Source organism: Caballeronia sp. ATUFL_F1_KS39 (assembly GCF_023630985.1).
GTDB classification, from domain to species: Bacteria; Pseudomonadota; Gammaproteobacteria; order Burkholderiales; family Burkholderiaceae; genus Caballeronia; species Caballeronia zhejiangensis.
The window spans coordinates 1-57,671 of sequence record NZ_JALQDZ010000006.1 but is presented as its reverse complement, the minus strand read 5'-3'; the positions used below and the strand labels follow the sequence as shown (position 1 = coordinate 57,671).

At 64.3% G+C, this 57,671-nt stretch carries 46 protein-coding genes, 3 tRNA genes and 1 pseudogene (1 of these 50 running past the window's edge); 20 read left to right on the top strand and 30 right to left on the bottom strand.

Annotation, left to right across the window (positions count from 1 at the left end):
• The 4 genes from NCR93_RS07000 to mltG all read right to left on the bottom strand — a co-directional run.
• Nucleotides 1-547 carry the 5' portion of a TatD family hydrolase gene (locus NCR93_RS07000; RefSeq protein ID WP_175982899.1) on the bottom strand. Its footprint begins 239 nt before the window's first position, so only the first 547 of its 786 coding nucleotides appear in the window; its start codon is at nt 545-547; the stop codon falls past the left edge of the window.
• Nucleotides 548-626: 79 nt separating this feature from the next.
• A complete protein-coding gene (locus NCR93_RS06995) occupies nt 627-1,664 on the bottom strand; it encodes a DNA polymerase III subunit delta' (protein ID WP_250532192.1) in 1,038 nt (345 codons plus the stop codon).
• Between the two features lie 18 nt (nt 1,665-1,682).
• A complete protein-coding gene (gene tmk / locus NCR93_RS06990; protein WP_175982901.1) occupies nt 1,683-2,303 on the bottom strand; it encodes a dTMP kinase in 621 nt (206 codons plus the stop codon).
• Nucleotides 2,304-3,314 carry an endolytic transglycosylase MltG gene (gene mltG / locus NCR93_RS06985; RefSeq protein ID WP_008349688.1) on the bottom strand — a complete coding sequence of 337 codons (1,011 nt, stop codon included), beginning with the start codon at nt 3,312-3,314 and terminating at the stop codon, nt 2,304-2,306. It abuts the gene before it with no gap.
• A gap of 104 nt (nt 3,315-3,418) precedes the next feature.
• Here mltG and ygfZ point away from each other — a divergent pair, with 104 nt between their 5' ends.
• A complete protein-coding gene (gene ygfZ, locus NCR93_RS06980; RefSeq protein ID WP_008349691.1) occupies nt 3,419-4,405 on the top strand; it encodes a CAF17-like 4Fe-4S cluster assembly/insertion protein YgfZ in 987 nt (328 codons plus the stop codon).
• Nucleotides 4,406-4,417: 12 nt separating this feature from the next.
• Nucleotides 4,418-5,236 carry an NRDE family protein gene (locus tag NCR93_RS06975; protein ID WP_175982902.1) on the top strand — a complete coding sequence of 273 codons (819 nt, stop codon included), beginning with the start codon at nt 4,418-4,420 and terminating at the stop codon, nt 5,234-5,236.
• A gap of 279 nt (nt 5,237-5,515) precedes the next feature.
• Here NCR93_RS06975 and NCR93_RS06965 read toward each other — a convergent pair whose 3' ends face one another.
• The 9 genes from NCR93_RS06965 to NCR93_RS06925 all read right to left on the bottom strand — a co-directional run bounded on the left by NCR93_RS06965 (nt 5,516) and on the right by NCR93_RS06925 (nt 15,000).
• A complete protein-coding gene (locus NCR93_RS06965) occupies nt 5,516-6,475 on the bottom strand; it encodes an alpha/beta hydrolase (RefSeq protein ID WP_008349697.1) in 960 nt (319 codons plus the stop codon).
• A gap of 49 nt (nt 6,476-6,524) precedes the next feature.
• Nucleotides 6,525-7,385, bottom strand: coding sequence for an SDR family oxidoreductase (locus NCR93_RS06960; protein WP_175982903.1), 861 nt, complete (start codon nt 7,383-7,385; stop codon nt 6,525-6,527).
• Nucleotides 7,385-8,389 carry an NADP-dependent oxidoreductase gene (locus NCR93_RS06955; RefSeq protein WP_175982904.1) on the bottom strand — a complete coding sequence of 335 codons (1,005 nt, stop codon included), beginning with the start codon at nt 8,387-8,389 and terminating at the stop codon, nt 7,385-7,387. The genes NCR93_RS06960 and NCR93_RS06955 overlap by 1 nt, the downstream gene beginning before the upstream one ends.
• A 27-nt stretch (nt 8,390-8,416) precedes the next feature.
• Entirely contained in the window at nt 8,417-8,899 is a 483-nt protein-coding gene (locus NCR93_RS06950) for a PaaI family thioesterase (protein WP_008349701.1), read from the bottom strand.
• 5 nt (nt 8,900-8,904) lie between these two features.
• On the bottom strand, nt 8,905-9,207 hold the full coding sequence (locus NCR93_RS06945; protein ID WP_061161325.1) for a Dabb family protein: 303 nt from the start codon (nt 9,205-9,207) through the stop codon (nt 8,905-8,907).
• A gap of 60 nt (nt 9,208-9,267) precedes the next feature.
• Complete coding sequence (locus NCR93_RS06940; protein WP_175982905.1) at nt 9,268-10,446, bottom strand: acetyl-CoA C-acyltransferase; 1,179 nt, start codon at nt 10,444-10,446, stop codon at nt 9,268-9,270.
• Nucleotides 10,443-11,093, bottom strand: coding sequence for a bifunctional nicotinamidase/pyrazinamidase (gene pncA / locus NCR93_RS06935; RefSeq protein WP_249798848.1), 651 nt, complete (start codon nt 11,091-11,093; stop codon nt 10,443-10,445). The genes NCR93_RS06940 and pncA overlap by 4 nt, the downstream gene beginning before the upstream one ends.
• Nucleotides 11,086-13,170 (bottom strand): 3-hydroxyacyl-CoA dehydrogenase NAD-binding domain-containing protein, encoded by a 2,085-nt coding sequence (locus tag NCR93_RS06930; RefSeq protein WP_250532191.1) that lies wholly within the window; start codon nt 13,168-13,170, stop codon nt 11,086-11,088. The genes pncA and NCR93_RS06930 overlap by 8 nt, the downstream gene beginning before the upstream one ends.
• Nucleotides 13,171-13,341: 171 nt before the next feature.
• Nucleotides 13,342-15,000: a 3-(methylthio)propionyl-CoA ligase gene (locus NCR93_RS06925; protein WP_008349706.1), complete on the bottom strand. Its 1,659-nt coding sequence runs from the start codon at nt 14,998-15,000 to the stop codon at nt 13,342-13,344.
• Nucleotides 15,001-15,216: 216 nt separating this feature from the next.
• Here NCR93_RS06925 and NCR93_RS06920 point away from each other — a divergent pair.
• The 5 genes and pseudogenes from NCR93_RS06920 to NCR93_RS06900 all read left to right on the top strand — a co-directional run.
• Nucleotides 15,217-16,698: pseudogene (locus NCR93_RS06920) on the top strand (protein adenylyltransferase SelO); the annotation flags it as partial.
• Nucleotides 16,699-16,747: 49 nt separating this feature from the next.
• The gene (msrB, locus tag NCR93_RS06915; RefSeq protein ID WP_008349708.1) at nt 16,748-17,164 is read left to right on the top strand and encodes a peptide-methionine (R)-S-oxide reductase MsrB; all 417 of its coding nucleotides are present in this window, start codon (nt 16,748-16,750) and stop codon (nt 17,162-17,164) included.
• A gap of 104 nt (nt 17,165-17,268) precedes the next feature.
• Nucleotides 17,269-17,805: a septation protein A gene (locus NCR93_RS06910; RefSeq protein ID WP_008349709.1), complete on the top strand. Its 537-nt coding sequence runs from the start codon at nt 17,269-17,271 to the stop codon at nt 17,803-17,805.
• Nucleotides 17,802-18,116, top strand: a complete 315-nt coding sequence (locus tag NCR93_RS06905; protein WP_008349710.1) for a BolA family protein — start codon at nt 17,802-17,804, stop codon at nt 18,114-18,116. The genes NCR93_RS06910 and NCR93_RS06905 overlap by 4 nt, the downstream gene beginning before the upstream one ends.
• Nucleotides 18,117-18,197: 81 nt before the next feature.
• On the top strand, nt 18,198-18,980 hold the full coding sequence (locus NCR93_RS06900; RefSeq protein WP_175982907.1) for a peptidylprolyl isomerase: 783 nt from the start codon (nt 18,198-18,200) through the stop codon (nt 18,978-18,980).
• A gap of 64 nt (nt 18,981-19,044) precedes the next feature.
• On the opposite strand, the gene NCR93_RS06895 is transcribed toward NCR93_RS06900, so the two are convergent.
• Both NCR93_RS06895 and purL read right to left on the bottom strand, forming a co-directional pair.
• Entirely contained in the window at nt 19,045-21,501 is a 2,457-nt protein-coding gene (locus NCR93_RS06895; protein WP_239295388.1) for a family 20 glycosylhydrolase, read from the bottom strand.
• Between the two features lie 224 nt (nt 21,502-21,725).
• A complete protein-coding gene (purL, locus tag NCR93_RS06890; protein ID WP_250532190.1) occupies nt 21,726-25,763 on the bottom strand; it encodes a phosphoribosylformylglycinamidine synthase in 4,038 nt (1,345 codons plus the stop codon).
• A gap of 456 nt (nt 25,764-26,219) precedes the next feature.
• On the opposite strand from purL, the gene NCR93_RS06885 reads away from it, so the two are divergent.
• The 3 genes from NCR93_RS06885 to pgi all read left to right on the top strand — a co-directional run bounded on the left by NCR93_RS06885 (nt 26,220) and on the right by pgi (nt 30,980).
• On the top strand, nt 26,220-27,512 hold the full coding sequence (locus NCR93_RS06885; protein ID WP_175982910.1) for an FAD-dependent oxidoreductase: 1,293 nt from the start codon (nt 26,220-26,222) through the stop codon (nt 27,510-27,512).
• A 67-nt stretch (nt 27,513-27,579) separates the two neighbouring features.
• Entirely contained in the window at nt 27,580-29,142 is a 1,563-nt protein-coding gene (locus tag NCR93_RS06880) for an NAD(P)H-hydrate dehydratase (protein ID WP_250532189.1), read from the top strand.
• A gap of 203 nt (nt 29,143-29,345) precedes the next feature.
• The gene (gene pgi, locus NCR93_RS06875; protein WP_175982912.1) at nt 29,346-30,980 is read left to right on the top strand and encodes a glucose-6-phosphate isomerase; all 1,635 of its coding nucleotides are present in this window, start codon (nt 29,346-29,348) and stop codon (nt 30,978-30,980) included.
• A 50-nt stretch (nt 30,981-31,030) separates the two neighbouring features.
• Here the strand turns inward: pgi and NCR93_RS06870 are convergent, their stop codons facing one another.
• Nucleotides 31,031-31,732 carry an ABC transporter ATP-binding protein gene (locus tag NCR93_RS06870; RefSeq protein ID WP_033535923.1) on the bottom strand — a complete coding sequence of 234 codons (702 nt, stop codon included), beginning with the start codon at nt 31,730-31,732 and terminating at the stop codon, nt 31,031-31,033.
• Here NCR93_RS06870 and NCR93_RS06865 point away from each other — a divergent pair.
• Nucleotides 31,731-32,402, top strand: a complete 672-nt coding sequence (locus tag NCR93_RS06865; protein ID WP_175982913.1) for an arylesterase — start codon at nt 31,731-31,733, stop codon at nt 32,400-32,402. The two genes, NCR93_RS06870 and NCR93_RS06865, sit on opposite strands and share 2 nt — an antisense overlap.
• Nucleotides 32,403-32,527: 125 nt before the next feature.
• Nucleotides 32,528-32,869, top strand: a complete 342-nt coding sequence (locus NCR93_RS06860) for a hypothetical protein (protein ID WP_008349728.1) — start codon at nt 32,528-32,530, stop codon at nt 32,867-32,869.
• 90 nt (nt 32,870-32,959) lie between these two features.
• Here NCR93_RS06860 and NCR93_RS06855 read toward each other — a convergent pair whose 3' ends face one another.
• The 8 genes from NCR93_RS06855 to tig all read right to left on the bottom strand — a co-directional run bounded on the left by NCR93_RS06855 (nt 32,960) and on the right by tig (nt 42,127).
• Nucleotides 32,960-34,882, bottom strand: a complete 1,923-nt coding sequence (locus NCR93_RS06855; protein ID WP_175982914.1) for a SurA N-terminal domain-containing protein — start codon at nt 34,880-34,882, stop codon at nt 32,960-32,962.
• Nucleotides 34,883-35,136: 254 nt separating this feature from the next.
• Nucleotides 35,137-35,213, bottom strand: a tRNA-Asp gene (locus NCR93_RS06850).
• Between the two features lie 25 nt (nt 35,214-35,238).
• Nucleotides 35,239-35,314: transfer RNA gene (locus tag NCR93_RS06845), tRNA-Val, on the bottom strand.
• A gap of 76 nt (nt 35,315-35,390) precedes the next feature.
• Complete coding sequence (locus NCR93_RS06840) at nt 35,391-35,723, bottom strand: HU family DNA-binding protein (protein ID WP_279613068.1); 333 nt, start codon at nt 35,721-35,723, stop codon at nt 35,391-35,393.
• 210 nt (nt 35,724-35,933) lie between these two features.
• Nucleotides 35,934-38,357 carry an endopeptidase La gene (gene lon, locus NCR93_RS06835; protein ID WP_008349749.1) on the bottom strand — a complete coding sequence of 808 codons (2,424 nt, stop codon included), beginning with the start codon at nt 38,355-38,357 and terminating at the stop codon, nt 35,934-35,936.
• Between the two features lie 186 nt (nt 38,358-38,543).
• The gene (clpX, locus tag NCR93_RS06830) at nt 38,544-39,815 is read right to left on the bottom strand and encodes an ATP-dependent Clp protease ATP-binding subunit ClpX (RefSeq protein ID WP_008349753.1); all 1,272 of its coding nucleotides are present in this window, start codon (nt 39,813-39,815) and stop codon (nt 38,544-38,546) included.
• A 173-nt stretch (nt 39,816-39,988) separates the two neighbouring features.
• The gene (gene clpP / locus NCR93_RS06825) at nt 39,989-40,642 is read right to left on the bottom strand and encodes an ATP-dependent Clp endopeptidase proteolytic subunit ClpP (RefSeq protein ID WP_008349755.1); all 654 of its coding nucleotides are present in this window, start codon (nt 40,640-40,642) and stop codon (nt 39,989-39,991) included.
• A gap of 138 nt (nt 40,643-40,780) precedes the next feature.
• Nucleotides 40,781-42,127 (bottom strand): trigger factor, encoded by a 1,347-nt coding sequence (gene tig, locus NCR93_RS06820; protein ID WP_175982915.1) that lies wholly within the window; start codon nt 42,125-42,127, stop codon nt 40,781-40,783.
• A gap of 528 nt (nt 42,128-42,655) precedes the next feature.
• Here tig and NCR93_RS06815 point away from each other — a divergent pair.
• Nucleotides 42,656-43,804: a glycerate kinase family protein gene (locus NCR93_RS06815; RefSeq protein ID WP_175982916.1), complete on the top strand. Its 1,149-nt coding sequence runs from the start codon at nt 42,656-42,658 to the stop codon at nt 43,802-43,804.
• Between the two features lie 24 nt (nt 43,805-43,828).
• Here NCR93_RS06815 and NCR93_RS06810 read toward each other — a convergent pair whose 3' ends face one another.
• Both NCR93_RS06810 and NCR93_RS06805 read right to left on the bottom strand, forming a co-directional pair.
• Nucleotides 43,829-45,259 carry a PepSY-associated TM helix domain-containing protein gene (locus NCR93_RS06810; RefSeq protein ID WP_175982917.1) on the bottom strand — a complete coding sequence of 477 codons (1,431 nt, stop codon included), beginning with the start codon at nt 45,257-45,259 and terminating at the stop codon, nt 43,829-43,831.
• A 141-nt stretch (nt 45,260-45,400) separates the two neighbouring features.
• Entirely contained in the window at nt 45,401-45,769 is a 369-nt protein-coding gene (locus tag NCR93_RS06805; RefSeq protein WP_175982918.1) for a DUF2946 domain-containing protein, read from the bottom strand.
• A gap of 272 nt (nt 45,770-46,041) precedes the next feature.
• On the opposite strand from NCR93_RS06805, the gene NCR93_RS06800 reads away from it, so the two are divergent.
• Both NCR93_RS06800 and NCR93_RS06795 read left to right on the top strand, forming a co-directional pair.
• Nucleotides 46,042-46,128: transfer RNA gene (locus NCR93_RS06800), tRNA-Leu, on the top strand.
• Between the two features lie 168 nt (nt 46,129-46,296).
• Nucleotides 46,297-47,139, top strand: a complete 843-nt coding sequence (locus NCR93_RS06795; protein ID WP_175982919.1) for a squalene/phytoene synthase family protein — start codon at nt 46,297-46,299, stop codon at nt 47,137-47,139.
• On the opposite strand, the gene NCR93_RS06790 is transcribed toward NCR93_RS06795, so the two are convergent.
• Complete coding sequence (locus NCR93_RS06790) at nt 47,136-47,987, bottom strand: DUF1501 domain-containing protein (protein WP_175982920.1); 852 nt, start codon at nt 47,985-47,987, stop codon at nt 47,136-47,138. The genes NCR93_RS06795 and NCR93_RS06790 overlap by 4 nt on opposite strands.
• Before the next feature lie 16 nt (nt 47,988-48,003).
• Nucleotides 48,004-48,369, bottom strand: coding sequence for a hypothetical protein (locus tag NCR93_RS06785; protein ID WP_008349768.1), 366 nt, complete (start codon nt 48,367-48,369; stop codon nt 48,004-48,006).
• Between the two features lie 244 nt (nt 48,370-48,613).
• On the opposite strand from NCR93_RS06785, the gene ompR reads away from it, so the two are divergent.
• From ompR to NCR93_RS06765, 4 genes are all read left to right on the top strand, one after another.
• Nucleotides 48,614-49,339: an osmolarity response regulator transcription factor OmpR gene (gene ompR / locus NCR93_RS06780; protein ID WP_008349770.1), complete on the top strand. Its 726-nt coding sequence runs from the start codon at nt 48,614-48,616 to the stop codon at nt 49,337-49,339.
• Between the two features lie 61 nt (nt 49,340-49,400).
• Nucleotides 49,401-50,765 (top strand): ATP-binding protein, encoded by a 1,365-nt coding sequence (locus NCR93_RS06775; protein WP_008349773.1) that lies wholly within the window; start codon nt 49,401-49,403, stop codon nt 50,763-50,765.
• 172 nt (nt 50,766-50,937) lie between these two features.
• Nucleotides 50,938-51,486 (top strand): peroxiredoxin, encoded by a 549-nt coding sequence (locus NCR93_RS06770; protein ID WP_008349775.1) that lies wholly within the window; start codon nt 50,938-50,940, stop codon nt 51,484-51,486.
• Nucleotides 51,487-51,575: 89 nt separating this feature from the next.
• A complete protein-coding gene (locus NCR93_RS06765) occupies nt 51,576-52,100 on the top strand; it encodes a carboxymuconolactone decarboxylase family protein (protein WP_008349777.1) in 525 nt (174 codons plus the stop codon).
• A gap of 16 nt (nt 52,101-52,116) precedes the next feature.
• On the opposite strand, the gene ispF is transcribed toward NCR93_RS06765, so the two are convergent.
• Both ispF and ispD read right to left on the bottom strand, forming a co-directional pair.
• Nucleotides 52,117-52,608: a 2-C-methyl-D-erythritol 2,4-cyclodiphosphate synthase gene (gene ispF / locus NCR93_RS06760; protein ID WP_175982921.1), complete on the bottom strand. Its 492-nt coding sequence runs from the start codon at nt 52,606-52,608 to the stop codon at nt 52,117-52,119.
• 26 nt (nt 52,609-52,634) lie between these two features.
• On the bottom strand, nt 52,635-53,357 hold the full coding sequence (gene ispD, locus NCR93_RS06755; RefSeq protein WP_008349782.1) for a 2-C-methyl-D-erythritol 4-phosphate cytidylyltransferase: 723 nt from the start codon (nt 53,355-53,357) through the stop codon (nt 52,635-52,637).
• 139 nt (nt 53,358-53,496) lie between these two features.
• Between ispD and mfd the strand changes: the two genes are divergently transcribed.
• Entirely contained in the window at nt 53,497-56,973 is a 3,477-nt protein-coding gene (gene mfd / locus NCR93_RS06750; RefSeq protein WP_175982922.1) for a transcription-repair coupling factor, read from the top strand.
• Nucleotides 56,974-57,671: the final 698 nt, after the last annotated feature.

Genomic DNA, 57,671 nt, shown 5'->3' with positions numbered 1-57,671 from the left:
ACGTGACGATGCCCGACAGCGAGATATGGAAATTCTGCGCGAGCGCCCGTTCGGCGATCTCCCACGGTTCGGTGAAGCAATGCATGACGCCGCCCGGCACGTCCGCGCGCTCTTCCTGCATGATGCGCAAGGTGTCGTCCGACGACGACCGCGTGTGGATGATGAGCGGCTTGCCCGTCGCGTGCGCGGCGCGGATATGCGTGCGAAAGCGTTCGCGCTGCCATTCCATGTCGGCGATGCTGCGCCCTTCCAGCCGATAGTAGTCGAGCCCGGTTTCGCCGATCGCGCAAACTTTCGGATGCTTCGCCAGCTCGACGAGTTCCGCGACGCTCGGCTCGCGCATATCCTCGTGGTCGGGATGCACTCCGACCGACGCATAGACGTTTTCGTGCTGCTCGGCGATCGCGAGCACCGAAGGCAGCGTCTCGAGATCCACCGACACGCACAGCGCATGTGTCACGGAATGCGCGCGCATCTTGTCGAGGACGTCGGGCAATCGGTCCGCGAGCCCTTCGAAGTTGATATGACAGTGTGAATCGACAAACATCGGGTGCTCCTTGGTGCATTCCTTGCGGCGCGGCTCGACGGTCTCTGGCCGCTCTGGCCGCTCAGGCCGCTCAGGCCGCTCAGGCCGTATAGATCCCGCGATAGCCCATGAACAGTTCCTCGAACACGAGGCGCGCGTTCAGCGGATGATTTTCCACCGCGCGCTGCCGCGTGACGGTCTTCATGTAGCGCGCGAGCGCGGCCGGATCGGCGCTTTGCGCGCAACGTGCGAGCGCCTTCGCCGCGGCGGGGAAATAGCGCGGACGGCTAGCCGTGCGTTGCGCGAGCAGATCGTAAAGCCAGCGCTGCAACCAGCCGAGCACGAGCGGCATCGGCAGCTTCTGCAGGTTTTCGCCGCACGCGAAGGCATCGCAGTTCGGTCCGGCGGCAAGTTGCGCGAGCGCGAAGTCGCGCAAGGCGCGGTTCTCGTCGTTCGCCAGCGCGAGCGCAGCGAGCGGCGCGCCGCCGGCCTGCGCGAGGAGCGCCGCCGGATCGTCGACGCCTTGCGACGCGAGCCACGCACTCGCTTCGTTCGCCGGCGGCACGCTCATCGGCCATTGGCGGCAGCGGCTGATGATAGTCGGCAACAGCCGGTCGACGCGCGCCGACACCAGCAGGAACACGACGCCCGACGGCGGTTCTTCGAGCGTCTTCAAGAGCGCGTTCGCCGCTGCGACGTTGAGCGCCTCGGCCGGATACAGCACGACGACGCGCAAGCCGCCCCGATGCGAGCCCACGCCACAGAAATCCAGCAGCCCGCGCACCTGCTCGATCTTGATTTCCTTGCTCGGCGTGCGGGTCTTCTTGCCTTCTTCGCCATCGGCTTTGTCGGCGGGAGCGTCGGCTGCGTCGCCGGTTGCGGCAAGGCCCGCGAGCGCTTCGGGCAGCACCGCGCGGTAATCGGGATGATTGCCTTGCGAGAACCAGTGACACGCCGGACAAGTCCCGCACGGCTCGCCATTCGCGGCGGGCGTTTCACACAGCAAACCCTGCGCGAGATGCTGGGCGAACTGCAGCTTGCCGATGCCCGCTTCTCCGTGCAGCAGGAGCGCGTGCGGCCAGTGCGCGCGCAATTGCTGCAGACGCTGCCAGTCGTCGGTTTGCCAGGGATAGATCATCGATAGATTCTTTTGAATTCAAACGCTTGCGATAACTTCTTCGAGCTTTCTGCGAATCTCGTCGATGGAGCGCGTCGAATCGACGATGAAAAAGCGCCGCGGCGATTCATCCGCGCGGCGCAGATACTCGCTGCGCGTGCGCTCGAAAAATGCCTCGGATTCGCTCTCGAACTTGTCGGGGGCGCGCGCGGCCGAGCGGCGCTCGCTCGCGGTGTCGGTCGGCACGTCGAAAAGCACGGTCAGATCGGGCTGGAAACCGCCCTGCACCCAGCGTTCGAGCGCTTCGAGCTTGTCGCGCGGCAGACCGCGGCCGCCGCCCTGATACGCGAACGTGGCGTCGGTGAAACGGTCCGACAGCACCCAGTCGCCGCGCGACAGCGCCGGTTCGATCACCTGCGCCAGATGCTCGCGGCGCGCGGCAAACATGAGCAGCGCTTCGGTTTCGAGGTCCATCGGCTGATTCAGCAGGATGCCGCGCAGGGTTTCACCGAGCGGCGTGCCGCCCGGCTCGCGCGTCATGACGACCCGATGCCCGCCCGGTTCCACTTTGGCTTCGAGCCGTTCGCGGAACCAGTCCAGATGCGTGGTCTTGCCCGCGCCGTCGATGCCTTCGAACGTGATGAACTTGCCGCGCGCCATTCATTGACCCCGGATGTATTTGTCGACGGCCTTGTTGTGGTCGCCGAGATTGTCGGAAAAGATGCTGCTGCCGTCGCCGCGCGACACGAAATACAGCGCGTTGCTCGAGGCGGGATTGAGCGTGGCGTTCAGTGCGGCCACGCCGGGCAGCGCGATCGGCGTCGGCGGCAGGCCCATGCGCGTGTAGGTATTGTACGGAGTGTCCGTCTGCAGGTCCTTTTTCTTCAGCTTGCCGCCGTAGGCCGGGCCTAAGCCGTAGATCACGCTCGGGTCCGTCTGTAGCGGCATGCCGATGCGCAGCCGGTTCGCGAACACCGCCGCGACGAGCGGCCGGTCCGCAGCGCGCCCCGTCTCCTTCTCGACGATGGACGCCATCACGAGCGCCTCATAAGGCGTCTTGTAAGGCAGATTCGGTGCGCGCGTGTTCCACGCTTCCGTTAGGCGCGCCTGCATCAGCCGATACGCGCGTTTGTAGACGGCCAGATCGCTCGTGCCTTTGTCGAACAGATAGGTGTCGGGGAAGAACAGGCCCTCGGCGGACGCCTTGTCGACTTCGGCCGCGCCGATCGCGCGCAGCAGGTCCGTGTCGGTCATGCCGACGGTGTCGTGCTTGAGCGCGGGATTGCTGTCGAGCTCGCCGCGCATTTTCTGCAGCGTCCAGCCTTCGATGACGGTCGCGACATATTCGTTGACGTCGCCGCGCGCGATCTTCTCCAGCACCTCATAAGGCGTGATGCCGGTCTTGAATGCGTAATTGCCCGATTTCAGTTGCGCGGACAGGCCGAGCACGCGCGTCATCAGCACGAAAAGCTCGGGCTCGACGGGCACGCCCCCGCGGTTCAACTGGGCGCTTACGCTGCGCAGGCTGCTGTGGGGCTTGATGGTGACGTCGAGTTCGGGCGTCGGCAATTCCATGGGCCGGTTGGCCCACCAATACACGCCGCCCGCGACGGCTGCCGCGAGCACGGCGGCGAGCACCGCTGCCACGACGCATTTCTTCAGAAAGGACATGCGAAACACGCTTGAGATAAGACCAATATAATAACTTGCCGCCTGCGCCAGAGCCGCATTCCCGGGCCCGCGCCCAAACGATAGGATTGACAGCCCGCCGACTCATGAATTCCCAGACCATCGCTCTCGCCGCTTCAGACTTCGATTCCGTCAAGACCGCCGGCGCATACATGCCGCTCACCCAGTTCGGCGTGATCGACGTCAAGGGCGAGGACGCCGCCTCGTTCCTGCACAGTCAGCTTACGAACGACGTCCAGCATCTCGACGCGTCGACCGCGCGTCTCGCGGGCTACTGCTCGGCCAAGGGCCGGCTCCTCGGCTCGTTCCTGATGTGGCGCACCGCCGACGCCGTGCGTCTCCTGATCGCACACGACGTGCAGGCGGCCGTGCAGAAACGCCTGTCGATGTTCGTGCTGCGCGCGAAGGCGAAACTCACCGACGCGACGCCCGAAGTGGCCGCCGTCGGCTTCGCGGGCGACGTGCGCGCGGCGCTCTCCGGCATTTTCGATGCGCTGCCCGACGGCGTGCACGTCAAGGTCGAAGGCCCGCACGGTTCGCTGATCCGCGTGCCGGACGCGGCGCATCGGCCGCGCTTCCTGTGGGTCGGCCCGAAAGCCGATGTCGAGGCGCAACTCGCGAAACTCGATGAAAAACTCAAGCGCGTGCCCGAGCAGATGTGGGACTGGCTCGACATCCACGCGGGCGAGCCGCGCATCACGCACGCGACGGTCGAGCAGTTCGTCCCGCAAATGGTCAACTTCGACGTGCTCGGCGCGGTGAACTTCAAGAAGGGCTGCTATCCCGGGCAGGAGATCGTCGCGCGCAGCCAGTATCGCGGCACGATCAAGCGGCGCACGGCGCTCGCGCACGTCGAGAGCGCGACGCCCGGCGCGGAGCTCTTTCATTCGGACGATCCCGGCCAGCCGTGCGGACTCGTCGTCAACGTCGCGCCCGCGGAGCATGGCGGCGTCGATTGTCTCGTCGAGATCAAGCTCGCGGCGCTTGACAATGGCTCGGTGCATGTCGGTTCCGCCGATGGCCCCGCGCTTACGTTCGTGCCGCTGCCCTACGCGTTTCCGGCCGACGCCTGAGGTCGAGCGCGCATGTGTCTGATCGTCTTCGACTGGCAACCCGCGGCGTCGCAGGAAAACGGCCGCGCATTGCTGACGCTTTCCGCCAATCGCGATGAATTCTTTCGCCGCGACGCCGAACCGATGCACTGGTGGCAAGACGCGCCAGACGTGCTCGCCGGCCGCGATCTGACGGGCGGCGGGACGTGGCTCGGCGTATCGCGCGACGGGCGCTTCGCGGCGCTGACCAACTATCGCGCGCCGGGCGACATGCAGCCGAATGCGCCGACGCGCGGCACGCTCGTGAGCGCTTTTCTCGCGGACGAGCGCATGGCGCCGCTCGACTATCTGCAGGGCGTGGCGCGCGAAGGGCATCGGTATAACGGGTTCAATCTGCTTTGCGGCGACTTCTTGCGGCGCGAACTCGGCTGGTACGGCAATCGTGCCGACGCGCCGCCCGCTTTGCTCGATGCGGGCGTGCACGGTTTGTCGAACAGCCTGTTGAATACGCCGTGGCCGAAGCTCGTCGCGCAGCGGGAGGCGCTGTGCGATCTGATTCACGCCGATGAACGCCCGTCGCTCGATGTGCTCATCGAGACGTTGCGCGACCCGCGCATCGCGAACGACGAACATCTGCCATCGACGGGGATTTCGATCGAGCGGGAGCGCGTGCTGTCGGCGGCGTTCATCGAAACGGCCGATTACGGCACGCGCAGCACGACGGCCTTGCGCGTGAATCCGGCGGCGCTCGGGTTAGCGCTGGAAATCAAGGAACGCAGCGACGATGACGGCTCGCATCGCGTCGTGAGGCCGGGGGCGTTTGAGCGGGCTTTTTCGTTTGAGATCGGTTGATCAGCGTTTCCTTCGCGTGAGATACAGAGGATCGCAGCGATCAGCACGACGGCAATGGCATCGACCGCAACGAGCGCGGGAAGAGGATCGGTCCACTTGTCCATGTTCGTCGTGCGCGCGTAGTACGGCGGACCGTCGCCGTATGCTTCATTGAGGTTGTACACATTCAATGTGGCGACGAGAAGCAAGATGAACAGCGCGCCGAGATAGATGAAGGAGCGAGGCGTTTTCCTGGTCATGGGCCGATAATTCGGATTCTAATCATGGGTGAGCCAGCTTCTACAGCGTCCCGAACGCCTCCCGCAACGCCCTCACCGCATCCGCGTGCGCCGCCGCTACTTCCGGCACGAAACCGCCCATCTTGAAGAATTCGTGAATCATGCCTTCGTAGCGCTTGAGCGTGACCGGCACACGCGCGTCTTCGAGTTTCGCCGCGAACGCAGTGTCTTCGTCGTGTAGCGGGTCGTAGTCCGCCGCCGCGATCCACGCCGGCGCGACGCCCGCGAAATCCGGCGTACCGCGCGCCGCATCGAGCGGCGCGAAACGCCAATCGTCGCGATCGCGATCATCACGCAGATACTGCGCGAAAAACCACTGAATCGTTTCGCCTGAAAGCAGATACCCGTCCGCGAGGCGCGCATGGGAATCGCTCTTCTGCCACGCGCTCGTGCCCGGATAGATCAGCAATTGCAGTTTCAGGTCGATGCCCGCATCGCGCGCGAGCACCGCGCACACGATCGCGAGCGTGCCGCCCGCGCTGTCGCCGCCAACCGCGAGCCGCGCCGGATCGATGCCGAGCGTCGGAGCCTCGCGCGCCAGCCATTGCAGCGCATCGAAGGCATCGGTCACGGCGACGGGAAACTTGTGCTCCGGCGCAAGCCGGTAATCGACCGATACGACCGCGCATTGCGCATCGTGCGCGAGCTTGCGGCACAGCGCGTCGTGCGTCGCCACGCTGCCGACCGTGAAGCCGCCGCCGTGAAAATAAAGAAGCCCCGGAGAAGGCTGCGCCCAGCTCGGCTCGATCGGATGATAGACGCGCACGCCGATCGTTGCGCCATCGCGCACGGGAATCCGCAGATCCTCGATGGCGTGCACCGGCAATGGCGCGATATCGAGAATCTGCGCGCTCATCGCGTAGGCTGCGCGCGCCTCTTTCGGCGTGAGCGTGTGATACGGCGGTCGATTCGCGCGCGCGACCATCTCCAGAATTTGCGCGATCTTTGGATTGAGCGGCATCGGCGGAAAGAGCGTCAAAGGGACACGATCATGCCACGAACCGTGCACATCAACGCGGACGTTTCAGGGACATCGGATCGGTCGGGTTGCGCAGTTGCGCGATATCGTCGAGCCGCAGTTGCACCGACGGCATGATGGCCGGATGCGTGATGACATAGAAGCGCCCTTCGCGCACCGCATCGAACGTCAAATCGGCGATGTCGCGCGCCGACAGCTTCCCGCCCTCTACCGCCCGCGTGAGTTGCCGCGCCGCGAGCTTTTGCGAGGCGGTGTACGGCGCGTCGTTGGCGAGCGCGTCGGGGCGCGAGCGCTCGGCATCCGCGATGCCAGTCGGCACGAACGCCGGACACAGCAGCGACACGCCGATCATCGACGCGCCCGCCAGCCGCAAATCGTGATGCAGCGTCTCGGTCAGCGCGACGACCGCGTGCTTCGATGCGTTGTAGACGCCCATCGCGGGCGCGGCGAGCAGGCCCGCTACCGACGCCGTATTGACGATATGCGCCGGCTCGTTCTGTTCGAGCATGATCGGCACGAACGCGCGCAGGCCGTTCGCGACGCCCATGACGTTCACGCCGAAGACCCATTGCCAGTCGTTCGCGCTGTTCTCCCACACGAAGCCGCCCGCGCCGACGCCCGCGTTGTTGAAGAGCATGTGCACGCGGCCGTAAGTGTCGAGCGATGCCTGCGCGAGCGCGTGCACCTGAGCGGCGTCGGATACGTCCGTCGTGATGCCGATCGCGTCGCCGCCCGCCGCGCGTAGCGCATCGACGGTCGCGGCGAGCCCGGCGGTGTCGAGATCGGCGAGCACGAGCTTCATGCCGAGCGCCGCGCCCTTCTTCGCGAACTCGCGCCCGAATCCGCTGCCCGCGCCCGTGATGACGGCGACCTTGCCTTCGAAGCGATCCATCACACGAGTTTCACCAGTTGCTTGCCGAAGTTCTTGCCGCGCAGGAGGCCGAGAAATGCCTCAGGCGCATTCTCGAGCCCTTCGGCGATGCTCTCGCGAAAATGCAGCTTCTTCGTCGCGACACGTTCGCCGAGTTCCTTCAGCGCCTGCGGCCAGACATCGAGATGTTCGGAGACGATGAAGCCCTGCAGCTTCAACCGCTGCGTGAGGATCAGCCGCGGCGCGTCCAATTGCGTCGGCTTGCCGTCGTAACCGGAGATCATCCCGCATACGGCGATGCGCCCGAACGCGTTCATGCGCGCGAGCACGGCATTGAGCACGTCGCCGCCGACGTTCTCGAAGTAGCCGTCGATGCCATCGGGCGTCGCGGCTTTCAGATCTTCGTGCAGCTTGCCGGCCTTGTAATCGACGCACGCATCGAAGCCGAGCGTCTCGACGACATAGCGGCACTTGTCCGCGCCGCCCGCGATGCCGACCACGCGGCAGCCCGCCGCCTTCGCCAGTTGCCCGACGACGCTGCCCACCGCGCCGCTCGCCGCCGACACGACGACCGTCTCGCCCGCCTTCGGCTCGATGATGCGGTTCAGTCCGTACCACGCCGTGACGCCCGGCATGCCGACCGCGCCGAGATACGCGGAAAGCGGCACGCGCGAGGCATCGACCTTGTTCAGGCCGGTGCCGTCGGATGTGCCGTATTCCTGCCAGCCGAACATGCCGACGACGCTATCGCCCGCCTTGAACGCCGGATTGCGCGATTCGCTCACGACGCCCACGGTGCCGCCGATCATCACTTCATCGAGCGGTTGCGGCGCGGCGTACGACTTCGCGTCGTCCATGCGGCCGCGCATGTACGGATCGAGCGACAGATAGTGATTGCGCACGCGCACTTCGCCGTCCTTCAGCGGCGCAAGCGGCGTCTCGACGAGCCTGAAATTCGACACTGACGCCTCGCCTTGCGGACGCGACACGAGCAGAATTTGTCGGTTGATCTGTGCGTCTGCCATGCTGAACCTCCTTCGCTCGAATGGTGTTCAGGCGTCGCTCGGACCGGGCGTCGCCTTCGGATCGGACCGCATCTTCTGCCGGACGATGTCGCGCCCGACCGCGAGCCGCTTCATGTACTTGAACGTGCCGAGCGCCTTTGCGACGAAGTGGCCTTCGCTGTCGCGAATCTCGCCTTCGCAATAAGCCATCGTCGTCGAGCGATGCAACACGCGGCCGTAACCGCGCAATTCGCCGCGCCCCGGCTGCATGAAATTGACCTTCATCTCGACGGTGACGACGCCGATGCCATCGCCCGCGACGCTGCGTGCGGCGAGCGCCAGCGATGCGTCGAGCATCGTCATCGTGACGCCGCCGTGCGCGATGCCCCAGGTGTTCAGGTGTTCGTCGCGAAGCGGCAGCCGCACTTCGCTTTCGCCGTCCTGCGCCTTGACGAGCTCGACGCCGAGCGTATCGATGAACGGGCTCTCGAGCGCGACGCCGTTGCTTGCAGGTTGATCGGAAGAGGACATCGCGCTCACACTTCGTAGTCGACGCATTGACGCGCTTCGCGGATCGCCGCGACGAAGTCCTTCAGCGCCTGATGTTTCGGATGCACCTGATACGCTTCGAGCGCCGCCTTGTCGTCGAAGTCGGACACGAGCACCACGTCATAGGTGCAATCGAAACCCGGCTGCGCGGTGCCGACTTCGAAATGCCCTTGCCCTTTCACGATGCTGCGGCAGGTTTCGAGCTTCGCCTTCAGCTTCTGCGCGTTTTCGGCGCGGCTCGCGCCCTCGGCGTTTTCCTTCAGCTTCCACATGACGATGTGACGTAGCACGGCGACTCCTGTTATCGAACGAATCTCGAAGCGTAGCAAAAATCGCCGGGCCGCAAATGCTCACACGATTTCGAAAAGGCCCGCCGCGCCCTGTCCGCCGCCGATGCACATCGTGACCACGACGAACTTCGCGCCACGCCGCTTGCCTTCGATGAGCGCGTGACCCGTCAGGCGCGCGCCCGACACGCCGTACGGATGCCCGACCGCGATCGCGCCGCCGTTCACGTTCAGGCGCTCCTCGGGAATGCCGAGCCGGTCGCGGCAATAGAGCACTTGCACGGCGAACGCTTCGTTCAGCTCCCACAAGCCGATATCGTCGACGGACAGGCCCGCGCGCTTCAAAAGCTTCGGCACGGCGAACACCGGACCGATGCCCATTTCGTCCGGCTCGCAGCCCGCGACCGAGAAGCCGCGAAAAATGCCGAGCGGCGCGAGACCTTCCTTCTCGGCGAGCGTCGCGCTCATCACGACGCACGCCGACGCGCCATCCGAGAACTGGCTCGCGTTGCCCGCCGTGATGACGCCGCCAGGCAGCGCGGTGCGAATCTTCGACACGCCTTCGAGCGTCGTATCGGCGCGGATGCCTTCGTCGGCGGCGAGCGTCACTTCTTGCGTGAACATGCGCCCCGTCGCTTGATCGGCGATGCCGGCAAGCACGGTGATCGGCACGATTTCATCGTCGAACTTGCCCGCCGCCCGCGCCGCCGCCGCGCGCTGCTGCGAGCGCACGCCGTATTCGTCCTGCCGCTCTTTCGATATCTCGTAGCGCTTCGCGACGTTCTCGGCGGTCTGCAACATCGACCAGTAGATTTCGGGCTTGTGTTGCCTGAGCCAGCCTTCGGTCAGCATGTGACGGTTCAGCTCGTTCTGCACGCACGAGATCGATTCGACGCCCCCCGCGACGAACACATCGCCCTCGCCCGTCATCACGCGCTGCGCGGCAAGCGCGATCGTCTGCAAGCCCGACGAGCAGAAGCGGTTCACCGTCATGCCGGGGACGGAAACCGGCAAGCCCGCGCGCAACGCGATCTGCCGCGCGATGTTCGCGCCCGTCGCGCCTTCCGGATTCGCGCAGCCCATGATGACGTCCTCGACGCGCGCCGGATCGATGCCCGCGCGTTCGACGACCGCCTTCGTCACATGGCCGCCGAGCGTCGCGCCGTGCGTCATGTTGAGCGCGCCGCGCCACGATTTGGCGAGCGCGGTGCGCGCCGTCGATACGATGACTGCATCGGTCATGTCGTTGCCCCCGCTTTGAGAATTTCGTCCGAGCTCACGCGTTGCACGCCCGCATCGCGCATGTCGTTCCATGCTCGGTCGAGCGAGCCGTTCAGATCGATCGCGCGGCACGCGTCCTCGATCACGATGACGTCGAAGCCCGCCGCACGCGCATCGAGCGCGGACCACGCGACGCAATAGTCCGTCGCCAGTCCGGCGAGCCACACGCGTCTTGCGCCGACGTTGCGCAGATAGCCTTCGAGACCGGTCGGTGTCGAACGGTCCGCTTCGAGAAACGCCGAATAGCTGTCGACGTGTTCGTGGTGCCCCTTGCGAATCACGAGCCGCGCGTGCGGCACATGCAGATCGCGATGCAGCGCCGCGCCTCGCGTGTCCTGCACGCAATGCACCGGCCACAGCACCTGTTCGCCGTAAGGCAAGGTCATCGTCTCGAATGGCGCGCGGCCCTCGTGATTCGCCGCGAACGACACGTGCGAGCGCGGATGCCAGTCCTGCGTCAGCACGACATGCGGGAACGCGCGCGCAAGCCGATTGATGACCGGCACGACTTCATCGCCGTGTGCGACGGCAAGCGCGCCGCCCGGCATGAAGTCGTACTGCACGTCCACGGCGAGGAACACGTCTTCGACAGGTTTGATATCAGCCATTGAAGCGTCCATTCGATTGCGCGAGTTCGGTGACGCGCGCGGCGGGTTGCCACGCGTTGCCGTTGGCCTGCTTCGCGTATTTGCGCATCGCGCGTTCCACGTTGTAGAGGCCGATGGTGTCCGCATACAGCATCGGGCCGCCGCGCCAGAGCGGAAAGCCGTAGCCCGTCAGATAAACCATGTCGATGTCCGACGCCTTGCCCGCGATGCCTTCCTCGAGAATCTTCGCGCCTTCGTTCACGAGCGAAAGCACGAGACGCTCGACGATCTCTTCATCGCGGATCTTGCGCCGCTCGACGCCGCGTTCCTTCGAATACGCGACGATCATGTCATCGACCACGTTCGACGGCAGCGCGTCGCGCTTGCCCGGCTGATAGTCGTACCAGCCCGCGCCGGTCTTCTGGCCGAAGCGGCCCATCTCGCACAGACGATCCGCGACGCGCGAATAATGCAGCTCCGGCTGCTCCCGATAACGCCGCTTTCTGATCGCCCAGCCGATGTCGTTGCCCGCGAGATCGCTCATGCGAAACGGCCCCATCGCGAAGCCGAAGTTTTCGATCGCGCGATCGATCTGCGCCGGCAGCGCGCCTTCCTCCAGCATGAAGAGCGCTTGGCGGATGTACTGCTCGATCATCCGGTTGCCGATGAAGCCGTCGCATACGCCCGACACCACCGCCGTCTTCCTGATTTTCTTCGCGAGCTGCATGACCGTTGCGAGCACGTCCTTTTCGGTCTTCGCGCCGCGCACGACTTCGAGCAGCTTCATCACGTTCGCGGGGCTGAAGAAGTGCATGCCGATCACGCCGCCGGGACGCTTCGTGAACGAGGCGATGGTGTCGAGATTCAACGTCGATGTATTCGATGCGAGGATCGCGCCAGACTTTGCGATTTCGTCGAGCTGACGGAAGACCTGTTCCTTCACGCTCAAGTCTTCGAACACGGCTTCGACGATCAGATCGGCCTGGGCCAGATCGCCAAAGGCAAGCGTCGGCGCGATGAGCGCCATGCGCTCTTCGACCTTTTCCTGCGTGAGCTTGCCCTTCTTGACCTGCGCCTCGTAGTTGCGCCGGATCGTCGCGATGCCGCGATCGAGCGCGTCCTGCTTCGTTTCGAGCAGCACGACGGGCAGGCCGGCGTTGAGAAAGTTCATCGCGATGCCGCCGCCCATCGTGCCCGCGCCGATCAGGCCGATGCGCTCGATCTTCCTCACGGGCGTGTTCGACGGGACATCGGCGATCTTGGCAGCCGCGCGTTCGCCGAAGAACGCATGCCGCAACGCGCGGCTTTCGGGCGTCTGCACGAGCGCGAGAAAGCATTCGCGCTCGAAGGCGAGACCGCGCTCGAAACCTTCCTTCACGCCTTTTTCGATTGCATCGATGCACTTGTGCGGCGCCGGGAAATGCTTCGCGACTCCCGCGACACTGTTGCGCGCGAACTGGATGAAACCCTCGGCGTTCGGATGCTCGATCTGACGATCGCGGACTTTCGGATGCGGACCGCCGCGATCGGCGGCCCGGCGCGCGAACGACAACGCGCTTTCCAGCAGATCGCCGTCGGCGAGTTCATCGAAAAGCGCGGTTTGCGCGAGCTTTTCTGAGGGCACCGGCGCGCCCGACACGATCATGTTCAGCGCCGTTTCCAGCCCGACCACGCGCGGCAGACGCTGCGTGCCGCCCGCGCCCGGCAAAAGCCCGAGCTTCACTTCCGGCAGCGCGATCTGAGCACCGGGCACGGCGACGCGGTAATGCGCGCCGAGCGCGAGTTCCAGACCGCCGCCCATCGCGACGGCGTGAATCGCCGCGACGACGGGCTTCGCGCTCGCTTCGAGCGTCGCGATGACGGTCATGAGCGTCGGTTCCTGCGTGGCTTTCGGCGTGTTGAATTCGGTGATGTCCGCGCCGCCCGAGAACGCCTTGCCCGCGCCGATGATGACGATGGCGCGCACGTCGGCATCGTCGTTCGCGCGCTCGACACCTTCGACGATGCCGAGCCGGGTCGAATGCCCGAGACCGTTGACTGGCGGATTATCGAGCGTAATGACGGCGACGCCGTCGCGGATCGTGTAGTCCACTGCCATGAACGTGTCTCCTGTCGACCGGATATGAAATCAATTGTGGGCGATCGGGGCAGAATACACAAAAAAGCACGATCGTTCAAACGACGCGTTTCGCGCCAATCGATCGCCAGAAATGCACGAAGCCCCGGCGCGCGCACCGCGAGCCGGGGCTTTCGATGACGCAAGAAAAAGCTAGACCGGATTCTCCGCGGCGTTGGGCAACACGTAATCGCGAAACTGCTCGCGCAGGCGCACTTTCTGCAGCTTGCCCGTCGCGGTGTGCGGCAGTTCCTCGGCGAACACGACATCGTCCGGAATCCACCACTTCGCGACCTTGCCCTCGAAATGCGCGAGCAGTTCCTCGCGCGTGACGGTCGCGCCCGGCTTCAGCACCGCGACGATCAGCGGCCGCTCGGTCCACTTCGGATGCGAGCACGCGATGCACGCCGCTTCCGCCACCTGCGGATGCGACACCGCGATGTTCTCCAGATCGATGGAGCTGATCCATTCGCCGCCGGACTTGATTACGTCCTTGCTGCGATCGGTGATCTGCATGAACCCGTCTTCATCGATGGTCGCGACATCGCCGGTCGGGAACCAGCCGTCGACGAGCGGAGAATCATCCCGGCGAAAATACCGGTCGATGACCCACGGCCCGCGCACATGGAGATCGCCGAACGATTTGCCGTCCCACGGCAGTTCGGTGCCGTCGTCGCCGACGACTTTCATGTCCACGCCAAAGAGCGCGTGGCCCTGCTTTTCCAGCGAGCGGCGCTGCTCGTCGAGCGGACGCTGCTTCTGCCTGAAACTGAGGCGCGACAAGGTGCCGAGCGGCGACATCTCCGTCATGCCCCACGCGTGGATCACTTGCACGCCGTACTCTTCCTCGAAGATGCGCAGCATCGCGGGCGGACACGCCGAGCCGCCGATCACCGTGCGCTTCAACGTCGAGAAACGCACGTTCTGCTGCTTTATGTACGTGAGCAGGCTCATCCACACCGTCGGCACGCCGGCGGAATACGTGACGCCTTCGGCTTCCATCAATTCGTAGAGCGACTTGCCGTCCAGATCCTTGCCGGGAAAGACGAGCTTCGCGCCGACGAGCGGCCCCGCGTGCGGAATGCCCCATGCGTTGACGTGGAACATCGGCACGACGGGAAGGATCGCATCGCTCGACGATGCGCCCATCGCGTCCGGCAACGCCGCGCCGTACGCGTGCAGCACCGTCGAGCGATGCGAATACAGCGCGCCTTTCGGATTGCCCGTCGTGCCCGACGTGTAGCAGAGAAACGATGCCTGACGCTCATCGAGCATCGGCCATGCGTAGTCGCCGTCGTGCTCGCCGATGAGGCTTTCGTAGCTCATCACCGGCACGCTCATGTTCGACAGATGTTCGGCGATGCACGCGGCATCGCCGAGCGCGATCCAGCCCTTCACGTTCGGGCACTGCGGCGCGATCAGTTCGACGAGCGGACCGAAAGTCATGTCGAAGCAGACATACGAATCGTCCGCATGATCGATGATGAACGCGATCTGATCCGGAAAGAGACGCGGGTTGATCGTGTGACACACGGCGCCCATGCCGCTGATGCCGTAATAGCATTCGAGATGTCTGTAGCCGTTCCACGCGAGCGTGCCGATGCGCTCGCCCTGCTCGACGCCGAGCGCGGTCAGCGCCTGCGCCAGTTGTTTCGCGCGCTTCTCGCAATCGCGGTAGGTGTAGCGGTGGATATCGCCTTCGATGCGCCGCGACACGATCTCGTTGTCGCCGAAGTGGCGTGAGGCATGAGACAGCAGGGACGACGCGAGCAGCGGTATGTCCATCATCTGCCCGTAGAGCGGCGACGTCATAGGCGAAGTCCTCGAATCTGGCGAATGCTGATCGGATGGCCGGGCCGCGCTCTGCAGGCCCGCGGGCGCGGAATTACAATATCGTTTAACTCAGAGGCGCTCAACATGTCGTTTTCCCCAAGCAATGCCGTGCGCGCGGCGCGCGACGAGACGCCCGCCGACGCGCGTTCCGTGAACGAAATCGCCAGCGCGATCCGGGTCGGCGAGCCGGGCTCCTTCGCCGCGCTCGGCACCGCTTTTCTCACCCGTCTTCCTGCCGCGCCCGTTCCCGATCCGTATCTCGTCGGGATGTCGCGCGAGATGGCCGAAACGCTCGGATTCGATCCGCAAGTCGCCACCGGCCCTGAGAAAGACGCGTTCGCCGCCTTCTTCGCCGGCAATCCGACGCGCGACTGGCCCGCCGATGCCCTGCCCTATGCCGCCGTCTATTCGGGGCATCAGTTCGGCGTGTGGGCGGGACAACTGGGCGATGGCCGCGCGCTGACGCTAGGCGAAGCGGAGCACGACGGCGCGCGTCTCGAAGTGCAACTGAAGGGCGCGGGCCGCACGCCCTATTCGCGCATGGGCGATGGCCGCGCGGTGCTGCGGTCGTCGATCCGCGAGTTTCTGTGCTCGGAAGCGATGCATCATCTCGGCATCCCGACGACGCGCGCGCTCACCGTCATCGGCTCGGACTTGCCGGTGCGGCGCGAGATCGTCGAAACGGCGGCGATCGTCACGCGCGTGTCGCCGAGCTTCGTGCGCTTCGGCCACTTCGAGCATTTCTATTCGAACGATCGCATCGACGAGCTGAAGACGCTCGCCGATCACGTCATCGACCGGTTCTATCCGCATTGCAGGGATGCCGACGATCCGTATCTCGCGCTGCTCGACGAAGCCGTGCGCTCCACCGCCGATCTGATGGCGGAGTGGCAAGGCGTCGGCTTCTGCCACGGCGTGATGAATACCGACAACATGTCGATCCTCGGCCTCACGATCGATTACGGTCCGTTCGGCTTCATGGATGCCTTCAACGCGCATCACGTCTGCAATCATTCGGATACGCAAGGACGCTATTCGTATGGGCGCCAACCGCAGGTCGCGTACTGGAATCTCTTCTGTCTCGCGCAGGCGCTCGTGCCGCTCTTCGGCGCGAATCTGCCCGAGGAGGGCCGCGCCGAGCGCGTGGTGGAAGAGGCGCAAAAGGTGATGGAGCGCTACAAGGATCGCTTCGGGCCCGCGCTCGTCGCGAAGATGCGCGCGAAGCTCGGCCTCGATATCGAGCGCGAAGGCGACGACAAGCTCGCCAACGGTCTCTTCGAAATCATGCATGCGAATCGCGCGGACTTCACGCTGACGTTCCGGAACCTGTCGAAGCTCTCGAAATCCGACGCGAGCCGCGACGCGCCCGTGCGCGATCTGTTCCTCGATCGCGCCGCATTCGATGCGTGGGCCGCGCAGTATCGCGAGCGCCTCGCCCACGAGCCGCGCGACGACGCCGAGCGCGCCGCGGCGATGAATCGCGTGAATCCGAAGTACGTGCTGCGCAATCATCTGGCGGAAAACGCCATTCGGCGCGCGGCGGAAAAGGATTTTTCGGAAGTGGCGCGTCTTCTGGACGTGCTGCGCCATCCATACGACGAACAGCCCGAATACGAAGCCTACGCGGGCCTGCCGCCCGACTGGGCGAGCGATCTCGAAGTCAGTTGTTCTTCGTAGGATCGCCCTCATATACCAGGCCTTCCCGGCCAGATCAAAGGAACGACAGATGAGCCACGACGCCACCCCGACGAGCTATCCGCTGCAAAAGGACGACGCCGAGTATCGCCGCGAACTCGACGACATGCAGTACCAGGTCACGCGCCACGCCGCGACCGAGCGCCCCTTCACGGGCAAATACTGGGATCACAAGGAGCGCGGCGTCTATGACTGCGTGTGCTGCGGCACGCCGCTGTTCGAATCGGACACGAAGTTCGACGCCGGCTGCGGGTGGCCGAGCTACTTCAAGCCGATCAACGGCGAAGTGATCCAGGAGAAGACCGACCGCTCGCATGGCATGCTTCGCATCGAAGTCGTGTGCAAGAACTGCGGCGCGCATCTCGGCCACGTCTTCGAGGACGGCCCCGCGCCGACCGGCCTGCGGTATTGCATCAACTCGGCTGCGCTACAATTCGAACCCAAGTAAGCGCGAGCCCGTCCATTTCGTCGTACCGGCGCCCGCCGCTTCTCGCGGGCGCTTTTTTCTCGCGCGCCTCGCATCCATCCGATGCCCATCACGTCCGCACGCCAATGAAATTTCTGTTCGATCTGTTTCCGATCATTCTCTTTTTCGTCGCATTCAAGGTCTGGGGCATCTATACCGCGACGGCGGTCGCGATCGCGGCGACGCTCGTGCAGATCGCCTGGGTCGCGTTTCGGCATCGCAAGGTCGATCCGATGCTGTGGGTCAGTCTCGGCGTGGTCGTCGTGTTCGGCGGCGCGACGCTCGTGCTGCACAACGATACCTTCATCAAATGGAAGCCGACGGCGCTCTACTGGCTCTTCGCGTTCGCGCTGATCGTCGCGCAGATCGGCTTCAGAAAGAATCTCATCGAAGCGATGATGGGCAAGCAGATCGTGCTGCCGCATCGCGTATGGGGCCAGTTGAATGTCGCCTGGGCGGTGTTTTTCGCGCTGCTCGGCATCGTCAATCTTTTCGTCGCGTATAACTTCACGACGGATCAGTGGGTGAACTTCAAGCTCTTCGGAGCGACGGGCTGTCTCGTCCTGTTCATCGTCGCGCAAAGCTTCTGGCTTGCGAAATACATGAAGGAGGACGGGCAATGAGCGCATCGTTCGATTTCACGAGCGCATCGGCGGCGGACAAGATCGCGCATCTCGAAGCGCGTTTGAATGCCACGCTGCAGCCGCAGTCGGTGCATATCGACGACGACAGCGCCGCGCACGCGGGCCATGCGGGCGCGGCCGCCGGCAGCCATTACACGGTGACGATCGTCGCGGAATGCTTCGCGGGCAAGGCACGCGTGGCGCGACATCGACTGGTGTATGATGCGCTGGCCGAGGAGATGCGGCGCGGCGTGCACGCGCTCGCGATCCGGGCCTACACGCCGCAAGAGTTCGCAGAACAATTCGAATAAACCCGCGCGCGGTTCGACCCTAAGCCTTCCCTCTTAAATCTCGCCTTTGAAGGCGTCTGTTTGTTCAGTTAGGAACCTCCGATGACTTTGAAAAAAACCCGCGTCTGGGTGTTGCTGGCTGCTTTCGCGGCTGCTCCTGCGTTTGCGCAAAACATCGCCGTCGTCAACGGCACGCCGATTCCCACGTCGCGCGCCAATGCGCTCGTGAAGCAACTCGTGGCGCAAGGTCAGCAGGATTCGCCGCAGCTTCAGCAGGCGGTGCGCGAGGAACTCATCAACCGCGAAATCCTGATGCAGGAAGCCGCGCGCGAAGGCATCGCGACGCGTCCCGACGTGAAGGCGCAGGTCGCCGTCGCGCAGCAGACCGTGGTGTTGCGCGCGCTGATCGAAGATTTCGTGAAGAAGAACACGCCGACCGACGCCGAGATCAAGGCGCGCTATGACGAGCTCGTCAAGCAGAACGGCGGCGGCAAGGAACTGCATCTGCATCACATTCTCGTCGAGGACGAAGCGCAGGCGAAGGATCTGATCGCGAAGATCAAGGCCGGTGCGAGCTTCGAAGATCTCGCGAAGCAATATTCGAAGGACCCGGGATCGGGCAAGAACGGCGGCGATCTGGACTGGTCCTCGCCTTCGGCTTACGTGCCTGAATTCGGGACGGCCGCGGAGAAGCTGAAGAAGGGCGAAATGACGTCCGAGCCGGTGAAGACGCAGTTCGGCTGGCACATCATCCGTCTGGACGATGCGCGTGATGTCGCCCCGCCGCCGTTCGATCAGGTGAAGGCGCAGATCGCGCAGCAAATGCAGCAGGAAAAGCTGCAAGCGTTCGAGGAAGGCTTGCGGAACAAGGCGGTGGTGAAGTAAGCGCGCTTGCTTGTTCGTTGGTAACAAAGCCGCCCTTCGGGCGGCTTTGCCGTTTCATGGGCCGTCAACCGCCCAGCTTCGTCCTGACCACCGCGCCCGAGCGCGTCAGCTTCGCCATTTCGCGGTTCTGCACCACGCTCATGAAGCCCGCCCAGTCCGCTGCGAGCGCGGCCTTGTCGACCTTGTCGGTGTCGCCGAGCTTGTAGCGCTCGCCCTGCACGTAAGGACGTTCCCACGCGGCCCGATGCCACGCGCGTTCCGCAAGCGCAAGCAAGCGCGGATACGCCATGTACTCGAACTGCTGATCCGTACGCATCACTTCCGCCCAGGCTTGTCCCTGAATGCCTTCGATACGCGGCGCCGGTCCAGCGCTCGTCACTTCGAACGGTTTGCCGTCGCGATCGGGCATGATCTCCGCGTTCTGCGGCAGATTGTCAGGCGCGAGCGAGAACGTCTTGAAGCTGTCCGTCGCGTGCGAGCCCCAGTAATACCCGCGCTCGCGCTGATCGAAGGCATAGGGGAAGTCGAAGTACAGATAATCCGGCAGCGCGAGCACCGTCTTGTAGCCCTGACTGCCGAGCGTCTGCACGGTGTCGGACGCGCCCCAGAAGATCGTGTCCCACATCGTCACCATCACGTTCGACGTCGCGAAATCCTGCGGACCGTTCGCGTGCTTGATGCCGTCCTGCCACGCGGCCATCGTGCCGATGCCGTTCGCGCGCACGATCTGGCTGACCTGGCGCGCGAAGATCGACGGCAGTTCGTCGACGGATGCAACCTTGCCCGACGCGATCATCGCCGCGCACTGCGGCGAGCGTCCCCACGGCTTGTCCTGCAACGCGAGGTTCACGCGGCCCTTGCCGGGATCGGTGCCGTCGAGCGGCTGGAAACCGCTGCCGAGAAGGATGTTCTTCGCCTCGTCGCCGCCGAAGTGCCACACGGAAAGCGGTGCGCCCGCTTCGCGATGCATCGACGCGACTTCGCCGATCACCTTCGATGCGAAACGCTGCGCACCGTCCGAGCACGGATTCAGGAAGCTGCGGCGGTCGTAGAACTGGACGGTCGTCGTGTTCGATGTATCGGCCGGATCGAGCAGACGGTACGCGTTCGCGGCCGCCTTGTTGCCGAGCGCCGCAAGACGCTGGTAACGTGCTTCCATCGACACGACCGCGGCGCGCGCGTGGCCCGGCATGTCGATTTCCGGAATGATCTCGACGAAGCGATCCGCCGCATAACGAAGCAGCGCGACATATTCGGCGCGGCTCAGATAGCCGCCGCCCGAGCGATTGTCGGGACCGGAGCCGAGCTGCGGCAACAGGCACTGCGTTTCCGTGAGATCGTGGCAACGCTTCGCACCGATTTCGGTCAGCTCCGGCAGACCGGGGATTTCGATGCGCCAGCCTTCATCGTCGGTGAGATGCAGGTGTAGCCGGTTGAGCTTGTATGCGCTCATCTGGTCGATCAGACGGCGCAACGTGGCGGGCTGACGGAAGTTGCGCGCGACGTCGACGTGCATGCCGCGATGCGTGTATCGCGGCGCGTCTTCGATGGTCATCGCCGGCACGCTGCCGCCGCCCGCGGGCGTAAGCGAGAGCAAGGTCTGCACGCCGTAGAACAGCCCGCCCGCATCGAAGGCGTCGATCTTCACGCCGTCTTGCGCGATCGTCAGCCGATAACCGCCCGCGCGCGCGATATCGGCCGGCAATGCGCCTCCGGCGATCTGCCCGCTCACGCGCACGGCCGCGCCGGTCAGACCGAGCGTCGCCGCGCGCGACGTGAGCGCCGCCACTTGCGACGATGTCAAACCGGACGCCGACAAATCGATTCCGCCGACCTGCGTCGCGCCCTCACCCGCCGTCGAACGCAGCACCGCCGGCACCGCGCGCGCGGCGGTCTGCTGCGCCGATGGCAACGCGGCTTCGGCGCGTGCGCGTTGCACTTGCGCGGGCGTTGCGGCGAATGCCGCTGCGTCGTCCGCGATCGGCGGAATGCGATCGACGTAGCGGGTTTCATCGTCGGTATCGTTGTGCTTGAGGATGGCAGGCGCCGCATTGCCGTCCGCCACGACATACGCGCGCGGCAACAGATCGCTGTAGCGCTGATACCAGTACTCCCCGACGAACGGCACTTCGATGCGCTCGCCCGCGCCGAGCGTGAAAGCGCCCGCGCGCGGCGTCAGCGCGTAGAGATCGCCGGTGACGTGCTTCCACGCGAACGCCGGATGTTCCACCATCAAAATGCGCCGGATGCTGTGCACGTACAGCGTCCAGCCGCCTGCCGGGAGACTGCGGCTGCCGGTGTTTTCGAGAATCAGCTTGCCGCGCGCGCAACTGGCCCAGTCGGCGCCGAGATCGGCGCAGTTCGTGCCGGACTTCGCGGCATCGTTGCCGTCGATGTCCACGCGCACCATCAGGTTCTCGCCGAGCGCCGCCGCGCGCGCCGTCGGCGAGAGATTGGCCGAACCCGAATCCGAGCTGTCGCCGCACGCCGCGACGAGACACGACGACGCGATGACCGTCATCGCCAATAAATTCCGTATACCTAAATATTTTGATGGCAACTGCCTCATTTCTCCTCCGTGGTCGAACGCGCCTCGCGACGCGCCGAAGCACTATACCCGCAACTTACGCGTTGATTATTTTGGGATATTTGCCGGAAGGCAGTGTTATGGAACGGGCTCAAAAATAAAAACACCCCGAAGCGTCAGCTTCGGGGTGTTCGGTCCAGCCATGCGACGATGCGCGATTAGCCGAGGAAGCGTCGCGCGTTCTGGAACACGCGCAGCCACGGGCTGCCGTCGGTGGTCCAGTCGTCGGGCGTCCAGCTCATCTGCACGTTGCGATGCACGCGTTCCATGTGCGGCATCAGCACGGTGAAGCGGCCATCGGGCGTCGTCACGGACGTAATGCCCTGCGGCGATCCGTTCGGATTGAACGGATACTGCTCCGTCGCATTGCCGCGATGATCGACGTATCGCATCGCGACGAGCGCCTGCGCCGGATCGCCTTGCTGCGAAAAGTCAGCGAAACCTTCGCCGTGCGCGACCGCCACCGGAATGCGCGAGCCTTCCATGCCCGCGAAGAAGATCGACGGCGAATTCTGCACTTCGACGAGCGAGAAACGCGCCTCGAACTGCTCCGACTTGTTGCGCGTGAACTTCGGCCAGCTTTCCGCGCCCGGGATGATCGACGCGAGGCTCGACATCATCTGGCAGCCGTTGCAGATGCCGAGCGCGAAGGTATCCGGACGCGCGAAGAACGCCGCGAACATGTCGGCGAGCTTCGCGTTGAAGCGGATCGTCTTCGCCCAGCCCTCGCCCGCGCCGAGCACGTCGCCGTACGAGAAGCCGCCGCACGCGACCGCGCCCGCGAAATCGGCGAGCGTGGCGCGCCCTTCGAGCAGGTCGCTCATGTGCACGTCGTGTGCATCGAAGCCGGCGCGATCGAATGCGTATGCCGTTTCCAGATGCGAGTTCACGCCCTGTTCACGCAGGATCGCGACACGCGGACGCTTGCCCGTCGCGATGAACGGCGCAGCGACGTCTTCCGCCGGATCGAAGGTCAGCACCGGCGCGATGCCAGGATCGGCGGCGTCGAGCAGCGCGTCGTATTCGGCGTCGGCGCAGGCCGGGTTGTCGCGCAGACGCGCGATGCGCCAGCTCACTTCGCTCCACGCGCGATGCAACTCGACGCGCGGCGCATCGAAAATCTTCTTCGCGTCGCGATAGATTTCGACCGCGCCGCTCCGGTTCGGCTTGCCGATCACATGCGAGCACGCCGACAAACCGTGTTCGCGCAGCGCGCCGAGCACCGCGTCGCGATCCGATGCGCGCACCTGCACGACTGCGCCGAGCTCTTCCGAGAACAGCGCGCGGATCGTGCGGTCGTCGCGGCGGCCGCTCGTCTGCTTGGCCCAGTCTTTGGCGTCGCCGTAATCGGATTCGTGATCGGCGTCGAGCGTCAGCATGTCGATGTTCAGCGACACGCCCACATGCCCCGCGAACGCCATTTCGCAGACCGTCGCCCACAGGCCGCCGTCCGAGCGGTCGTGATAGGCAAGCAGCTTGCCATCGGCATTCAAAGCCTGGATCGCCGCGAAGAAGCGCTTGAGGTCTTCGGGATCGTCGACATCGGGCACTGCGTCGCCGACCTGCTGCGTGACCTGCGCGAGAATGCTGCCGCCCATGCGGTTGCGGCCACGCCCGAGATCGATCGAGATCAGCACCGTGTCGGTATCGTCGACGAGTTGCGGCGTGAGATGCCGGCGCACGTCCTCGACCGGCGCGAACGCCGAGATGATGAGCGACACCGGCGACACCACTTCGCGCGCGCCGCCGCGTGCGTCCTGCCACTTGGTGCGCATGGACAGCGAATCCTTGCCGACGGGAATGCTGATGCCGAGCGCCGGGCACAGTTCCATGCCGATCGCCTTAACGGTGTCGTAGAGCGCGGCGTCTTCGCCGGCGCTGCCGCACGCGGCCATCCAGTTCGCGGAGAGCTTCAGCTTGTTGAGCGATTCGATCGGCGCGGACGCGATGTTCGTCACCGCCTCGCCCACTGCCATGCGGCCGGACGCGGGCGCGTCGATGACGGCGAGCGGCGTGCGCTCGGCCATCGTCATCGCTTCGCCGCGAAAGCCCGCGTAATCCATCGTCGTGATCGCGCAATCGGCGACGGGCACCTGCCACGGACCGACGAACTGGTCGCGCGCGGTCGTGCCGCCGACCGAACGGTCGCCGATCGTGATGAGGAACGACTTGCTCGCGACCGTCGGATGCTTGAGCACGTCGACAGCGACTTCGGACAGCGACAGACCCGTCACGTCGACGGGCGTGAATTGCGCATTCTCACGCTTCACATCGCGATGCATCTTGGGCGGCTTGCCGAGCAGCACGTCCATCGGCATGTCGACGGGTTCCTGGCCTTCGTTGGCGTCGTCGATCAGCTTCAGCTGACGTTCGTCCGTCGCCACGCCGACGACCGCCACCGGGCAGCGTTCGCGCTCGCAAATCGCCTGGAACGCGGGCAGATCGGCGGGCGAAATCGCCAGCACGTAACGCTCTTGCGCCTCGTTCGACCAGATTTCGCGCGGCGACAGACCGCTTTCCTCGAGCTGAACCTTGCGCAACTCGAAGCGCGCGCCCTTGCCCGCGCCATCGACGAGCTCCGGGAACGCGTTCGAGATGCCGCCCGCGCCGACGTCGTGGATCGACAGGATCGGATTGCCCTCGCCCAACTGCCAGCACGTATTGATGACTTCCTGCGCGCGCCGCTGGATTTCCGGATTGCCGCGCTGGACCGAGTCGAAATCGAGTTCGGCGGTGTTCGCGCCCGTCGCCATCGACGATGCCGCGCCACCGCCCATGCCGATACGCATGCCCGGCCCGCCGATCTGGATCAAGAGCGTGCCGGCCGGCAGGTCGAGCTTGTGCGTGTGCTGATCCGAAATATTGCCGATGCCGCCCGCGATCATGATCGGCTTGTGATAGCCGCGCACGCGGCCCGCGACGTTCTGCTCGTAGGTGCGGAAATAGCCGCCGAGGTTCGGGCGGCCGAATTCGTTGTTGAACGCGGCAGCGCCGATCGGGCCGTCGATCATGATCTGCAGCGGCGACGCGATGCGGTCCGGGCGGCCATACGGCGCGTGCTCGTCGGACGGATTGCGTTGCGTGAGCGGCACGGCGGCGTCGCGGTCGTTTTCCCACTTTTCGCGCGCGTCGGGCAGATCGAGGTTCGACACGGTGAAGCCCGCGAGACCGGCCTTCGGACGCGCGCCGCGGCCCGTCGCGCCTTCATCGCGGATTTCGCCGCCCGAGCCCGTCGCCGCGCCCGCGAACGGGGAAATCGCGGTCGGGTGATTGTGCGTTTCGACCTTCATCAGCGTGTGGGTCAATTCCACGTTGCGCCGATACTGCTCGTCGGCGCCGCGCGGGAACCAGCGTTCCGCGACGCCGCCCTCCATGATCGCCGAATTGTCCGAATACGCGACGATCGTGCCCGCGTGATTCAGCTTTTCCGTGTTGCGGATCATCTGGAACAGCGACAAGTCCTGCTTTTCGCCGTCGATGGTCCATTCGCCATTGAAGATCTTGTGGCGGCAATGCTCGCTGTTGGCCTGCGCGAACATCATCAGTTCGACGTCGGTCGGATTGCGCTTCAGGCTCTCGAACGCGTTCACGAGATAGTCGATCTCGTCTTCCGCGAGCGCGAGGCCGAGCTCGGCGTTCGCGGCCTCGAGCGCACGGCGGCCCGTGCCGATGATGTCGACGGTCTGCAAAGGCTTCGCGGGCAGCTCGTCGAAGAGATGCAGCGCCTGGTCGCGCGATGCCGCGACGCTTTCCGTCATGCGGTCGTGCAGCGCATCCGCGACGGCCGCGCGCGCTTCGTCCGACAGCGCCTTCTTGCCGCCGAGGAAGCCGCTTTTCATGACGACCGAGAATTCGACGCCGCGCTCGATGCGACGCACTTTCTCGAGGCCGCAGTGATGCGCGATGTCGGTCGCCTTGCTCGCCCACGGCGAGACCGTGCCGAAGCGCGGCACGACCATGAACGTCTCGACATGACCGCGCTCTTTCGAGTCCGCGGACGGCGCGCCGTAGTGCATCAGCGCGGCGATGCGGCTGTTGTCATCGTCGGTGAGCGGCTCGGACGCGTTGACGAAATGCAGGAACTGGCCGCGCACGCCGACGATGTTCGCGTCGATGCGGGCGAGCGTTTCGAGAAGGCGGGTCTGACGGAAATCGGAGAGGGCCGAAGCGCCGGGGAAACACGAGAAGTGGGCCATTGTGACGGTGCGTCGATGACGTCTGTGTGCCGCTCGCGCGACGCTCGATCGCTTTTTGCAAACCGGATATTCGCAAATTCGGACTCGAGCACGCTAAACGGCGTGAGGCGAAAGGAAGACCGCGATTATAACCCGGAAGCGTCTCGAAATCGGCCGGGGCGGTCCGTCCGCGTGGCGCGCCACGGTGCAGCGGCGACGCGAAACGGATCGTCGCGCATCCCGAAATTGTCCGCGCCGGGCCGGCCATCGGGGATCGAGCGTGCCGCGGGCCACATGAGCGCCCGGCTCGCCGTCCCCCGCAAACGATTTTGGCGCTATCATGGCGCGCTTTCTTCGGGTACGGCGCGTGCCGAATCACGCCGCCAGCCTGTCGTTTCACCGTCAACGCAGCAGCCGGGCGTCCGTGCCCGAGCGTCACGCCGCACTGCAATCTCGCGCCTTCGGGCACAAAAAGTCATGGATGTCATCGTCATCGGCGGAGGAATCGCCGGCATCGCCACCGCCTGTCAATTACATGCGGCCGGTCATCGCGTGTGCGTGGTCGAGCGCCACGCGACCGTCGCGCAAGGCGCCACCTACGGCCAGGGCGGCGCGCTGCTGCCCTCGCCGCTCGATGTCTGGTTCGGGCCGACGTTCATGGCGTCGAGCCGCTCGAAGCAAAGCGGCATGGTGGTCAAGACCGGCTTCGACTCGGCCGCGCGCGATTTTCTGAAGCAGCTCGCGACGCTGCGCGATCCCGAGGCGTTCGCGGCGCAGTACGCGCATCTGCAGCCGCTCGTCGATGTGTCGCGGCGCGTGCTCGCGGACATCGAAAGCCGGCTGGAACTCGATTTCGAGCAGCGCCGCGGCGTGCTGCACGTCTTCAGGCAGCCGCGCGAGCTCGAAGACGCGCAGCCGGCCATTGATCTGCTCAGAAGTTGCGGCGTTGCGCATCAACTGCTGACGCCCGAGGAATGCGTCGCCATCGAGCCTTCCGTGCCGGATTTCCCGGAATTCGCGGGCGGCGTGCTGCTGCCCGACGAGCGCACCGCGAACTGCCCGCTCTTCACCAAGCAACTGAAGCAGGTGCTCGAAGACGGCGGCGTGCAGTTCCGCATGCATCGCGCGGTGGCGTCGCTGCGTCTGGACGATGGCCGCGCGGCCGTCCAGCTCGCCGGTCCCCACGAAGGCAAAAAGCGCAGCGCCGATGTCGAGCTCATCACGGCGGACGCCATCGTCGTCGCGGCGGGCACGGGCACGCCGGGGCTCATCGGCGGCTCCAAGTCGGCGTCGTCGCTCTTTCCGCTGCGCGTGCATACGCTCACCGCGCCCGTCGCGTACGAGGAGCGCGCGCCGCATCTGACGGTCGTCGATTCGATCAAGCGCATCACGATGACGCGCATCAACCAGCGGCTGCGCGTGGGCGGCGCGGGCGTGTTCCGGAGCGCGTCCAAGGCCGACAAGCCGCTCGACGCCTCGCTCTCGCGCCGCGCGCTCGATCTGCTCGGCCAAGGCACGCACGACTGGATTCCGGGCGCGGCGCGCGTCTCCGCTGCGCGCGCGTGGGAAGGGCTGCGCCTCGTCACCGCCGACGGCCTGCCGCTCGTCGGCGCGACGCGCCATCCGCGGCTTTTCGTGAACGCCGCGCACGGCCCGGCGGGCTGGGGCCTCGCGTGCGGGTCTGCTAAAGTGATCGCGGATCTCGTTTCCGGCGTTACGCCCGATGTTCCCGCCGATACCCTTGCCGCGCTGAGCCCCGAACGCTTCTAGCAGCGCGCTGCGACGGGCACGAATGCTGCGGACGCCGGGTTTCCAAAGCGCTTTCCCGCCCGCCGCCATGACCGCTGCCCGCTCGCCCTATTTCACTCCCAAAGACGATCCGCTCACGCTTCTGACGCTCGCCGAGCTGCGCACGCTCGAAGCGCGCGCAGCCGCCGCGCTGCCGCCGCATACGCTGATGGCGCGCGCGGGCGCGGCCGCCGCGCAATGCGTCATCGATGCGCTGGAGCACGATCCGGATTCGCGTGCGTTGCCGGTGTGGCTCGCGGCCGGCCCCGGCAACAACGGCGGCGACGCGCTCGTGATGGCCGAGCGCCTGCATCGCGCGGGCATTCCGGTGCGCGTGTGCATGCCCGTCGAAGTGAAGCCCGACGACGCGCGCTGGGCGCTCGACGCGGCGCGCGCGGCCGGCGTCTCGATCGACGACAAGCCGCCCGCCTCGTTCGACGGCGTCGGCTGGCTCGTCGACGGCATGTTCGGCATCGGTCTCACGCGGCCGCTCGAAGGCGTGTTCGCGGAAATCGCCGCGCGCATGACGCGGCGCGCGCGCGCGTCGGGGCGCGTGCTCGCGCTCGACGTCCCGAGCGGCCTGAACAGCGACACCGGCTCGCCCGTGAACGGCGGCGAAGCCGTGCGCGCAACGGACACGATCACCTTCATCGGCGCGAAGCCGGGGCATTTCACGTCGCTGGGCCGCGATCTGACGGGACGCCTTTTCGTTTCGACGCTGGAAGTCGATGCGAGCGCGGCGCCGTCGATCGTGCTCAACGCGCCCGCGCTATTCGGCGCATGCATGCCGCCACGCGACAACGCGACCCACAAAGGCACGTTCGGCTCGCTCGCGGTGGTCGGCGGCGATACCGGCATGTGCGGCGCGCCGGTTCTCGCCGCGCGCATGGCGCTCTACGGCGGCGCGGGCAAGGTGCACGTCGCGTTTCTGGGCGAAGGCTTTCCGCCTTACGATCCGCCGCATCCCGAGCTGATGCTGCATCACGTCGATGACCTCGCGCTCGACAGGATGGACGCGCTCGCCATCGGCTGCGGCATGGGCTCGAGCGAGCGCGCCAAAACGGTGCTGACCGACGCGCTGAAGCTCGATGTCCCGAAATTGCTCGATGCCGACGCGCTCAATCTCGTCGCGAAAGACGACGCGCTCGCCTCCGCCGTCGCGGCGCGCGGCGCGCAGGGCGATCCGTGCATCCTCACGCCGCATCCGCTGGAAGCCGCGCGTCTATTGCAAACCGACGCGAAAACGGTTCAGGCCGATCGCATCACGGCCGCGCGCCAGCTCGCCGCGCGCTATGCGGCCATTGCGGTGCTCAAGGGCTCCGGCACCGTGATCGCCTCGCCCGATGGCCGCGTCGCCGTCAATCCGACCGGCAACGCGGGACTCGCCACGGGCGGCACCGGCGACGTGCTCGGCGGATTGATCGGAGCATTGCTCGCGCAGAAGCTCCCTGCATACGAAGCGGCGCTCGCGGGCGTCTGGCTGCACGGCCTCGCCGCGCAGACGCTCAGCGACGGCGGCATCGGCCCGGCCGGATTGACTGCCGGAGAACTCGCGCCCGTCGTGCGAAGTCTCATCAACCGCCGCTTTTACGCGGAGCACGCGCGCAACTGACGGTTTTCGCGCGTCCCATTGCAAGGCCGCCGTGACGCTTTGCAAGCATCCGTTCATGCATCGTCGCTATACTCTTTTTTGATTCGGGCAACCGCGGCCGCTCACATCTGCTTCAGTCGCGTTCACCAGACACGACGCACAGGCAGGCGAGCCGCAATCGCACGAACGTATTCCTCTGTCACCTTCAGACTAACGGACCGCTCATGACCCAAAACTCGATGCTCAACTCGCTTCCTGCCTGGTCGGCGCTCCAGACGCATTACGATGCCATCTCCGGCGAGCGCCTGCGCGACTGGTTCGCGCCGCAGAACGACACCGCGCCGACGCGCGCCGAGCGCCTCACTTTCGCGGGCGGCGGCCTCGCCATCGACTTTTCGAAGAACCGCGTGAAGGACGAAACGCTCAAGCTGCTCGTCGAAGTCGCGCAGCAGGCGAAAGTCACCGAACGCCGCGACGCGATGTTCCGTGGCGATATCGTCAACATCACCGAACATCGCGCCGTGCTGCATACCGCGCTGCGCGCGCAGTCGCCGGATGCGCCCTTCCACGAGCAGGTGCAGAAGGAAAAGGCCAAGATGGCCGCCTTCGCCGACAAGGTTCGCGACGGCTCGTGGACGGGCTATACCGGCAAGCGCATTCGCCATGTTGTGAATATCGGCATCGGCGGATCGGATCTCGGGCCGAAGATGGTCGTGCACGCGCTGCATCATCTGGCGTCGAAGGATCTGGACACGCATTTCGTATCGAATGTCGACGGCGCGGATCTCTGGAACGTCCTTCAGCAAGTCGACGCCGAAGAAACGCTCGCGATCGTCGTCTCAAAGACCTTCACGACGCTCGAGACGATGACGAACGCGCATTCGATGCGCGACTGGTTCCTGAAGTCCGGCTGCCCCGAAGATCAGCTCGCGAAGCATTTCGTCGGCGTGTCGGCGAATCCGGCTGAAGTGGTCAAGTTCGGCATCGCGAAGGAAAACGTCTTCGAGATGTGGGACTGGGTCGGCGGACGCTACTCGCTGTGGTCGGCGGTGGGGCTGTCGATCATGCTGTCGGTGGGTCCGCAGAATTTCGACGCGCTGCTGCAAGGCGCGGCCGCGATGGACGAGCACTTCCGCACCGCGCCGCTCGACAAGAACCTGCCGGTGCTGATGGGCATGATCGGCATCTGGTATCGCAATTTCTTCGGTTCGCAGAGCGATCTCGTCGCGCCGTATTCGCAGGCGCTGCACTATCTGCCTTCGTATCTCCAGCAGCTCGAAATGGAGAGCAACGGCAAGTCGGCGCGTCTCGACGGCAAGATGGTCGATTACCCGACCGCCGCCGTGATCTGGGGCGAGCCTGGCACGAACGGCCAGCACGCGTTCTTCCAGATGCTGCATCAAGGGCCGACGATCATTCCGATCGACTTCATCGCCGTGCTGACGCCGGAGCATCCGCTCGTCGATCATCACGCGAAGCTGCTCGCCAACTGCTTCGCGCAGAGCGAGGCGCTCATGCTCGGCCGCACGCTCGAAGAAGCGAAGAAGGTCGCGGGTCCGGGCAAGGAGGAACTGGCGACGCATCTGAGCTTCCCCGGCAACCGTCCGACGACGACCATCATGCTCGACGCGCTCACGCCCCAGTCGCTCGGCGCGCTCATCGCGCTCTACGAGCACAAGGTGCTGGTGCAGGGCACGGTGTGGGACATCAACTCGTTCGATCAGTGGGGCGTGGAGCTCGGCAAGATTCTCGGCAAGGTCGTCGAGGCCGATATCACCGCCGCGAGCGCCGATCCGGCCAAGCACGATTCGTCGACATCCGCGTTGATCGCGCGTGCGCGTGAGGCTTTGAAGCGCTGAAGCGCGCGTTGAAGAAGGTGGCCCGCGGCGCTTCGGCGTCGCGGGTTTTTTTATACGCCGATGCCGTTGACGAGCCGCCCCGCTTCGATCGTCACCGTCGCGTCGCAGCGCTCGGCGAGTTCGGCGTCGTGCGTGACGAGCACGAGCGTCGCGCCGTTGCGGCGGTTCATCTCGAACATCAGGTCGATGATCGCGTAGCCCGTGGCGGCATCGAGGCTACCCGTGGGTTCGTCGGCGAAGAGCACGGCCGGATGCGTGACGAAGGCACGCGCGAGCGCGACGCGCTGCTGTTCGCCGCCGGAAAGCAGCTTCGGATAGTGGCCCGTGCGCTGCGCGAGACCGACCTGATCGAGAAGCGAGCGGGCGCGCGCCGCGATCTCGCCGTGAGGCATCTCGGCGCGCAGTTCGAGCGGCAGCATCACGTTTTCGAGCGCGGTCAGATGCGGCATCAACTGGAACGACTGAAACACGAAGCCGACCGCGCCGCTTCTGAGCGCGGCCCGTTCGTCTTCGTTCAGGTTCGACAGCTCCTTGCCGAGCAGACGAACCGAGCCCTCGCTCGCGCTGTCCAATCCGGCGAGCAGGCCGAGCAATGTCGACTTGCCCGAGCCCGATGCACCGACGATCGCGACGCTGCTGCCCTTCGCGATCGACAGATCGATCTGATCGAGAATCGTGAGCTCGCCCGTTGCGTCCTTCACTCGCTTGCTTAACCCCCGAACTTCGATGACCGGCTCGATATTGTTTTGCATGGAAACTCTGAAAATTAACTTGCGCGGCCTCGTGCCGGCGATCCTGTTGATGGCGGCATGTTCGGCGACAGCGCATGCCGCCGATGCGCAAGCCGCAGCGCAACCGAAGCCCGCGATCGTCGTGCTGGGCGACAGCCTGTCGGCCGAATACGGCCTGCCGCGCGACACCGGCTGGGTCAACCTCTTGCGCGACAAGCTTGCGAAGGAGCGTTTCGATTATAGCGTCGCCAATTCGAGCATCAGCGGGGACACCACGAGCGGCGGGCGCGCACGATTGACCGCGGTGCTTTCTCGCCTGAAGCCCGCGGTCGTGATCGTCGAACTCGGCGCGAACGATGCGCTGCGCGGCGTGCCGCTCGCGACGACGGAGACGAATCTGCGCAGCATCGTCGATGCCTCGCAGGCCGCGCATGCGAAGGTTTTACTCATCGGCATGTACGTCCCGCCCAATTACGGCCCGGACTATACGCAAAAGTTCCACGCCGTCTATGAGCGCATCGCGAAGGACAAGAACGTGCCGCTCGTGCCGTTCCTGCTTGCCGGCATCGCTGACAGACCCGCCATGTTCCAGGCGGACCAGATTCATCCGACGGTGCAGGCCCAGCCTTTGCTGTTGGAAAACGTCTGGCCAACCTTGAAACCCTTGCTGGGCGCCAGTGCGTCGCATTAGGACGACGCCGGCCGCGACAGCTCTTGCAGAACCAACGCGGAACACGGCCACGATTCAGATATCTGAGACTTTCGCGTAACTCTTATAACCCGCTCGTCTCGTGAGCGACTCTACAAGGAGGTCACGTGAAACTTATCCCTCTCCTCGGCCTGGCCGTCGCGCTCTCGGCTTGTGCCGCACAGCCGCCCGCCAACGTGCAACAAGTCGGCATGAGCAAGCAGGCGCCCAATGTCGTCGCGCAGTGCATCGCGCAAAAGTGGGCCGAAAAGTCACAGCAGCAGGTCGTGTCGCAGAACACGCTCGCCAACAATCAGGGCGTCGACGTCTATGTGCCCGGCCAGCAGCCGCCGAATGGCGCCGCCGCGGTGGTGCAGCCAGCGCGCTCGGGCTCCGGTACGTGGGTCGGTTTCCGCGCCTCGGGCGCTGCCGGCAGTCAGGCAACCGGCGATATTCAGGCTTGCCTGTAAGCATCCTGCTGCCGTCTCGTAGCGGCGTAGCAAAGCAAAAAAGCCCCGCTTTCTTTCGGAAGCGGGGCTTTTCGATGATGTCAGCGCCGATCAGTTCGACGACGGTGCCGGCGCCTGGCTCAGCTTGACCTTCGAGCGAGCCTTCAGCGAGTTGAGGTACGCCTCCATGTCGGCCTGCGCGTAGACCTGCGCGACTTGCTGCTGTGCGCCGGCGAGACGATCGGCGGCGACCGGCGCGGCCTTCTCGATGCCGTTCACACGATAAATCGCGTAGCCTTCCGCACCGAGATCGACGCCGACATACGACGGCAGCTTCGATCCATCCGCCTTGAAGATCGCGCTCAACGCGACGGGCGGCAAGCCTTGCGCGTCATTGCGCGAGACGGTGATCGGCGACGTGAAGCCGTCGGTCGACTTCGACTTCTGCAGATCCGCGAGCTTCGCCTCGCCTTCCTTCTTCGCCATCGCCGCAGCCATTTCCGCGACGACCTTCTTGCGCACGTCGTCCTTCACGACGTCGAACGCGGGAACGGTCGAGGCCTTGTAGTCGGTGACGCGCGCGGCGATCAGCGTGTTGTTGCCGACGTCGATTGCCTGCGTGTTGTTGCGGTCCTTCACGGCATCCGGCGCGAACACGGCCGCGAGGAACTTCGGATTGTTGAGCGGATTGTCTTGCGGCAATTGCGGATTCGGCTTCGGACCGACCGTTGCGCTCTGCACCGTCAGCTTGTACTTGTCCGCGGCCGGCTGCAGCGACTTGGCCTTCTCGTAGACGAGATCGGTGAAGCCTTGCGCGTCGTCGGCGAAACCCTTCGTGCCCTGTTGAGCCGCGTAATCCTTCGCGATCGAGTCCTTCACTTCGTCGAACGGCTTCGTGACGGAAGGCTTCACGTCGGTCGCCTGAATGATGTGATAGCCAAAATCCGACTCGACGATATTGCTGACTTCGCCCTTCTTCAGGCCGAATGCGGCGTCGTCGAAAGCCTTGCCGCCCGCGATCTGACCGCGCGCGAAGTAGCCGAGATCGCCGCCCTTGCCTGCAGAGCCGGGATCGTCGGAGTTCTTCTGCGCGATTTGCGCGAACTGATCCGGATGCGCCTTGACTTGCGCGAGCAGGTCTTCGGCCTTCTGCTTGGCCTTCGCCTTGTCGGCCGCGCTCGCGTCCTTCGGTGCGTTCACGAGAATGTGGCTCGCGCGCACTTGCGCTTCGGTGCGATAGCGCTGGATGTTGTCGTCGTAGTACTTCTTGAGATCGGCGTCGCTCGGCTTCGATGCGGCCGCGATCGTCGACGGCGACAGCAGCAGATACTGGATCGTGGCGGTTTCGGGCGTCGCGAAATCGTTGCGATGCGCTTCGTAGTAGGCGGTGAGTTGCGCGTCGGTCGGCTGGACCTTCGCGGTGTAATCGGCCGCGCGCAGCGACAGACCCTGCACCGAGCGCTTCTGTTCCGCGAGTTCGGTCAGGCTTTGCGCGAGCGACTTCGACGTGAACGCCGTGCCTTGAATGCTGCCCGGAATCTGTCCGGTCGCGATCGTGTAGCGCATGCGCTCGTCGTACTGCGCGGGCGTCATGCCCTGCATCGCGAGCAGTTGCTTGTAGCGATCGAGGTCGATGCTGCCGTCGGGCTTCTTGAGCGACGAGATCACCGGATCGTTCAGCAGCGCCCGGCGCACGGCGTCGTCGGAGGCGGTCAGATGCAGACGCTGCGTTTCGTCGGCCATCGCGCGTTGCTGCACGAGACTATCGACCATCGCGGCGCGCGCTTCGGGCGTGTCGAACATCTTGGCGTCGAATTGGGAACCGAGCATCGAGCGGGCGCGGTCCACCTGCTGGCGGAAAGCGCTGTCGAATTCGGCGCGCGTGATCTTGTGGCCATTCACGCTGGCGACGTAGGAACTTTCGTCGAAATAGTTGCTGAAGCCCTGAATCCCGACCATGCCCAGACCGGGCACGATGATCAGGATCAGCAGAGCCATCATCAGGCGCTGGTGATTACGGAAGAAGTCGAGCATGCGTAGCGCTGCGTGGTTATAACAAAACGCTCGATATTACAACAGTGGACGAGGAAAAGGCGAAAGGCGGGCGGGATTTGCACCGCCCGATGTGAAATTCTCGCGTCCCCTTTTCGTAACGGGCGATGTTTCAGTTGAAAGTTTGCGTCCAGCGAGCATTCAATGGCGCGAAGCAATGATTAGCATTCTTAACGAGCACGCGCCAAAAGAAAAATCCCGCAAGCCGCGAAGCTTACGGGATTTCTTGTCGTATCTGGCGGAGCGGACGGGACTCGAACCCGCGACCCCCGGCGTGACAGGCCGGTATTCTAACCGACTGAACTACCGCTCCGGGTAGCGCGCAATGAACTGTGACCTGGTGGGTGCTGAGAGGCTCGAACTCCCGACCTACGCCTTGTAAGGGCGCCGCTCTACCAACTGAGCTAAGCACCCGGTCCGCAATTCACTCGGTTTGCGCTGCTGCTGGATTCAGACTTCGTTTTGCGAAGGTCAGTATCCAGCGAGTCCGCTAGTTTAGCGCATCCTTCAGCGCTTTGCCAGGGCGAAATTTCGGCACTTTCGCGGCCTTGATCTTGATCTCATCGCCCGTGCGCGGATTGCGCCCCGTGCGCGCGGTGCGCTTGCCGACGGCAAACGTGCCGAAGCCAACGAGCGTCACGGTGCCGCCCTTCTTCAGCGTCGCGCTCACGCCGCCGATGACCGCATCGAGCGCGCGGCCGGCGGCGGCCTTGGAGATATCGGCTTGCTGCGCGATATGGTCGATCAATTCCGTCTTGTTCATTGTGATCCCCGAATCAGTATTGGCACGTTTTAATCGATGTGGTCCGGCATCGAAGCGGATGGCATCTCGATAAGATTGGATGCGGCGCTCATTTAACTTAGCCGAAAGACACGTGTCAACCGGGGTTGAGCCTTATTCGGCGCGGCCTTCGGGCGTTTTAGAAGTTCTCTTCGAAAAGCCGCGCGCTAAAAGAAAACCCGCGGGTGGTTGCCCGCGGGTTTTTAGCCTCGCTCACGCAACACGGCGTTAAAACCGTGCCGCGACAAGCGTTCAGTGCTTCACGACTTCGCCCGTTGCTGGCGTGTCCTTCTGCTGTTCGGCTGCGACGGGCGTTGCCTTCGCTTCGTCTTCGGGCAACGACTCCGGCGCACGTTCGAGCGCCAGTTCCAGCACCCGATCGATCCAGCGAACCGGCACGATCTCGATGGCGTTCTTCACGTTGTCGGGGATGTCGGCCAGATCCTTCGTGTTTTCTTCAGGAATCAGCACGAGCTTGATGCCGCCGCGATGCGCTGCCAGCAGCTTCTCCTTCAATCCGCCGATCGGCAGCACTTCGCCGCGCAGCGTGATTTCGCCCGTCATCGCGACATCCGCGCGAACCGGAATGCCGGTCAGCACCGACACCAGCGCCGTGGTCATCGCGATACCGGCGGACGGACCGTCCTTCGGCGTCGCGCCTTCCGGCACGTGGATGTGGATGTCCTTCTTCTCGAACGACTCATCCGTGATGCCAAGCCGGCGCGAACGTGAACGCACGACCGAGCGCGCCGCTTCGACGGATTCCTTCATCACGTCGCCGAGCGAACCCGTACGGATCACGCCGCCCTTGCCGGGCATCACCGCTGCTTCGATCGTCAGCAGATCGCCGCCCACTTCCGTCCACGCAAGACCCGTCACCTGACCGATCTGGTTTTCCTTCGCGGCCAGACCGAAGTCGTACTTGCGCACGCCGAGGAAGGTGTCGAGGTTGGAGCCGTCGACCTTCACGGCGCCTTCCGCCTTCTTGAGCAGCAGCATCTTCACGACCTTGCGGCAGATCTTCGATACTTCACGCTCGAGCGAACGCACGCCCGCTTCACGCGTGTAGTAGCGAATGATGTCGCGGATCGCTTGCTCCGTGACGTCGATCTCGCCGTCCTTCAGGCCGTTGTTGCGCTTCTGCTTCGGCAACAGGTAACGCGTCGCGATGCTGACCTTCTCGTCTTCCGTGTAACCCGACAGGCGGATGACTTCCATCCGGTCGAGCAGCGGCGGCGGAATGTTCAGCGAGTTCGACGTCGCCACGAACATCACGTCGGACAGGTCGAAGTCCACTTCGATGTAGTGGTCCGCGAACGTATGGTTCTGTTCCGGATCGAGCACTTCGAGCAGCGCGGATGCCGGATCGCCGCGGAAATCCATGCCCATCTTGTCGACTTCGTCGAGCAGGAAAAGCGGATTGCGCACGCCGACCTTCGTGAGGCTCTGCAAAATCTTGCCGGGCATCGAACCGATATACGTGCGACGGTGGCCGCGAATTTCGGATTCGTCATGCACGCCGCCGAGCGCCATACGCACGAACTTGCGGTTCGTCGCGCGAGCGATGGACTGCCCGAGCGAGGTCTTGCCGACGCCCGGAGGCCCGACCAGGCACAGAATCGGTGCCTTCACCTTCTCGACGCGTTGTTGCACCGCGAGGTACTCGAGAATGCGTTCCTTGACCTTTTCGAGACCGAAATGGTCTTCGTCGAGCACGCGCTCGGCATTCGAAAGGTCGTTGTTGACCTTGCTCTTCTTGCGCCATGGCAAGCCGATCAGCGTGTCGATGTAGTTGCGCACGACAGTCGCTTCCGCGGACATCGGCGACATCAGCTTGAGCTTTTTCAGCTCGGCGTCGGCCTTCTTCTTGGCTTCCTTCGGCATGCGCGCGGCGGCGATGCGCTTCTCGAGCTCTTCGAGATCCGCGCCCTCTTCACCTTCGCCCAATTCCTTCTGGATCGCCTTGACCTGCTCGTTCAGGTAGTACTCGCGCTGGCTCTTTTCCATCTGGCGCTTCACGCGGCCACGGATGCGCTTCTCGACCTGAAGAATGTCGATTTCGGCTTCGAGCTGGGCGAGCAGATGCTCCAGACGCTCGATCACAGGGAACATCTCGAGGATGTGCTGCTTTTGATCCAGCTTGAGCGGCAGATGCGCGGCGATAGTGTCGGCAAGACGACCCGCCTCGTCGATGCCCGACAGCGACGTCAGGATCTCCGGCGGAATCTTCTTGTTGAGCTTCACGTACTGATCGAACTGCGACACGATCGCGCGGCGCAGCGCTTCGGTTTCGGCGCTGTCGGCGTGATCCGGCTCGAGCGGCATCACATCGCAGGAAAATTGCGTTTCCTGCTCTTCGATCGACAGCGTTTTCGCGCGCTGCAGGCCTTCGACGAGCACTTTCACCGTGCCGTCGGGCAGTTTCAGCATTTGCAGGATGTTGGCGACACACCCTACTTCGTACATGTCCTTTTCGGTCGGCTCGTCCTTCGCCGCCGTTTTCTGGGCGACGAGCATGATGTGCTTGCCGCCTTCCATCGCGGCTTCGAGTGCCTTGATCGACTTGGGCCGCCCTACGAAGAGCGGAATCACCATATGCGGGAAAACGACTACGTCGCGCAGCGGGAGCAGCGGCAGCGTAATGCGTTCCTGCGGGAGGAGTTGGGTTCCTGACATTTCATTTCCCCATTAGTGGAATCAGTTCAGTCGTAAATAAGGCCGGTCAGAGCTATTGCAAGCCTTTATCGGAAGGGAAAAGTCGTTAGTCAAAGATCGCGTCAGTAACGTCCACAAGATAAACCGACAAAAATAAAAGGCCGTTCACGTCGCCATGAACGGCCTTTCGCCGACACACAGCCTGCTTCAGTTCGATCCTGCTACTTTCGGTGCGTCTTCGTAGATGAGCAGCGGCTTGCCGTCTCCGTCGATCGTGTTGTCGTCGACGATCACCTTCGAAACGCCCTTCATGGTCGGCAGTTCGTACATTACGTCGAGCAACGCCTGTTCCAGAATCGAACGCAGCCCGCGCGCGCCGGTCTTGCGGCGAATGGCCTTCTGCGCGATGGCCTGAAGCGCCGCCGGACGGATTTCCAGTTCGACGCGCTCCATTGCGAAGAGCTTGTGATACTGCTTCACGAGCGCGTTCTTCGGCTCGATCAGGATCTTCACCAGCGCGGCTTCATCTAGCTTGCCGAGCGTCGCCACGACGGGCAGACGGCCGATCAGCTCCGGAATCAGGCCGAACTTGATCAGGTCTTCCGGCTCGACTTCGCGCAGCACTTCGCCCGCGTCGCGATCCTGCTTGCTCTTCACGCTCGCGCCGAAACCGATGCCGGTCTTCTCGGTGCGATCCGTGATGACCTTTTCCAGTCCGTCGAACGCGCCGCCGCAGACGAACAGGATGTTGGTCGTATCGACCTGGATGAAATCCTGATTCGGATGCTTGCGTCCGCCTTGCGGCGGCACCGACGCCATCGTGCCTTCGATCAGCTTCAGCAACGCCTGCTGCACGCCCTCGCCCGACACGTCGCGCGTAATGGACGGGTTGTCCGACTTGCGGCTGATCTTGTCGATCTCGTCGATGTACACGATTCCGCGCTGCGCCTTGTCGACTTCGTAATTGCAATTCTGCAGCAGCTTCTGAATGATGTTCTCGACGTCCTCGCCGACATAGCCGGCTTCGGTCAGCGTCGTTGCATCGGCGATCACGAACGGCACATTCAGCATGCGCGCCAATGTCTGCGCGAGCAGCGTCTTGCCCGAGCCGGTCGGCCCGATCAAGAGAATGTTGCTCTTCGACAGCTCGATGTCGTCCTTCTTGTCGAGATGCTTGAGCCGCTTGTAATGGTTGTACACGGCCACCGCGAGAATTTTCTTCGCGCGTTCCTGGCCGATCACGTACTGATTGAGGATATCGCTGATTTCCTGCGGGCTCGGCAGGTCGGACTTGGTCAGCCCGGCCTCCTCCGCCGCACCGGCTGCCTCGTCGCGAATGATCTCGTTGCACAGGTCGATGCATTCATCGCAGATGAACACCGACGGCCCAGCGATGAGCTTCTTCACCTCATGCTGGCTCTTGCCGCAGAACGAGCAATACAGCAGCTTTTCGCTACTGGAACCTTTTTTGTCCGCCATAAATGTGTAAGCCTCCGGACACTCTTGTTACATGATACGCGCTTCGATTCCGCGACGCAGATTCGCACCCGCGAGGACCGCCGGAGCGCGTTTTGGCGTGGCGCCCAATGCGCGACTTCGCACGCTTCGCCGGCTTCGTCTCCGAGCGCCGGCGCGGCGCCGCTCCGGACGCCTCAGGGACGCTTGTGAAGCACCTGGTCGACGAGGCCGTAAGCCTGCGCATCGTCGCCCGACATGAAGTTGTCGCGATCCGTGTCGCGCGCGATGCGCTCCACCGGCTGACCCGTGTGATGCGACAGCAACTGATTCAAACGTTCCTTCAGATACAGGATTTCCCGTGCCTGGATCTCGATGTCCGACGCCTGGCCGCGTGCGCCGCCGAGCGGCTGGTGGATCATCACGCGCGCGTTCGGCAGCGCGACGCGCTTGCCTTTCGCGCCGGCCGCCAGCAGGAATGCGCCCATGCTTGCGGCGAGGCCCATGCACAGCGTCGAAACGTCCGGCTTCACGAACTGCATGGTGTCGTAAATCGCCATGCCGGCCGAGACCGAGCCGCCAGGACTGTTGATGTACAGGCTGATGTCCTTGTCCGGGTTCTCGCTTTCGAGGAACAACAACTGTGCGACGACGAGATTCGCCGACTGGTCGTTCACTTCACCGACGAGAAACACCACGCGCTCCTTGAGGAGACGCGAGTAAATGTCATAGGCACGCTCGCCGCGGCCGCTCGTTTCCACGACCATCGGAACGAGGCCGAGCGCCTGGGCTTCGAAATCCCGCGGTGCGTGGGACGCCAACGTGTCGAGCAATTCAGCGCGAAAGGTCATGCAATTTCCTTGTTCGGAATAAGGGTACTGAACGACAAAGGAACATCCACTAGAACGGCATGCAAACGCCCAACTTTAATGCAAAAAAGGCGTGCGAGCCGTCAGTCCGACGACTCCGCACGCCCCTTGCCTAACGCGTCAGGCTTGCGCCGTTGCGCTGGCCAGTTCCTCGAAGCTGACTTCCTTGTCGGTCACCTTGGCCTTGCCCAGGACGAAATCGACGACGTTGCTTTCGACGACGTACGCTTCCATCTCGGCGAGGCGCTGCTGGTTCGAATAATACCAGCGGACGACTTCCTTCGGGTCTTCGTAGCTCTTGGCGAATTCGTCCACTTCAGCGCGGATCTGCTCGGGCTTCGCCTGCAGTTCGTTGGCCTTCACGAGTTCGGCCAGCACGAGGCCCAGCTTCACGCGACGCTCGGCCTGCTCGGCGAACATTTCGGCCGGGATCGGCGCGTCGGCTGCATTCGGCACGCCGCGTTGTTGCAGGTCCTGGCGAGCCATTTCGACGAGGCGCTGCTGATCCTGTTCGATCAGCGCCTTCGGCACGTCGAGTTCGGAGATCTTCAGGAGCGCGTCCATGACCTGATTCTTCACGATCTGCTGCGTGCGGCGCTTCGCTTCACGCTCCAGATTGTCCTTGATCTCGGCGCGCATCTTCGTGAGGTCGCCGTCTTCGATGCCGAGCGACTTCGCGAAATCGGCGTTGATTTCCGGCAGATGCGGCCATTCGATCTTCTTCACGGCGATCGTGAATTGCGCCGTCTTGCCCGCCACGTCCTTGCCATGGTAGTCATCCGGGAACTTGAGGTCGAACGTGCGCTCTTCGCCGACCTTCAGGCCCGTCGCGGCTTGCTCGAACTCGGGCAGCATGCGGCCTTCGCCCAGCACGAATGCGAAGTCCTGTGCGCTACCGCCTTCGAACGCGACATCGTCGATCTTGCCGACGAAATCCAGCGTTACGCGGTCGCCTTCCTTGGCTGCCGTGTCCGCGCCGCCGTCGCCGTGCTCGCCGGCTTCGCCGCGGGCGTGGAAATGCACGCGCTGCTTGCGCAGGATGTCCAGCGTGCGATCGACTTCGGCTTCGGAGATGGTCGTGACCGTGCGTTCGATTTCAGCGGTCGCCACGTCGCCGAGGCGCACTTCGGGATAGACCTCGAAGGTCGCGTCGAAGGCGTAGGCGTCCGTTGCGGCTTCCGACTTCGGCGCGAAGCTCGGCTGGCCCGCGACACGCAGGTTCTCGGCGCGCGTGACATCGAAGAATTCCTTGCCGACCTTGTCGCTCAGCACTTCGGCTTCGACCTGGCCGCCATACTGTTGCGTCACCATCTTGAGCGGCACCTTGCCCGGGCGGAAACCCGGCATGCGCACATTCTTGGCCAACTGGCGGATGCGCGAATCCACTTCCTTCTGCACCGTGTCCTTCGGCAGGGAAATCGTCACGCGGCGTTCGAGCTTGCCGAGGTTCTCAACTACGTTAGCCATGGCTGAAATCGTCCTAGAGTAAATCGTAAATTCGGTGTTCGGTTCTTCCGCGGTTCTAAAGGCGCGGGTCCGGATGCGGCCTCTGCCTGAGCCGGCCGAAATCGACGCCTGGCGCCGGAAGACGCCCAGAATAAGCGTCTCGCGGGAGTGCCGGAACGTCGCCCGACACGGTGTCAGTCAACAGAGCCAAGCATTTTAGCAAACTATTCCGCGCGGTCCGCCCGACGATCCTGCAAACACTGCGTTTCGGTCCGATTTGACTCGAAAAGTGCCAGTTTTCGACGCTCATTTCGGCGTAAATCCGCGTTTTGCCGACCGGCTCTCCCGCGCAGAATTCCCGCTATCGGCACGCCGCTATTTTGCGTCGCGCGCCGCGCTGATAAGCTTGCCGGCGCATGATTCGAGCGGCGAAGCGCTCCGGCGCGCAATCCATTGCCGCAAGGCATGAAGCGCATGCGACATTCGCATAGATGGAGCCTCGCCGCGGCTTTTCAATCCTTGCTTCCACATCAGAACATTCGAGACACCATGCCTAACGCCACGTCCGCTGCTCCCGTAGTTGTCATCGCTCCCGATTCGTTCAAGGGCTCGCTCTCCGCGGAAGGCGTCGCGAACGCCGTCGCGGAAGGCATCAGGCGCGCGCGGCCGGACGCCGATATCCGTATCCGTCCGATGGCCGACGGCGGCGAAGGCACGCTCGACGCGATGCTCTCGGCAGGCGGCGAGCGGCGCATGCTCAACGTGCGGGGCGCGGCCGCCGCACGCCGCGACGCCGCCACGGGCCTGCTCGACGACGGCAGCGCGATTATCGAGACGGCGGAAGTCGTGGGCATCACGGATGCGGACGGCATGGCCGTGCCCGTCACCGAGCGCAGCACGCTCGGCATGGGCGAGGCGATCCGCGCGCTGCTGGATTCCGGCGCGCGCAGATTCTATGTGGCGCTCGGCGGCAGCAGCACCAACGACGGCGGCGCGGGCCTGCTCGTCGGCCTCGGGCTGAAACTCTTCGACGCAGACGGCAAGGAGCTCCATCCGGTGCCATCGGCGCTCGGGCGAGTCGCGCGCATCGACGCTTCCGGGCTCGATCCGCGCGTGAAGGACGCGGAGTTCGTCGGCATGTCCGATGTCGACAATCCGCTCACCGGCGATCACGGCGCGACGGCGGTCTTCGGGCCGCAGAAAGGCGTGACGCCGGAGCAAGTGCCCACCATCGACGCCGCCCTCGCCCATTTCGCCGATCTGCTCGAACCCGCGATGGGCGTCGCGAAACGCAGCGAACCCGGCGCGGGCGCGGCGGGCGGGCTCGGGTTCGCGCTGCACATGCTCGGCGCGCGTTTCGAGACCGGCGCGGAGGTGGTGGCGCGCGAAATCGGGCTCGACGCCGCGCTCGAAGGCGCGAACTGGCTCATCACGGGCGAAGGCCGTTCAGACGTGCAGACGCTGCATGGCAAGGCGCCGTTCATCGCCTGCAAGCACGCGCGCGATCACGGCGTGCCGGCGTCGTTGCTGTCGGGCGCCGTCGATTCGGCCGCGCTGCCGCGGCTCTCCGAATTTTTCAGCGGCTGCTTCTCGCCGGCGCCCGGCCCGATCACGCTCGAAACGGCGATCCGCGATGCGGCGCGGCTGCTCGCCAACGAAGCCGAGCAGCTCACGCGCCTCAGATTCGGTTCCAAATAAGTCCGAACGAGGCGCGCGGGTTCGTCAGGCAGCCGCGCGCTTGGCCCCGAACGCAAGCCGGTCGAAGCACCAGACGGCGAGCATGGTCGCGCCCATCAAAGGGAAAATCACGCCGAGCAACGTCAGGCTGCCGCGCCAGGCGCGCATCGGCGGGCGCTTCGTGGGCCGCGCCGGCGCGCCGAGTTCGCGCGCGGGCCGGCGTTTCATCCACATGATGAAGCCCGTCACGGACAACGCCGCGAGCCCGAGCGATATCGCCGAGCAGACGATCTGGTTCAGAAGCCCGAAGTAGCGCCCCATATGCAGCGACGTGCCGTACGAGATCACTTTCGCCACGCCGCCGTAGCTTGCGTAATCGATGTCGGACAGCACGCGGCCGCTGTATTGATCGATGTGCAGCGTGCGTTCGGCGCGCGGATCGGCGGGGAAATACGAGACCGTGTAGACGCCCGTCGGCTTGGACGGAAGCGCGATGCCGTAGTCATCCGCGACACCGATTTTCGCGGCGAGCGCGACCACGTCGTCGATCGACACGCGCGCAGCCGAAGCCGACGCATTCGCGCCTTCCGGCACCGTTGTCGCGCCGACGGCCCACGGCGTCTGATGCAGCGGCAGATCGTCCATCTTCATCTGCATGCCGTGCATCGCGTGTTCGTTGTTCGAGGTCGCTGGGGCCGTCGAATGCACATGCGCCTCGCCCCACGCGCCCTTCGGATATCCGAGCGATGCGGTCGTCGCAAGCGCCTTGAATTGCTTGCCCCACGATCCCGACCACGGCAATCCCGAGAGAACGAAAAAGAGCGCGCCGACCGCGAGCCACACGCCGCCGACCGCATGCAGATCGCGCCACCACGCGCGCCCTTGCAGCGATAGCCGGGGCAGCCACACGCCGCCCTGTCTCGCGTTCGACCGGCTGGGCCACCACAGCGCGACACCCGTGCCGATCATCACGAGCGTCCAGCATCCGGCGAGTTCCATCAGCAGCTCGCCGGTCTTGCCGAGCATCAGGCCGCGATGCAGGTTGCGCACTTGCTTCATCAATCGATGTTCGACGGAAAGCGTGCCGAGCACGGTGCCGTCGTACGGGTTCACGTAGACGCTTTCGCTTTCGCCCGATGGCAGGCGAAAGACGAATTCGGCGCTGCGCGTGCGATCGGTTTCGATTTGCGCGAGCGTCGGTACGGCGCCGCGCGGTTCGCTCGCGGCAGCCTTGGCGAGCAGGATATCGCGGGACAGTTGCGGGGCGTGCGTGTCCGCGACGATCATCCGGTCGCGATACAGCAGCGGCTCGATCTGCGGCTGAAAACAGTAGATCGTGCCGGTGATCGCGAGCACGATGAGGAGCGGCATCACGAAGAGTGCCGCATAGAAATGCCAGCGCCACAGCGTGCGGCGATGCGCGATGACTTCCGCGCTCGGCGTCGCTGGCGCCGCGTTCAGGTCGGGTGCAAGCATGGCGAATCTCGTTGAGTATTTTTGCGATGAGCGCGCATCTGAAGTACCGTCAGTGCCGTGACGATATTCCCGACGAGCGGTCGTACGTTCATCGCGCTCATGTGCGCGACGAACATCGATGCGGTCAGACGAAGGAAGGCTTCAGGAAAGGACGGGCGGCGCGCGCGGGCTCGCGGCGTTGAAGGATTTCGAGGTGACGTCTTCGACGTTCGCGACGGCAGGCACGCGCGTGACGCGTTCGATCAGCGCGACGTCATGCACGACGCCCGTGACGATCGGCAGATTCTGCGCGAGCAGTCCGCAGTAGGAGCAGGCGTCGACATGACTCGCGGCGTCGTGATGGCCGGCGTGCGAGTCCGTTGCAGTCGCATCGACCGTGCAAAGCACCGCTTGCGGATTGGCGGCCTGGCGCGCGGCGAGCGTCTGACTGATGACCGGCGCGACGATGGCAAGCCACATGGCGGCGATGCCGAGCCATGCGACGAAGCGATTGCGCGCGTTGCGGTTCATGAGCGGGAATGTCGATGCCGAAGCGGAAGTGTGACGAGATTGTAGGCAGCCGATCTGCGAGCCGCAATCTTCGGGCGCGTATGGCCGGAATCGACGGCCATGCCGACGATTCTCGCGCCTCGCTTAAGCTCAGGACCGTCGACGCATTTTCGCAGACATCGCCAGATGAATGCGTTAGAATCTCGGGCTTGGCACAGTGGACCGGTGCCGGACACGGCGGCATCGCCGGGCGCGGGTCATCATCCGCAAGAGCCCAGAGCGCCTGCCGTGCTGCGAGGATGGCGAAATTGGTAGACGCACCAGGTTTAGGTCCTGACGCCCGCAAGGGTGTGCGGGTTCGAGTCCCGCTCCTCGCACCACACGAAAACCCCTTTCATCGGCAAAGGGGTTTTTTGTTTTTGCGGCCGGCTGATGCTGCCGCCGCTGCGCAGCGAAGCCGCGCCTCGCCGGATAAAATGAACGCCGCGCGGCCAACCGCACGACCAGAACCGACCCCGCCTCCCCTCGAACTCCCACAAGCTCCGTTCGTGAATTTCGACGATTACTGCCAGCAAAAAGCCGCGCCTGAAGGTTCGGGCACGTACTACGCGCTGCGCCGCGCGCCGGCTGCGAGCCAGCCGCTTCTGACCGCGCTCTATGCGCTTTATCGCGAGCTCGAAGAGACCGTGAAGGAGACGAGCGATCCGACCATCGGCCGCACCAAGCACGCATGGTGGCAAAGCGAACTCGGGCGGCTCGATGGCGGCGAGCCCACGCATCCGGTCACGAAAGCGTTGCAGGCGCACGCGGGCGATGCCGCGCATCCGGTTCTCGACGATGCCGGACGCGCATCGCTTGCCGCGATCGTCGACGGCTTCGGCATGGATCTCGATCAGGCGCGCTACCTCGACTGGCCCGGCTTGCGGCGTTACCTCGATCAGACGGGCGGCGCATTCGCGACGGCCGTTGCACGCGCGAGCGCGCGCAATCCGCAGCAGGCCGCGTCGTGGGCCGCGCCGCTCGGATCCGCGTTGCTGCTGGCCGAGCGCGTTCAGGACATCGGCGGCGATGCGCGCAATGGCCGCATCTATATTCCCATCGACGAGTTGCAGCGATTCAACGTGACGGCCGCGGACATCATCAATCGCAAGTACGGCGATACGTTCACGGACCTCATGCGCTTTCAGACCAGCCGCGCCCGCCAGGCGCTAGACGACGCGCTGGCCGCGATTCCCGCTTCGGAGCGCGCGACGCAACGCGTGCTGCGCGCGCAGGCAGCGCTGTCCTTCGCGCTTTTCGACGAGATCGAACGGGAGAACTTTCGGGTGCTGCATCAACGCATCGCACTCACGCCGATCCGCAAGCTGTGGATCACATGGAAGACGCGTTAGACGCGAAGGATCGGCAATGGCGCGAAGCGCGCGCCGAGAATCGATGACGAATCGATCTGCCCGCATGCGTCGAGCACCGTGGCATAGAGCGTTCTGAAGTCGACGCCGACGGACAAGCCGCCGTCCGCATCGAGTCGATCGAGTCGCGGTGGCATGCCGAAGAGTCCGCCGCGCACGCCTCCGCCCATCATGAAATGCGCCGCGGCCGCGCCGTGGTCGGTGCCGCCCGCGGCGTTCTCGCGCGCGGCGCGTCCGAACTCCGAGCGCGTCATCACGAGCGTGCGGCTCCATGCGCCGGACGCGATCAGCGACGCCCGCAGCGACGCGAGCCGCTCTGCCAGCGTGGCCAGCAGCGCCGCATGCCGATGCGACTGACGCTCGTGCGTGTCGAAGCCGTGCAAGGTGATGTGCGTCACCTTCAGGTTCACGCGATCGAGCCAGCCGTCGGCGCGATATTCATCGGCATGCGATGCCGTGTCCCAGATCTGTCGCGAGCGGAAATGCGAGCGATTGGGCGCGTCATAGCCGACGCCCTGCACGATCGCCATTTCGTTGGCGCGCCACGCGCTCATCAACGGCGACAGCGACGGATGCAAGGCGGTGCGTTCATCGAGCATCAATGCGCGGTCTTTCGATATCGCGAGTTTCGGCCGCAACACGCGATAGCGCGCATCGGCGATCGGGATGACTGTGTTGAGCGCATCGTTGCCGCCGTCGAGGTCGACGATCACGAGGGAGCGAATCGAAGCAGAGGAAGTGTCGGAATGTGCGATGGCGCACGCATCGCCGATGCTGCCGAGACCTCCCGCGAACGCACCGGCAATCGAGAGAAATTCACGTCGGTCCATCGCGGGCACGCGCCGCTTACCGCTTGTAGAGATCGCGCACCGCTTCTTCGATATGCTGCCGCAAGAGACGGCGCTCGTCGGCGGTCATCACGGTGTGGCGCGGCGGGCGCGCGGGCGGCGCCTGATCTACTTGCTGAATGGGTTGCATGGCCGCGGTCTTCGGATCGTGGCTCGACGACCCCGAACCTTTGCCCACGCGCTGCTGCGCGCGAATCATTCTGCCATCGAAACGATTCGGGGAACTCGCGATGCCGCGATCGAAGCCTGCCGGTTGTGCATAGGCGTGAGGCGTGCTCAGTACTGCGTAGAGCGCACTGGCAAGAAGTGTCTTTCTGAGAATGCGCTCGTTGCGCACGGGTCCGCGCTGCCGCGCTCCCTTCATGTTGTTCCCTTCGTTGCTCGACAACCGGACAGCCTCAGTCTTTTCGCGCACGTCTCGAAGCGGCTTGGTCGTGCCGCGCGACGCACTGGTCTAATGGAGTATCTACCGAATGGCGGGCTTAGGTAAAGCAGTGTACGCAGCAAACCCCTAGGCCGTGCCACAGGCCCCGTAAATTTTGTAACGAACTGTTACACTCGCTTTTGTTACAAACTCGGCGTTTGAACAAACGCGCTAAGATGCCGCCATGGAAACCAAGAACCCTTCAAAAATTCTCGTCGTCGACGACGATCCGCGCCTGCGCGATCTGTTGCGCCGATACCTCGGTGAACAGGGCTTCAACGTGTACGTTGCGGAAAACGCCCCGTCGATGAACAAGTTGTGGGTGCGCGAGCGTTTCGATCTGCTCGTCCTCGATCTGATGCTTCCCGGCGAAGACGGTCTTTCCATCTGCCGGCGTCTGCGCGGCAGCAACGATCGCACGCCGATCATCATGCTCACCGCGAAGGGTGAAGATGTCGATCGCATCGTCGGCCTCGAAATGGGCGCGGACGACTATCTGCCGAAGCCTTTCAATCCGCGCGAACTCGTCGCGCGCATTCATGCGGTGCTGCGGCGTCAGACGCCGTCCGAATTGCCGGGCGCGCCGTCCGAAACCACCGAAGTGTTCGAGTTCGGCGAATTTGCACTGAATCTCGCGACGCGCACGCTCACGAAGAACGGCCAGGAAATCCCGCTGACCACCGGCGAATTTTCGGTACTCAAAGTGTTCGCGCGCCATCCGCGCCAGCCGCTTTCGCGCGAAAAGCTGATGGAGCTCGCACGCGGCCGTGAGTACGAAGTGTTCGACCGCAGCCTCGACGTGCAGATATCGCGTCTGCGCAAGCTGATCGAGCCCGATCCCAGCAGTCCGCGTTTCATCCAGACCGTGTGGGGCCTCGGCTACGTGTTCATTCCCGACGGCGCAGCCTGATCGATCCTAAGCGAGTTTCGTCACGCTCTCGCCCCTTCACCGAGCCGAACCCGACAGACTCATGCGAATCGACAGGCGGCTACTGGCGCTCGCGTTCGGCGGCCTGTTCTGGCGAACCTTCGCGCTGATCGCGCTGCTCATCGCAGTCAGTCTCACGGCGTGGTTCCAGAGCTTTCGCGTCATCGAGCGCGAGCCGCGTGCGCAGCGCGTGGCGCTTCAGCTCGTCGCCGTGGTCAAGCTCACGCGCACCGCCCTGCTCTATTCCGACCCCGATCTGCGCCGCGCGCTGCTTCAGGATCTGGAGAGCAACGAAGGCGTGCGCGTGTATCCGCGCGAGACCACCGACAAATACAAACTCCAGCCCGATGAATCGCTCAACCGGCTGATCGAACGTGACGTGCGCGGGCGGCTCGGCAACGAGACGATCATCGCGCAGTCGGTGAACGACATTCCGGGCGTATGGATCAGCTTCAAGATCGACGACGACGATTACTGGGTCGCCCTCGATCGCGATCAGCTCGACACCGTCACCGGCCTGCAATGGGCCGGCTGGGGCGTGTTCGCGCTCGCGCTGTCGCTGTTCGGCGCGGCGTTCATCACAAGTCTCGTGAATCGGCCATTCGCGCGTCTCGCGCTCGCCGCGCGCAAGGTCGGTTCGGGGCAATCGCCCGAACCCTTGCCCGAACGCGGCATGGGCGTTGCTGCGGAAACCAATCGAAGCTTCAACCAGATGGTGCAGGATCTCGAGCAGCTCGAGGCCGACCGTGCGCTGATGCTCGCGGGCATCTCGCACGATCTGCGCACGCCGCTTGCGCGCCTGCGGCTGGAGACGGAGATGAGCCCGTCGGACGAAGCGACCAAGCTCGCGATGATCGACGACATCGAGCAGATGGACATGATCATCGGGCGCTTTCTCGACTATGCGCGGCCGATGCAGCGCATGCCCGAGGCCGTCGACCTGTCGATGATCGCGAGCGAACTCGCCGCCCGCTTCCAGGCCGACGACGGCGTCGTCATGCGGACGGATCTCGCCCAGGGCGCGGTGATCGAAGGCGATCCGACGGATGCGCGCCGCGTGGTCGGCAACCTGCTGGAAAACGCGCGCAAGTACGGCCGCAGCGAACACGACGACATCGCCCGCATCACGCTGCAGACGCGCGTCGCGCACGGCAGGGTCGAGCTCTCCGTGATGGACGAGGGCCGCGGCATCCCCGACGATCAGGTCGCGCTCATCACGCGTCCGTTCTATCGCGTCGATACGGCGCGCACGCAGGCGAACGGCACCGGTCTCGGCATGGCGATCGTGCAGCGCCTCGTCACGCGACAGCGCGGCACGCTGCGTCTGCGCAACCGCACGCCTTTGCCCGGCTTCGAAGTCACCATCGACTTCCCGCCGATGAAAGGCGGCGTGCGCTTCGAAGGCTAGAGCGCGCCCGTTTCGGAAGCCGGAAACGGCCGAAGCACTCTTTTAATTCTGGTTAAGATGAAGCGGTTCAACGCTCGGCGCGGCCTGGCATGAACGTGTCACGCGAGCGTTACGGCGATACGGTAGTTTGGCTGGAGTTTGTCCTTTCAACGATTTCACAGGAGTTTTCCGCATGAAGACCGTTGGCGATAAAGTCGAAGCATTCACTGTCACCGCTGCGAAGCCGGGTTTCAACCATCACGAAGAGAACGGCCAGTCGGCGTTCGAGGAAATCACCGAGCAGTCTTTCCCCGGCAAGTGGAAGATCATCTATTTCTATCCGAAAGATTTCACGTTTGTCTGCCCGACGGAGATCGTCGAATTCGCGAAGCTGGCGGCCGATTTCGAGGACCGCGACGCGGTTCTGCTCGGCGGCAGCGTAGACAACGAGTTCGTCAAGCTGGCATGGCGCCGCGAGCACAAAGACCTGAACAAGCTGAACCATTACTCGTTCGGCGACGTGAAAGGCGAACTGATCGATCAACTCGGCGTGCGCGACAAGGAAGCAGGCGTGGCGTTGCGCGCGACGTTCATCGTCGATCCGGACAACGTCATTCAGCACGTCTCGGTCAATAACCTGAACGTCGGCCGCAGCCCGGAAGAAATCTTGCGCATCCTCGACGGCTTGCAAACGGACGAACTCTGCCCGTGCAACCGTGCCGTCGGCGGCGCGACGCTGTAAGCGTTTCCGGATGCCGCAAAGCCCGCCATCGAGCCGAGTGTATTCGGCCGATCGGCGGGCTTTTTAATGCCATCGAACAGGAGAAAACAATGGAATTTCTGTCTGCGATCAAGGAACTGGTGCCCGACTACGCGAAGGACATTCGCCTTAACGTCGACGGCACGATCGCGCGTTCATCGCTCGAAGGCAGCGATGCGGCTGGCGTCGCGCTCGCCGCCGCGTTTGCCGCGAAAGCGACGAAGCTCGTCGCCATCATTCGCAACTCGGGCGCGCTGTCGCCCGAAGAGACGAACGCCGTGCTCACCGCGGCCGCGCTGATGGGCATGAACAACGTCTGGTATCCGTACCTGGAAATGGCCGACAACGCCGATCTCAAGACGCAGCCCGCGAACTTGCGCATGAACGCGTATGCGTCGCACGGCGGCGTCGACAAGCGGCGCTTCGAGATGTACGCGCTCGCGGCGTCGATCGTCGGCAAGTGCCATTTCTGCGTGAAATCGCACTACGAGAATCTCGTGGCCGAAGGCATGTCGACGACGCAACTGCGCGACGTCGGCCGCATCGCCGCGGTGATCAACGCCGTCGCGCTGACGATCGAAGCCGAAGGGAAATAGCGCTTCCCGCCGCGCTTTAGCCGTCGATTGACGTCCGGCGCAAAAGCACCGCGGCCTGCGCTTCGATGCCTTCCTTGCGCCCGAGATAGCCGAGCTTCTCGTTCGTCTTGGCCTTGACGTTCACGCGATCGATTGAAAGATCGAGATCGGCGGCGATGTTTTCGCGCATGGCATCGATATGGGAGCTGAGTTTCGGCGCCTGCGCGATGATCGTGCTGTCGACGTTCGCGATCGCGAAACCCGCCTCCGACACGCGCCGGAACGCCTCGCGCAGCAGCACGCGGCTGTCCGCGCCGGCGAATTCGGTCGCCGTGTCCGGGAAATGCCTGCCGATGTCGCCGAGCGACGCCGCGCCGAACAGCGCATCGGTGATCGCGTGCAGCAGCACGTCGGCGTCCGAGTGGCCGAGCAGACCGCGCTCGTAGGGAATCGTCACGCCGCCGATGATGAGCGGGCGGCCTTCGACGAGCTGGTGGACGTCGTACCCTTGTCCGATTCTGAAATCCATCGATCCAAACCTTTGTTGAGTGTGAGTCAGGCGCCGGCCGAAAGCATCGCGCCCGCGAGCGCGAAATCCTCCGGATACGTCACCTTGAAGTTGCGCAGACTGCCCTGAACCAGTTTCGGCGAATGACCGAGCCATTCGATTGCGCTCGCTTCGTCCGTCAGGTCGTGGCCGTCGTGACGCGCACGCTCGATCGCTTCGCGCAGCATGCCGAGCCGGAACATTTGCGGCGTCTGCGCCTGCCAGAGCCCGTCGCGCGATTCGGTGCGCGCGACGCGCACGTCGTCCGTGGGGACATCGGGCATGTTCGGTGCGACGCGTTTCAGCGTGTCCGCGACCGGCAGCGCGAGAATGCCGCCGACCGCATCGTCGCGCAGTTCCGCGACAAGCTTGCGAATCAGCTCCGGCGTGATGCCGGGGCGCGCGGCGTCGTGCACGAGGACCCAGTCGTCTTCGCGCGCGCCGAATTTCGCGAGCGCGACGAGCCCGTTGTACACCGACGCTTGCCGCGAGGCGCCGCCGCAGCGCTCGACCGCGAAGCGCAATCCGGCGAAGCGGCGCGCGTCGAAGTGGTTGTCGTCCGGTGCGAGCACGACGAGCGTCTGCGAGAATTCGGAGCACGCGTCGAACGCCGCGAGCGTGTACGCGAGCATTGGGCGGCCCGCGATCGTCTGGTATTGCTTCGGCATCGGCGCGCCGGAGCGGCTGCCGGTGCCGGCGCAGGGAATCAGTGAGAACAGGCGCGAAGTCACGGGCGAATAGTCGAGCAGATGAGGTGAACAAGTCAAAGTTGAAGCCCGGATTTTATAATAGGTCTTTCGCGACCACGTCCCGCGCACGCCGGTTCGACTCTCCGAACCCGCGTTTGCCGGACGGCTCCATGCACACCTTATGCCTTCCAAAGCCGTCAACGCGCAGTCCAGTTCTCCCATCGCGCTCGTGAAACCGGGTCAGCGCTTCGTCTTCGATGGCGCTTCCGGCTCGTCCGATGCGCTCGCCATCGCGCGCTACTACGCCGCGTATCGCGAGAGCGTGCCGCTCCTGACGGTCGTCACCGCGAGCGCAGTCGATGCGCAGCGTCTCGCCGCCGAAATCCCCTACTTCGCGCCCGATGCGCGCGTGCGCCTTCTGCCCGACTGGGAGACGCTGCCGTACGACACGTTTTCGCCGCACCAGGATCTCGTCTCGGAACGTCTCGCGACGCTGCACGATCTCGGCGAAGGCCGCTGCGACATCCTCATCGTCCCGGCGACGACCGCGCTCTATCGCATGCCGCCCGCGTCGTTTCTCGCGGCTTACACGTTCTCGTTCACGCAGGGCGAGCGGCTCGACGAAGCGAAGCTCAAGGCGCAATTGACGCTCGCGGGTTACGAGCACGTGAGCCAGGTCGTGCGGCCGGGCGAGTATTGCGTGCGCGGCTCGCTCATCGATCTCTATCCGATGGGCTCGGCGCTGCCGTATCGCATCGATCTGTTCGACGACCAGGTGGACTCCATCCGCGCGTTCGATCCGGACACGCAGCGCAGCCTTTATCCGGTGCGCGACGTGCGCCTGCTGCCGGGCCGCGAGTTCCCGTTCGACGAAGCCGCGCGCACCGCCTTTCGCAGCCGCTGGCGAGAGGTCTTCGAGGGCGATCCGAGCCGCTCGCAGATTTACAAGGACATGGGCAATGGCGTGCCCTCGGCGGGCATCGAATACTATCTGCCGCTCTTCTTCGATGAAACCGCGACGCTCTTTCATTACTTGCCGCAAGGCTCGCAGCTCGCGTTTGTCGGCGATATGGACGCCGCGATCAAGCGCTTCACGCACGACACGAAGCAGCGCTACGACTTCCTTTCGCACGATCGCGAGCGGCCCTTGCTCGAACCGCGCCGGCTCTTTCTGACAGACGACGACTTCTTTACGTTCGCGAAGCCCTTCGCGCAGTTGAAGTTTCCCGCGACGCCCGAAGGCGGCTGGGCCGTGCCGCTGCCGGGCCTCGCGATCGACCGTCACGCCGACGAGCCTTTGCTCGCGCTGCGTCACTATCTGGAGCAGACGGACAATCGCGTGATGCTCGTCGCGGAATCGGCGGGACGTCGCGAGACGATCCAGCAATTGCTCGCCGACAACGGCCTGCGCGGCGAATTGCGCGACACGTTCCACGAATGGCTGACCGCCGACGGCAAGTTCACGCTCGGCATCGCGCCGCTCGCCAACGGTTTCGCGCTGCCGTTGGAGAAGCTGTCGATCGTCACCGAGACGGAGCTTTACGGACCGCTCGCGCGCCGCGCCGGACGGCGTCGTCAGGAGCAGGCGAGCAACGTCGATTCGATGGTGCGCGATCTCGCCGAGCTGAAGGTCGGCGATCCCGTCGTGCATGCGCAGCATGGCATCGGCCGATACATGGGCCTCGTGTCGATGGACCTCGGCGAAGGTGAAACCGAATTCCTGCATCTCGAATATCAGAACGAGGCGAAGCTGTATGTGCCGGTCGCGCAATTGCATGTGATCTCGCGCTACAGCGGCGCGGACCCGGAAAGCGCGCCGCTGCATACGCTCGGCTCCGGCCAGTGGGAAAAAGCCAAACGCAAGGCCGCGCAGCAGATTCGCGATACGGCCGCCGAGCTGCTCAACCTCTACGCGCGCCGCGCGGCGCGCGAAGGTTATGCGTTCAAGCTCGAGCCGCGCGACTACACCAAGTTCGCGGAGAGCTTCGGCTTCGAGGAAACGCCCGATCAGGCGGCGGCGATCGCATCCGTCATCGGCGACATGACGAGCGGCAAACCGATGGACCGTCTCGTGTGCGGCGACGTCGGCTTCGGCAAAACGGAAGTCGCGCTGCGCGCCGCGTTCATCGCGGTGATGGCGGGCAAGCAGGTCGCGATTCTTTCGCCGACGACGCTGCTTGCGGAACAGCACACGCAGACCTTCACCGACCGTTTCGCCGACTGGCCGGTGCGCATCGCGGAACTGTCGCGCTTCAAGACCGGCAAGGAAGTTTCGACGGCCGTGCAGCAGATCAACGAAGGCTCGGTCGATATCGTCATTGGCACACACAAGCTCTTGTCGAGCGATGTGAAGTTCAAGCGGCTCGGGCTCGTGATCATCGACGAGGAGCATCGCTTCGGCGTGCGGCAGAAGGAGGCGCTCAAGGCATTGCGCGCCGAGGTCGACGTGCTCACGCTCACCGCGACGCCGATTCCGCGCACGCTCGGCATGGCGCTCGAAGGCCTGCGTGATTTCTCGGTGATCGCGACCGCGCCGCAGAAGCGGCTCGCGATCAAGACCTTCGTGCGGCGCGAGGAAGACGGCGTGATCCGCGAGGCGATGCTGCGCGAACTGAAGCGCGGCGGCCAGGTTTACTTCCTGCACAACGAAGTCGAGACGATCGAGAATCGGCGCGCGATGCTCGAAGCGCTGGTGCCCGAGGCGCGCATCGCGGTTGCGCACGGACAGATGCACGAGCGCGAGCTCGAACGCGTGATGCGCGATTTCGTCGGCCAGCGCGCGAACGTGCTGTTGTGCACGACGATCATCGAGACCGGCATCGACGTGCCGAGCGCGAACACGATCCTCATGCATCGTGCGGACAAGTTCGGTCTTGCGCAGTTGCATCAGTTGCGCGGACGTGTCGGGCGTTCGCATCACCAGGCGTATGCGTATTTGCTGGTGCACGATCCGCAATCGCTGACGAAGCAGGCGCAGCGGCGGCTCGAAGCCATTCAGCAGATGGAGGAACTCGGCTCGGGTTTTTATCTCGCGATGCACGACCTGGAGATTCGCGGTACGGGCGAAGTGCTTGGCGACAAGCAATCGGGCGAGATTCACGAGATCGGCTTCCAGCTTTACACCGACATGCTGAACGACGCCGTGCGTGCGCTGCGCGAAGGCCGCGAGCCGGATCTGAACGCCCCGCTTGCGGCAACGACCGAGATCAATCTGCACGCGCCCGCGATTCTGCCCGCCGATTACTGCGCCGATGTGCAGGAGCGTTTGTCGTTGTACAAGCGGCTCGCGAACTGCGAATCGAGCGATGCGATCGATGGCATTCTCGAAGAGCTCGTCGATCGTTTTGGGAAGCTGCCGCCGCAGGCGCATGCGCTCGTGGAGACGCATCGGCTGCGTCTTGCTGCGAAACCGCTCGGCATCTCGAAGATCGACGCGGGCGAGCAGTCGATCTCGCTGCAGTTCGTTCCGAATCCGCCCGTCGATGGCATGAAGATCATCGAGATGGTGCAGAAGCATAAGCACATCAAGCTCGCGGGTCAGGACAAGTTGCGCATCGAGTCGCGGAGTCCCGATCTCTCGGTGCGGATCTCTACTGTCAAGGAGACGTTGCGGGCGTTGGGGGGGCCGGTTCGGAAACCGGCCGCTGTTGTTCGGTGACTTTTTTGTTTTCGCCGGATTCCGATTTGCTTTCGGTCTGTCAGCGTTGCCTCCTGTGCGGGGTGGGGCTCACTTTGCTTACTGTAGTCGCCGGATCCCGGTTTCGTGTCGGTCTATTAACGTTGCCCCTGTGCGGGGCGGCACTCACTTTCTTTGCTGCTGCAAAGAAAGTAAGCAAAGAAAGCAGCTTTTCAGGCCCGCGGTCACACGCAATTTGGGTAGTTCTCTCGTCCCAGGCGGCACTCGCCTAAAGAGTGCCCTCAAATACCTAATCGGGCTTGGCTCGCGCACGGTCTGCCGCCCGAAGGTGTTCAGAACGTTGGTTCAGCACGAAAGAGCTTCGGCACAGCGCTACGCGCTGCCGCCGGGTCTGCAAGGGAAACCATAGGTTTGCATGTGCGGTGCGAGAGAGAATTTAGTAGCAAAGCACACGCAGACCCGCTTGACCGGTCGGCCGCGAAGCGGGCTGGAGCTGTTTGGTGCTGAACCAGTTTGTTGTGTGGTGCGATGTGGCGGACCGTGCGCGAGCCAAGCCCGATGGGGCCTATGAGGGCACTCTTTAGGCAGCCCACGATGGACGAGAGGACTACCCAAATTGCGTGTGACCGCGGGCGTATCGGAAGCTGCTTTCTTTGGTTACTTGTATATTGAATCTGGCGTCCGGAAGCTGATCTCTCCCGTTCGCTCGAAGCGGTAGC

Excerpts from the sequence above, each read along its gene's own strand:
- NCR93_RS06895 (WP_239295388.1), bottom strand. The coding sequence starts at position 21,501 with ATGACGGTCATCGCGTCGTCGTGTCTCGTCGCGGCGTGCGGCGACAGC.
- NCR93_RS06865 (WP_175982913.1), top strand. The coding sequence starts at position 31,731 with ATGGAAACTCTGAAAATTAACTTGCGCGGCCTCGTGCCGGCGATCCTG.
- msrB (WP_008349708.1), top strand. The coding sequence starts at position 16,748 with ATGAGCCACGACGCCACCCCGACGAGCTATCCGCTGCAAAAGGACGAC.
- NCR93_RS06960 (WP_175982903.1), bottom strand. The coding sequence starts at position 7,385 with ATGGATCGCTTCGAAGGCAAGGTCGCCGTCATCACGGGCGCGGGCAGC.
- NCR93_RS06925 (WP_008349706.1), bottom strand. The coding sequence starts at position 15,000 with ATGACGTCGCCGCTCTACGGGCAGATGATGGACATACCGCTGCTCGCG.
- NCR93_RS06775 (WP_008349773.1), top strand. The coding sequence starts at position 49,401 with ATGCGAATCGACAGGCGGCTACTGGCGCTCGCGTTCGGCGGCCTGTTC.
- NCR93_RS06815 (WP_175982916.1), top strand. The coding sequence starts at position 42,656 with ATGCCTAACGCCACGTCCGCTGCTCCCGTAGTTGTCATCGCTCCCGAT.
- NCR93_RS06785 (WP_008349768.1), bottom strand. The coding sequence starts at position 48,369 with ATGAAGGGAGCGCGGCAGCGCGGACCCGTGCGCAACGAGCGCATTCTC.
- NCR93_RS06885 (WP_175982910.1), top strand. The coding sequence starts at position 26,220 with ATGGATGTCATCGTCATCGGCGGAGGAATCGCCGGCATCGCCACCGCC.
- NCR93_RS06950 (WP_008349701.1), bottom strand. The coding sequence starts at position 8,899 with ATGTCCTCTTCCGATCAACCTGCAAGCAACGGCGTCGCGCTCGAGAGC.
- NCR93_RS06995 (WP_250532192.1), bottom strand. The coding sequence starts at position 1,664 with ATGATCTATCCCTGGCAAACCGACGACTGGCAGCGTCTGCAGCAATTG.
- tig (WP_175982915.1), bottom strand. The coding sequence starts at position 42,127 with ATGGCTAACGTAGTTGAGAACCTCGGCAAGCTCGAACGCCGCGTGACG.
- clpX (WP_008349753.1), bottom strand. The coding sequence starts at position 39,815 with ATGGCGGACAAAAAAGGTTCCAGTAGCGAAAAGCTGCTGTATTGCTCG.
- NCR93_RS06870 (WP_033535923.1), bottom strand. The coding sequence starts at position 31,732 with ATGCAAAACAATATCGAGCCGGTCATCGAAGTTCGGGGGTTAAGCAAG.
- NCR93_RS06790 (WP_175982920.1), bottom strand. The coding sequence starts at position 47,987 with ATGGACCGACGTGAATTTCTCTCGATTGCCGGTGCGTTCGCGGGAGGT.
- ispF (WP_175982921.1), bottom strand. The coding sequence starts at position 52,608 with ATGGATTTCAGAATCGGACAAGGGTACGACGTCCACCAGCTCGTCGAA.
- NCR93_RS06975 (WP_175982902.1), top strand. The coding sequence starts at position 4,418 with ATGTGTCTGATCGTCTTCGACTGGCAACCCGCGGCGTCGCAGGAAAAC.
- NCR93_RS06965 (WP_008349697.1), bottom strand. The coding sequence starts at position 6,475 with ATGCCGCTCAATCCAAAGATCGCGCAAATTCTGGAGATGGTCGCGCGC.
- NCR93_RS06880 (WP_250532189.1), top strand. The coding sequence starts at position 27,580 with ATGACCGCTGCCCGCTCGCCCTATTTCACTCCCAAAGACGATCCGCTC.
- pncA (WP_249798848.1), bottom strand. The coding sequence starts at position 11,093 with ATGGCTGATATCAAACCTGTCGAAGACGTGTTCCTCGCCGTGGACGTG.
- tmk (WP_175982901.1), bottom strand. The coding sequence starts at position 2,303 with ATGGCGCGCGGCAAGTTCATCACGTTCGAAGGCATCGACGGCGCGGGC.
- ygfZ (WP_008349691.1), top strand. The coding sequence starts at position 3,419 with ATGAATTCCCAGACCATCGCTCTCGCCGCTTCAGACTTCGATTCCGTC.
- mfd (WP_175982922.1), top strand. The coding sequence starts at position 53,497 with ATGCCTTCCAAAGCCGTCAACGCGCAGTCCAGTTCTCCCATCGCGCTC.
- NCR93_RS06940 (WP_175982905.1), bottom strand. The coding sequence starts at position 10,446 with ATGACCGATGCAGTCATCGTATCGACGGCGCGCACCGCGCTCGCCAAA.
- NCR93_RS06900 (WP_175982907.1), top strand. The coding sequence starts at position 18,198 with ATGACTTTGAAAAAAACCCGCGTCTGGGTGTTGCTGGCTGCTTTCGCG.
- NCR93_RS06770 (WP_008349775.1), top strand. The coding sequence starts at position 50,938 with ATGAAGACCGTTGGCGATAAAGTCGAAGCATTCACTGTCACCGCTGCG.
- NCR93_RS06810 (WP_175982917.1), bottom strand. The coding sequence starts at position 45,259 with ATGCTTGCACCCGACCTGAACGCGGCGCCAGCGACGCCGAGCGCGGAA.
- NCR93_RS06765 (WP_008349777.1), top strand. The coding sequence starts at position 51,576 with ATGGAATTTCTGTCTGCGATCAAGGAACTGGTGCCCGACTACGCGAAG.
- NCR93_RS06930 (WP_250532191.1), bottom strand. The coding sequence starts at position 13,170 with ATGGCAGTGGACTACACGATCCGCGACGGCGTCGCCGTCATTACGCTC.
- clpP (WP_008349755.1), bottom strand. The coding sequence starts at position 40,642 with ATGACCTTTCGCGCTGAATTGCTCGACACGTTGGCGTCCCACGCACCG.
- pgi (WP_175982912.1), top strand. The coding sequence starts at position 29,346 with ATGACCCAAAACTCGATGCTCAACTCGCTTCCTGCCTGGTCGGCGCTC.
- NCR93_RS06955 (WP_175982904.1), bottom strand. The coding sequence starts at position 8,389 with ATGGCAGACGCACAGATCAACCGACAAATTCTGCTCGTGTCGCGTCCG.
- NCR93_RS06910 (WP_008349709.1), top strand. The coding sequence starts at position 17,269 with ATGAAATTTCTGTTCGATCTGTTTCCGATCATTCTCTTTTTCGTCGCA.
- mltG (WP_008349688.1), bottom strand. The coding sequence starts at position 3,314 with ATGTCCTTTCTGAAGAAATGCGTCGTGGCAGCGGTGCTCGCCGCCGTG.
- lon (WP_008349749.1), bottom strand. The coding sequence starts at position 38,357 with ATGTCAGGAACCCAACTCCTCCCGCAGGAACGCATTACGCTGCCGCTG.
- ompR (WP_008349770.1), top strand. The coding sequence starts at position 48,614 with ATGGAAACCAAGAACCCTTCAAAAATTCTCGTCGTCGACGACGATCCG.
- NCR93_RS06855 (WP_175982914.1), bottom strand. The coding sequence starts at position 34,882 with ATGCTCGACTTCTTCCGTAATCACCAGCGCCTGATGATGGCTCTGCTG.
- NCR93_RS06905 (WP_008349710.1), top strand. The coding sequence starts at position 17,802 with ATGAGCGCATCGTTCGATTTCACGAGCGCATCGGCGGCGGACAAGATC.
- purL (WP_250532190.1), bottom strand. The coding sequence starts at position 25,763 with ATGGCCCACTTCTCGTGTTTCCCCGGCGCTTCGGCCCTCTCCGATTTC.
- NCR93_RS06805 (WP_175982918.1), bottom strand. The coding sequence starts at position 45,769 with ATGAACCGCAACGCGCGCAATCGCTTCGTCGCATGGCTCGGCATCGCC.